General features: G+C 43.6%; 44 protein-coding genes (1 of these 44 cut by a window edge). 26 read left to right on the plus strand and 18 right to left on the minus strand.

Going from position 1 to position 57,671, the window contains the following annotated elements:
- The 5 genes from AC59JO_RS03040 to AC59JO_RS03060 form a co-directional block, all read right to left on the minus strand.
- Nucleotides 1-1,999, minus strand: the 5' portion of a protein-coding gene (locus AC59JO_RS03040) for a TonB-dependent receptor (RefSeq protein WP_413669136.1). 1,322 nt of this gene lie to the left of the window's left edge; only the first 1,999 of its 3,321 coding nucleotides appear in the window; it begins with the start codon at nt 1,997-1,999; its stop codon lies beyond the left edge, outside the window.
- Between the two features lie 269 nt (nt 2,000-2,268).
- Complete coding sequence (locus AC59JO_RS03045) at nt 2,269-3,426, minus strand: FecR family protein (RefSeq protein WP_497303346.1); 1,158 nt, start codon at nt 3,424-3,426, stop codon at nt 2,269-2,271.
- A 151-nt stretch (nt 3,427-3,577) separates the two neighbouring features.
- Nucleotides 3,578-4,162, minus strand: a complete 585-nt coding sequence (locus AC59JO_RS03050) for an RNA polymerase sigma-70 factor (protein WP_413669138.1) — start codon at nt 4,160-4,162, stop codon at nt 3,578-3,580.
- Nucleotides 4,163-4,445: 283 nt separating this feature from the next.
- Complete coding sequence (locus AC59JO_RS03055) at nt 4,446-5,069, minus strand: alpha/beta hydrolase (RefSeq protein WP_413669139.1); 624 nt, start codon at nt 5,067-5,069, stop codon at nt 4,446-4,448.
- 8 nt (nt 5,070-5,077) lie between these two features.
- Nucleotides 5,078-6,013, minus strand: a complete 936-nt coding sequence (locus AC59JO_RS03060) for a ring-cleaving dioxygenase (RefSeq protein ID WP_497303349.1) — start codon at nt 6,011-6,013, stop codon at nt 5,078-5,080.
- Nucleotides 6,014-6,194: 181 nt separating this feature from the next.
- Here AC59JO_RS03060 and AC59JO_RS03065 point away from each other — a divergent pair, with 181 nt between their 5' ends.
- The 7 genes from AC59JO_RS03065 to AC59JO_RS03095 all read left to right on the plus strand — a co-directional run bounded on the left by AC59JO_RS03065 (nt 6,195) and on the right by AC59JO_RS03095 (nt 18,046).
- Complete coding sequence (locus tag AC59JO_RS03065; RefSeq protein ID WP_497303351.1) at nt 6,195-8,492, plus strand: glycoside hydrolase family 20 protein; 2,298 nt, start codon at nt 6,195-6,197, stop codon at nt 8,490-8,492.
- 245 nt (nt 8,493-8,737) lie between these two features.
- The gene (locus tag AC59JO_RS03070) at nt 8,738-10,165 is read left to right on the plus strand and encodes a serine/threonine protein kinase (RefSeq protein WP_413669142.1); all 1,428 of its coding nucleotides are present in this window, start codon (nt 8,738-8,740) and stop codon (nt 10,163-10,165) included.
- An 18-nt stretch (nt 10,166-10,183) separates the two neighbouring features.
- Nucleotides 10,184-11,149: a hypothetical protein gene (locus tag AC59JO_RS03075; RefSeq protein ID WP_413669143.1), complete on the plus strand. Its 966-nt coding sequence runs from the start codon at nt 10,184-10,186 to the stop codon at nt 11,147-11,149.
- Nucleotides 11,150-11,239: 90 nt separating this feature from the next.
- Entirely contained in the window at nt 11,240-12,667 is a 1,428-nt protein-coding gene (locus tag AC59JO_RS03080) for a protein phosphatase 2C domain-containing protein (RefSeq protein ID WP_497303353.1), read from the plus strand.
- Between the two features lie 3 nt (nt 12,668-12,670).
- On the plus strand, nt 12,671-16,747 hold the full coding sequence (locus tag AC59JO_RS03085) for an FtsW/RodA/SpoVE family cell cycle protein (protein ID WP_497303355.1): 4,077 nt from the start codon (nt 12,671-12,673) through the stop codon (nt 16,745-16,747).
- A gap of 25 nt (nt 16,748-16,772) precedes the next feature.
- Nucleotides 16,773-17,567, plus strand: coding sequence for an FHA domain-containing protein (locus AC59JO_RS03090; protein ID WP_497303357.1), 795 nt, complete (start codon nt 16,773-16,775; stop codon nt 17,565-17,567).
- Nucleotides 17,568-17,743: 176 nt separating this feature from the next.
- The gene (locus AC59JO_RS03095; protein ID WP_413669147.1) at nt 17,744-18,046 is read left to right on the plus strand and encodes a GIY-YIG nuclease family protein; all 303 of its coding nucleotides are present in this window, start codon (nt 17,744-17,746) and stop codon (nt 18,044-18,046) included.
- A 304-nt stretch (nt 18,047-18,350) separates the two neighbouring features.
- Here the strand turns inward: AC59JO_RS03095 and AC59JO_RS03100 are convergent, their stop codons facing one another.
- From AC59JO_RS03100 to AC59JO_RS03110, 3 genes are all read right to left on the minus strand, one after another.
- Complete coding sequence (locus AC59JO_RS03100) at nt 18,351-19,160, minus strand: N-acetylmuramoyl-L-alanine amidase family protein (protein WP_413669148.1); 810 nt, start codon at nt 19,158-19,160, stop codon at nt 18,351-18,353.
- Nucleotides 19,157-19,603: a Fur family transcriptional regulator gene (locus AC59JO_RS03105; protein ID WP_091222256.1), complete on the minus strand. Its 447-nt coding sequence runs from the start codon at nt 19,601-19,603 to the stop codon at nt 19,157-19,159. The genes AC59JO_RS03100 and AC59JO_RS03105 overlap by 4 nt, the downstream gene beginning before the upstream one ends.
- Before the next feature lie 204 nt (nt 19,604-19,807).
- Complete coding sequence (locus tag AC59JO_RS03110) at nt 19,808-20,233, minus strand: MerC domain-containing protein (RefSeq protein WP_497303360.1); 426 nt, start codon at nt 20,231-20,233, stop codon at nt 19,808-19,810.
- 147 nt (nt 20,234-20,380) lie between these two features.
- On the opposite strand from AC59JO_RS03110, the gene AC59JO_RS03115 reads away from it, so the two are divergent.
- Nucleotides 20,381-21,019: a phosphatase PAP2-related protein gene (locus AC59JO_RS03115; protein WP_497303362.1), complete on the plus strand. Its 639-nt coding sequence runs from the start codon at nt 20,381-20,383 to the stop codon at nt 21,017-21,019.
- Between the two features lie 2 nt (nt 21,020-21,021).
- Here the strand turns inward: AC59JO_RS03115 and AC59JO_RS03120 are convergent, their stop codons facing one another.
- Entirely contained in the window at nt 21,022-22,515 is a 1,494-nt protein-coding gene (locus tag AC59JO_RS03120; protein WP_497303364.1) for a gluconokinase, read from the minus strand.
- A gap of 233 nt (nt 22,516-22,748) precedes the next feature.
- Between AC59JO_RS03120 and rhaT the strand changes: the two genes are divergently transcribed.
- From rhaT to AC59JO_RS03145, 5 genes are all read left to right on the plus strand, one after another.
- Entirely contained in the window at nt 22,749-23,828 is a 1,080-nt protein-coding gene (rhaT, locus tag AC59JO_RS03125) for an L-rhamnose/proton symporter RhaT (RefSeq protein ID WP_413671111.1), read from the plus strand.
- A gap of 55 nt (nt 23,829-23,883) precedes the next feature.
- The gene (locus tag AC59JO_RS03130) at nt 23,884-26,004 is read left to right on the plus strand and encodes a bifunctional aldolase/short-chain dehydrogenase (protein WP_497303366.1); all 2,121 of its coding nucleotides are present in this window, start codon (nt 23,884-23,886) and stop codon (nt 26,002-26,004) included.
- Nucleotides 26,005-26,262: 258 nt separating this feature from the next.
- Nucleotides 26,263-27,537, plus strand: a complete 1,275-nt coding sequence (locus tag AC59JO_RS03135; protein ID WP_497303368.1) for a sugar isomerase — start codon at nt 26,263-26,265, stop codon at nt 27,535-27,537.
- 4 nt (nt 27,538-27,541) lie between these two features.
- On the plus strand, nt 27,542-28,930 hold the full coding sequence (locus AC59JO_RS03140) for an FGGY-family carbohydrate kinase (protein WP_413669154.1): 1,389 nt from the start codon (nt 27,542-27,544) through the stop codon (nt 28,928-28,930).
- Between the two features lie 241 nt (nt 28,931-29,171).
- On the plus strand, nt 29,172-29,954 hold the full coding sequence (locus AC59JO_RS03145; protein ID WP_413669155.1) for a polysaccharide deacetylase family protein: 783 nt from the start codon (nt 29,172-29,174) through the stop codon (nt 29,952-29,954).
- Here AC59JO_RS03145 and AC59JO_RS03150 read toward each other — a convergent pair whose 3' ends face one another.
- Together AC59JO_RS03150 and AC59JO_RS03155 are read right to left on the minus strand one after the other, a co-directional pair.
- Complete coding sequence (locus AC59JO_RS03150) at nt 29,955-30,806, minus strand: alpha/beta fold hydrolase (RefSeq protein WP_413669156.1); 852 nt, start codon at nt 30,804-30,806, stop codon at nt 29,955-29,957. It abuts the gene before it with no gap.
- A 289-nt stretch (nt 30,807-31,095) separates the two neighbouring features.
- Nucleotides 31,096-32,229 (minus strand): glycosyltransferase family 2 protein, encoded by a 1,134-nt coding sequence (locus AC59JO_RS03155; RefSeq protein WP_497303371.1) that lies wholly within the window; start codon nt 32,227-32,229, stop codon nt 31,096-31,098.
- A gap of 88 nt (nt 32,230-32,317) precedes the next feature.
- On the opposite strand from AC59JO_RS03155, the gene AC59JO_RS03160 reads away from it, so the two are divergent.
- Complete coding sequence (locus AC59JO_RS03160; protein WP_497303373.1) at nt 32,318-33,301, plus strand: sugar phosphate isomerase/epimerase family protein; 984 nt, start codon at nt 32,318-32,320, stop codon at nt 33,299-33,301.
- A gap of 582 nt (nt 33,302-33,883) precedes the next feature.
- Nucleotides 33,884-34,321 (plus strand): DoxX family protein, encoded by a 438-nt coding sequence (locus AC59JO_RS03165; protein ID WP_413669159.1) that lies wholly within the window; start codon nt 33,884-33,886, stop codon nt 34,319-34,321.
- Nucleotides 34,322-34,449: 128 nt separating this feature from the next.
- On the opposite strand, the gene AC59JO_RS03170 is transcribed toward AC59JO_RS03165, so the two are convergent.
- From AC59JO_RS03170 to AC59JO_RS03190, 5 genes are all read right to left on the minus strand, one after another.
- The gene (locus tag AC59JO_RS03170) at nt 34,450-34,716 is read right to left on the minus strand and encodes a UBP-type zinc finger domain-containing protein (protein WP_413669160.1); all 267 of its coding nucleotides are present in this window, start codon (nt 34,714-34,716) and stop codon (nt 34,450-34,452) included.
- A gap of 23 nt (nt 34,717-34,739) precedes the next feature.
- Nucleotides 34,740-36,401, minus strand: a complete 1,662-nt coding sequence (locus AC59JO_RS03175; RefSeq protein ID WP_413669161.1) for an FAD-dependent oxidoreductase — start codon at nt 36,399-36,401, stop codon at nt 34,740-34,742.
- Nucleotides 36,402-36,454: 53 nt separating this feature from the next.
- Nucleotides 36,455-37,873, minus strand: coding sequence for an ATP-binding protein (locus AC59JO_RS03180; protein ID WP_413669162.1), 1,419 nt, complete (start codon nt 37,871-37,873; stop codon nt 36,455-36,457).
- Between the two features lie 315 nt (nt 37,874-38,188).
- Entirely contained in the window at nt 38,189-38,932 is a 744-nt protein-coding gene (locus tag AC59JO_RS03185; protein WP_413669163.1) for a LytR/AlgR family response regulator transcription factor, read from the minus strand.
- On the minus strand, nt 38,929-39,999 hold the full coding sequence (locus AC59JO_RS03190) for a sensor histidine kinase (protein WP_413669164.1): 1,071 nt from the start codon (nt 39,997-39,999) through the stop codon (nt 38,929-38,931). Before AC59JO_RS03190 ends, AC59JO_RS03185 begins: the two co-directional genes overlap by 4 nt.
- Before the next feature lie 283 nt (nt 40,000-40,282).
- On the opposite strand from AC59JO_RS03190, the gene AC59JO_RS03195 reads away from it, so the two are divergent.
- A complete protein-coding gene (locus AC59JO_RS03195; protein WP_497303377.1) occupies nt 40,283-43,132 on the plus strand; it encodes a TonB-dependent receptor in 2,850 nt (949 codons plus the stop codon).
- Between the two features lie 325 nt (nt 43,133-43,457).
- Here the strand turns inward: AC59JO_RS03195 and AC59JO_RS03200 are convergent, their stop codons facing one another.
- A complete protein-coding gene (locus AC59JO_RS03200) occupies nt 43,458-44,726 on the minus strand; it encodes a hypothetical protein (RefSeq protein WP_413669166.1) in 1,269 nt (422 codons plus the stop codon).
- Between the two features lie 132 nt (nt 44,727-44,858).
- Between AC59JO_RS03200 and AC59JO_RS03205 the strand changes: the two genes are divergently transcribed.
- The 10 genes from AC59JO_RS03205 to AC59JO_RS03250 all read left to right on the plus strand — a co-directional run bounded on the left by AC59JO_RS03205 (nt 44,859) and on the right by AC59JO_RS03250 (nt 56,651).
- Complete coding sequence (locus AC59JO_RS03205) at nt 44,859-45,737, plus strand: AraC family transcriptional regulator (protein ID WP_413669167.1); 879 nt, start codon at nt 44,859-44,861, stop codon at nt 45,735-45,737.
- A 127-nt stretch (nt 45,738-45,864) separates the two neighbouring features.
- Nucleotides 45,865-48,288, plus strand: coding sequence for an ABC transporter permease (locus AC59JO_RS03210; RefSeq protein ID WP_497303380.1), 2,424 nt, complete (start codon nt 45,865-45,867; stop codon nt 48,286-48,288).
- A 342-nt stretch (nt 48,289-48,630) separates the two neighbouring features.
- Nucleotides 48,631-48,963 (plus strand): L-rhamnose mutarotase, encoded by a 333-nt coding sequence (locus AC59JO_RS03215; protein WP_091222812.1) that lies wholly within the window; start codon nt 48,631-48,633, stop codon nt 48,961-48,963.
- A gap of 11 nt (nt 48,964-48,974) precedes the next feature.
- On the plus strand, nt 48,975-50,327 hold the full coding sequence (locus tag AC59JO_RS03220; protein ID WP_497303382.1) for an alpha-L-fucosidase: 1,353 nt from the start codon (nt 48,975-48,977) through the stop codon (nt 50,325-50,327).
- 46 nt (nt 50,328-50,373) lie between these two features.
- Complete coding sequence (locus tag AC59JO_RS03225) at nt 50,374-52,035, plus strand: UxaA family hydrolase (protein ID WP_413669170.1); 1,662 nt, start codon at nt 50,374-50,376, stop codon at nt 52,033-52,035.
- A gap of 235 nt (nt 52,036-52,270) precedes the next feature.
- Nucleotides 52,271-53,035 carry an SDR family NAD(P)-dependent oxidoreductase gene (locus AC59JO_RS03230; RefSeq protein ID WP_413669171.1) on the plus strand — a complete coding sequence of 255 codons (765 nt, stop codon included), beginning with the start codon at nt 52,271-52,273 and terminating at the stop codon, nt 53,033-53,035.
- Nucleotides 53,036-53,047: 12 nt separating this feature from the next.
- Nucleotides 53,048-54,337: an alpha-L-fucosidase gene (locus tag AC59JO_RS03235; protein WP_413669172.1), complete on the plus strand. Its 1,290-nt coding sequence runs from the start codon at nt 53,048-53,050 to the stop codon at nt 54,335-54,337.
- Nucleotides 54,338-54,349: 12 nt separating this feature from the next.
- Nucleotides 54,350-55,201 carry a fumarylacetoacetate hydrolase family protein gene (locus tag AC59JO_RS03240; protein ID WP_497303385.1) on the plus strand — a complete coding sequence of 284 codons (852 nt, stop codon included), beginning with the start codon at nt 54,350-54,352 and terminating at the stop codon, nt 55,199-55,201.
- Entirely contained in the window at nt 55,188-56,018 is an 831-nt protein-coding gene (locus AC59JO_RS03245) for an amidohydrolase family protein (RefSeq protein ID WP_497303387.1), read from the plus strand. The genes AC59JO_RS03240 and AC59JO_RS03245 overlap by 14 nt, the downstream gene beginning before the upstream one ends.
- Before the next feature lie 426 nt (nt 56,019-56,444).
- A complete protein-coding gene (locus AC59JO_RS03250) occupies nt 56,445-56,651 on the plus strand; it encodes a hypothetical protein (protein ID WP_090528232.1) in 207 nt (68 codons plus the stop codon).
- A gap of 82 nt (nt 56,652-56,733) precedes the next feature.
- Here AC59JO_RS03250 and AC59JO_RS03255 read toward each other — a convergent pair whose 3' ends face one another.
- Nucleotides 56,734-57,231 carry a DinB family protein gene (locus AC59JO_RS03255; protein ID WP_413669175.1) on the minus strand — a complete coding sequence of 166 codons (498 nt, stop codon included), beginning with the start codon at nt 57,229-57,231 and terminating at the stop codon, nt 56,734-56,736.
- Between the last annotated feature and the right edge of the window lie 440 nt (nt 57,232-57,671).

Genomic DNA, 57,671 nt, shown 5'->3' on the forward strand with positions numbered 1-57,671 from the left:
AAGCGTAATTTACCCTGCCTACCAACGACAGGAGACGCCATTCTTCATTACTTGAACTGGCGGTAATGGTTGTTGCTGAACCTAAAGTATGGATAGCATCATCAGGAAAATCGGTACCATATGTTAAACGGTAACGGTTGGTTTCCTGTTGTACCGAATAATCGCCTAAAACGGTTAATGTATGATTACCCCATGTTTTTTTATAGGTAGCCGAATTTTCACTAAGCCAGTTAAAGGTGTTTGATGAGTTAAATGAACCAACAGCTTTTACCTGTGTACCATCGCGGTTTGGCGCATTAAAGCCCCCCAAAAATGACGGCCGGAAATAGTCGCCGTTGCTATTTTGATAATCAACACCAAAGGTTGATCTTAATGTAAGTCCATCAATAACCTTCCATTCGGCATAGGCATTGGCCAGCGTACGGAATTGCTTATACATATTTGTCGTATTTACCAATGCGCTTACCGGGTTCACATTCTGGAATGTACCCGGCGATCCTATAACATTGGTATATGAGCCATCTGGTTGTTTTACTGGGATAAGCGGGCTTTCAAGATAAGCCTGGCTCAAGGCAGCTGAAAGGAAATGCCCATCTGTTTGCTGCAAATTACGTAAGCTGTATGTGGGCGCAATGCTCAAACCAACGGTAACGTTTTTCGCCACATCAGCATCCATTGTTCCCTTTAATGAATAGCGCTGAAAACCGGTGTTAAGCACGGTTCCGCGTTGGTCAAAATACCCCATTGAAAACAGGGAGCGGGCTTTTTCGGTTCCGTTAGATACCGTTACGTCATAGTTTTGTATTGGCGCTACCCTTGTTACCGCATCAAACCAATCTGTACCTTTTCCTAAAGCAGCGGGATTTTTATAGGCATCAGGGATGGGGTTATTGGTTCCGTTTACCTGGTTGGCATCCTGGATAGCCTCTGTGCGCCACTGTGCAAATTGTGAGGCAGTCATCATTTTTAGCTTGCTTTGCGATAGGATGCTCTGCACGCCGGTGGATGTATTTACCGTTACTGATGATTCGCCTTTTTTTGCCCGCTTGGTAGTGATCAAAATAACGCCGTTTGAACCGCGCGAGCCGTAGATAGCAGTAGAAGCCGCATCTTTTAACACACTGATATTTTCAATATCATCAGGATTAATAGTGCTTAAAGGATTGGAATACTGATCGAAACCCTGAGATATCGGAAAACCGTCTATTACATACAGCGGATCATCGCCTGCCCCAATTGAACCCGCACCACGGATGTTAACAGATACACCACCACCCGGGGTTCCTGTTACCTGATTTACGGTAACACCGGCCAACTGACCGGCCAGCTTCAAATCAAGGCTTGCTGTCTTGATCTCTTTGATATTGGCCATTTTTACTGAGCCTACCGCACCCGTTACATCTTTACGTTCCTGGTTACCGTAACCAACAACAACAACTTCTTTTAACTCCTTGTTATCCTCACTCAAAACAACATTGATAGTTGTCCGCTTGTTAACCGGTTCTTCTTTAGTTTGAAAACCGATGAAAGTAAACACCAATACCCCGTTATCTTCGGCGCTAAGCGTATACTTACCATCCACACCTGTTATAGCACCTGCATTAGTGCCTTTTACTTTAACATTAACACCCGGAAGCGGCTGGTTTTTATCATCAACAACAGTACCTGTAATGGTAATTGGTGCCTGCGTAGTGTTTGCAGTGGCATCTTTTTTATTTACGATGATATTTTTATCATCAATAACATACGTTAGTGGCTCATCCTTAAAACACTGCAGCAATGCTTCCTGCAATGTGGCGTTAGTTAGCGAAAGATTAACCGGTTTGGTTTTTGAAATGTCCTTATATCTGTAGAAAAAATAGTAGCCGCTTTGCTTCTCAATTGCCTTAAAAGCTTTATCAAGCGCTATCCCTCTCTCATTCAAGGTTATAGATTGTGAAAAACTTTTAGCACTTAGCTGCAGGCAGCCGATAGTTAGTAATAAGACGGTCAATCTCATCGTCAAAAACAGTTTTGAATGTGTACCAAAGGCACTAAATACTTTACCAGTAAAGTTTAAATGCATAACTTCGTGATGTTTGGGTTAAAAAAATCTGTTATTGAAAACTCAGGAAAGCTTGATCCAATTCATTATGCCGGAAGCGTTGCAGCGCTTCCGGCTTTTCTTTCATTTGGATAAGGAAACTTAGGTTGGAATATTTTGAGGAGTTATAGTCAGTTTTTCTTCATAGATTTTGTTTAGCAGTTAAAAATCAGTTGCCGGTTATTTTAAGGGGTAACAATTATCTTTTTGTTCTCGATCCTAAAACGCACATGGCTTAATTCAAGGATATGCAACACCTGCGATAGTTTTACATCCCTTCTGATCTTACCTACAAACTCATCATCAGGTATTTTGCCTTCGTACATTACTTCGGTACCATACCACCTCGAAAGCTGTTTCATAATATCTTGTATGTTTACCCGTTCAAAGTCAAAGAAGCCATTTTTCCAGGCTACTGCTTCGTCGGTATCCACATCAATAATTTTAATGCCTTTATCATTTATAACACCCTGCTGACCGGGTTTTAGCATATTACTTACGTTACCATGGGTTAACCTTACCAGGCCTTCAAGCAGGGTGGTTTTAACTGCAGCCTCATCATTATAGGCCATGATATTAAAATGCGTACCCAGTACTGTCACATTAATATCTTTGACCTTTACATTGAACGGTTTCGCTTTATTTTTAACCACTTCAAAATAGCCTTCGCCGGTGAGATCAACGTCGCGTTCATTACCGGTGAACGCTGTAGGGAATTTTAAAGATGATGCAGAATTAAGCCAAACTTTTGAACCATCCGGAAGCACAACCTGATATTGTCCTCCACGGGGAGTACTGATAGTATTATAGGCAACAGGGCCATTTTGCTGATCTTTATCGGCAGAGTAAACTACTTCTCCATCTTTGGTTTTTTTGATGCTGATATTGCCTGTTTGATTTAGCAAACCAATCTTGGCCGAATCCAAAATCACCTTTGAGCCATTAGCAAGCGTTAAAACCGCCCGGTTATCACCGGGATCAACGTCATGTTTTACAATGGCTTTGTTTTGGGCGGCTAATTGTTGCTGTTCGTGTTTGTGATACCAATGATACACAGCCGTACCCGATACAGCCAGCAGAATAGCTGCCGCGGCAACATTCCTGAAAAAATGTAGACTTACAACTTTAGGGCTTTTGTTAAGCACCGGTTGGGCTATCGCCTGCCTGATGTTGTTTAACATCCGGTCTTCCAACTCCTGCCTCACACCAATTATCTTTTCGTCCCACTCGTCGGTATCGCCCTGAAAGCTTTCAAAAAAATTCAACAGCTGTTCCTTCTCCGCGGCAGTTGTTTGCCCGGCCAGGTATTTATCTATCAACTGTAAAAATTCTTGTTTTTGCACAACAGTGTTTTGTGAGGGAGAGTAAAAAAACAGGGGTATCCCCTACTCCGAAATGAAAAAAAGTTAAAAAATAATTTCAGGCAAGCGCCATTCAGTATTTTTTACACTGAATATCAATACATTACATGTTTACACACCAAGTTAGATGTCCTTATTTATCCAAGAAAAACATCAATGCTTCTACGATAAAAGCTGCTCCCAGCGAGCCGCGCAACTCGCGAAGTGCTTTGGTTAAATGATTTTCGACGGTTTTGGTGGAGATATTGAGTTGCAGCGCTATTTCCTTGTGGCTAAGGCACTCTTCACGGCTCAACTTGTAAACTTCCCGGCATTTTTGGGGCAGGGTATCAATTACCTGGTTTATCTGTAATAAAAGTTCTTTATGCTCAATACTGTTGTGAGTAGCCGGCGTATGCAGGCGTTCTATCAGATCATCAAAAATTTCGCTTCTTACAGGCACCCCTACCCGGATTTGCCTGTAAACGCCGTAGCGTACCGATGCATATAAGTAAGCTTTAAGTGATACACTGATCTCCACTTCGGCACGGCAATCCCAAAGCTTAATAAAAAGTTCCTGGATAATGTCTTCGCAGGCTTGCCTGTCTTTCAAAATATTATAAGCAGCCTTAAAAAGCGAAGCCCAGTATCGTCTGTAGATCATGGTAAGCGCCGTTTCATCATCAGCCTTCAAGCGGCTAATGAGCACGGTATCGCTCAGCACAATTTTATCAGACATAGTCTACCAATTAAGTTATCAGAAAAATAAAGGCTAAAATTACTTAAATATTAAGTTATTATATTTAAAAAGTAAAAATAAGCTTAGATGCTCTTTATTAAGCACTTAAGCTAAAATTTCGGGCATCAAATAATCATATAAAATAAGCTGGCAATTAATAAAGAATACCGATAGAATGGCTGCGTTCAAGAAAGGCATTACCCATTTTGCGTAATTTAAACATAAAAAAGAGCCACCCCTCCGGGCAGCCCTTCACTCTTAAAACACTCAACTTTGAAAACAATCAACTCTTCAATATTTCATTTGCCAATACTATTTCTTCATGCGAGATAGTATGCTGGCGGCCTTTATATATTTTGAGGGCAACATCGGCATTCAATGCTTTTAATACATCAACGCTTTCGTTAACCCTGCTCACGGGTACGTGTGGGTCAGGATCGCCGGTGGTGATCAGTATCGGGGTATTATTAAAATCGCCTTTATAGTTTTCCTTAACCAGTTGCTCTCCTATCAACCCGCCGGTAAAAGCTATAATGCCCCCGTATTTGCCGGCATTACGACCGGTATATTCAAGTGTTAAACATGCCCCCTGCGAGAACCCGAGGAAATAAATATTTTCCTGTGTTATTCCTTTTTGTTTGATATCCTCAACCAGTTCGCCAATTACTTCAAGAGCCGAATCCAGTGCCGGTTGATTGTTCTGCACCGGTGCCATAAAACTGTATGGATACCAGCTATGCTCATTAGCCTGCGGCGCGAAGATGGCATATCCATCCAACTCAAGATGATCTTTAAGCGATATGATACTGCTTGCCGATGCTCCGCGGCCATGCAGCATAATGATAGCTTTTTTGGCCTGTTCGGCGGGAACTCCCGCCGAAACAACCTGTTTTGTGTGCCTGTACATCTATCTGATTAAACTAATGATGGTAATGTTTTTTCCAATTCGCTGCGCAGGTTTTCATACTGTGCAGGCAATTTTAAACCTGTGCCCAATAACTCGGCTGGTTCATCAACCGCGAAGCCTGGGTTATCGGTTGCTATTTCAAATAAAACACCACCTGGTTCGCGGAAGTATAATGAGTAGAAATAGTTCCTGTCTATTTTATCCGTGATGTGCAAACCGAGTTTAGCTATCTTTTCACGGTATTCCATCAACACTTTTTCGTTAGGTACACGGAATGCAACGTGGTGAACAGAACCACCGGCTACATGACCGGCAACTTCTCCCGGAACTTCAACCAAATCGACTATAGCGGCATTTTCAACCGCATCGGTAATAAACCTGTAACGGTTAACATGCTGTTCCAGTAAGCGATAGCCCAATACATCGGTTAATATTTTGGCAGTAGCCTCAATTTTGTTTGATGTAATAGTAATGCTGTGGAAACCTTTGGTAGCGTTGGCAGAGGTTACTTCGGCAGTTTCCCATGGGGTACGGTTATCGGCAGTTTTTGGTACGATAAGTTCAAATTTCAAACCATCAGGATCCAGGAAAGTAAGATACTGTTCGCCAAATTTTTCGGCCGGTTTGTTGTAAATCACGTTGTTATCTTCAAACCTTTTCAACCAAAAATCAAGACTTCCTTCTGGTACTGAATAACCAATTTCAGTTACCTGGCGTGCGCCGCGCCTGCCGGTTGCTATACCTTCCCAGGGGAAGAAAGTAAGGATGGAGCCGGGAGTACCGTTACCATCGCCATAATATAAGTGATAGGTACCTGGATCATCAAAATTTACGGTTTTTTTAACCAGCCTTAAGCCCAATACACGGGTATAAAAATCATAGTTCTTTTTAGCATTGCCAGCAATTGCAGTAATGTGGTGAATGCCGTTTATAGTGTTTTCCATTGTTTTCCTTGTTTTAAATCTTTTAATACTTGCTGTGTTATTATGATTCAAAATTACGGTCAAAATCACCGGCGGCACTTGATGTAGGATAAGAAAAACGGGGGTGGTGTTTTTTATTGTTAAACGATTTCATTATTCGCCTTTACGCAAAAAAAGTATATTCGGCTTTACATTTACATTGATGATCAAGCCGTTTACATCCCGCAAATTTTTCAGTTGTATTTCGCTATGCCTTCTTTTTGCAGTAGTAACCAACGCGCAGGTAAAGGAAGAAGGTATTATTCCGAGGCCGGTTATAATGGTAAAGACAAACGAAAACAAGGTTTTTACTTTTAATCAATCAACAACAATTGGTACCGCGCCCAACATCGGCAAGGATAACCTTACATTTTTCAATGCCTATATCAAATCTGTTTCAGGTTTCAGCCTCCGGGCAGATCATAAGTTGAATGCTCCTGTTCAATTGAATATAGATGATAAATATGTTACCCAACCAGAGGGATATAAGCTATCGGTTACTGCTAAACTGATAAAAATTACGGGGCATGATGAAGCCGGTGTATTTTATGGCTTGCAATCCCTTACCCAGTTACTAAAAGTATCCGGCAAAAAAGTAACTGTACAAAGCTGCGTCATTATGGATTATCCCCGTTTTGCCTACCGAGGGATGCACCTTGATGTAAGTCGTCATTTTTTCAAACCGAAAGCCATCAAAAAATGGATAGACCTGCTGGCGCTATATAAGATCAATACCTTCCACTGGCATCTTACCGATGACCAGGGCTGGCGTATCGAAATAAAAAAATATCCTTTACTGCAAAGCATTTCGGCTTACCGCGATGAAACTATCATCGGTCATAAAAAGGATAGTCCGCATAGGTTTGATAGTAAACGGTATGGCGGTTATTATACCCAGGATGAGGTAAAGGAGATTGTAAAATACGCCACACAAAGGCATATCACCATAATCCCTGAAATTGAAATGCCCGGCCATGCATTGGCTGCGCTGGCTGCATACCCCCAATTGGGCTGCACCGGCGGGCCATATAAAACCGCTACCTATTGGGGCATTTTTGATGATGTGTATTGCGCGGGTAACGACGAAACTTTTACCTTTTTGCAAAATGTGATGGACGAAGTGCTGCCGCTGTTCCCGTCAAAATACATTCATATCGGCGGCGACGAATGCCCTAAAACCAAATGGAAAGCATGCCCTAAATGCCAGAAGCGGATTAAGGACGAGCATCTAAAAGACGAAAAGGAACTTCAAAGCTATTTCATCGGTAGGATGGAAAAATACCTGAACAGCAAAGGCCGTCAGATCATAGGCTGGGACGAGATATTGGAAGGCGGCCTTACCCCCGGGGCCACCGTAATGAGCTGGACAGGCGAAGAAGGCGGCATTGCCGCTGCCAAACAACATCATGATGCCATCATGACGCCCGAAAAATATGTGTACCTGGATTACTATCAGTCGCTTTATCCTGCCGAGCCATTGGCAGGTGGAGGTTATACGCCACTAAGCAAGGTTTATAATTATGAACCCATAACCAGTGAGCTCAGCGGTGATGAAGCCAAATATATAAAAGGTGTACAAGCCAATGCCTGGAGCGAATACATGGCCAACCCGGCACAGGCCGAGCGGCAGTTATTTCCCCGAATGCTGGCTTTGGCTGAAGTTGCCTGGAGCCCTAAGGAAAATAAAAACTATCCTGACTTTTTAAAACGCCTGCGATACCAGCAGCCATTGCTCAAAAAGCTAAATATAAACGCAGCTGATGTATTTGATGAGATCACAGATTCGGTAACAGAAACGGCAGATCATCGGATAGCATTAAGCTTGCAAACCACTTTGCCTCATGCTAAAATATTTTACACGACAGATGGTACTGAACCTGGGTTAAATAATAAAATTTACACAGGTGCAATCACCGTAACGTCATCAGGCATTATTAAAGCTGCTGTTTTTAACAATGGTAAACAGCAGGGCCGTATTTATGAAAAATCATTTACCCTTCACAAGGCCATAGGCAAAACGGTAACACTTAAAAACCAACCTCAGGGCGGTTTTAATCCCGGTAATACCTTTGGTTTGGTGAATGGGATCTTCGGCAGCAAACTTTATAATGATGGGCAATGGTACGGCTTTGCCGGAGATGACCTGGAAGCGGTGGTTGACCTTGGGTCGATGCAAAGCGTATCCAAATTGGGAATCAATATCCTAAAGTACCACTGGCAAAAAATGTGGGAACCAACATTGTTAACTTTTGAAATATCAACAGATGGAAGTAATTATACCGAAGTTTACCGCCAAACTGATTTCCCGGATAATGGCATCAACGCTGTAAGGGCAAACATCAAAACGCAGCAGGCAAGGTATATCAGGGTAAAAGCAACCAACAAAGGCATTATCCCACCGGGCGAGTACATTCCGGGCGCAAAAGCGTGGCTGATGGTGGATGAGATAGTGATACTTTAGATGTGCAAATTTCAGATGTGCAGATGTGCAAATTTCAGATGTGCAGATGATTTTTGCTTAATTTAATAAGGATGATCAAATGTTTTAATAATATCCACATTTGAAATCTGCACATCTGCATATTTGCACATCCTCATATCTGCACATTTTTTTTATATTTTTATACCAAACACTAATGCCTGCGTTATGTTGAGTAAAAAGTTTTTAATATTTGTCACGAATACTCATTCCCCAAGTATAACTCAATGAGCAAAGTATTTACTATTACCGAAGGTTTGGAAAACATGGGGGCTTTACGAACGGGCGGTCAGGGCTCCGTTTATAAAGGCCGGCGTTATGGGCCTATTATTACCGCGGTAAAACTCCTGCCCACACCTATTCATACCGAAAGCACCGACGATAAAAATTTCCGCAACTTCCAGAATGAGGTCGAAAAATTAAAAAAGGTAAACGAAGAACCTAACCCCAATGTGGTTAAGATCCTCAATTCGGGCATTACCGAAAGCGGTTCGTTCCCCTTTATCGAGATGGAATATATTGACGGTCCTGATCTGGAAGACCTGCTGAAGCCACCTCACGAGGCCATCTTCAGCATTAAAGAGATCATTAAACTGGCCGATCAGCTGGCTAATGCTTTATCACACTGCCACAAAGTTTCGGTAAAACATGGCGACATCAAAAGCAATAACGTAAAGTTTAACGTGCATACCGGTAACTACGTATTGCTTGATTTCGGTCTTTCGGCTATGTCTGATGATCAGCGCCGCACCAGTATCCGCCATGCCGGGGCTATCGAATTTATGGCGCCCGAGCAAAATGAAGGGTTGATGTACTTTCAAACCGATGTGTACAGTTATGGCATCATCCTGTATGAATTAATTGGCGGACAAGTTCCATTCCCACTAAAAGATAATGGCGAGACTGCCCGTACAGCGGTAATGCTGGCGCATATGGAATCGGAAATTCCGGATGTTATGGAGCTGCGCCGCAAAAACCTGCCCGAAAGCTGGTCGGACGAGCAAAAGGAAATGCAGATGCAGGTGCCTGCATGGTTGCTAAAGGTGGTAGCTAAATGTTTACAAAAAGACATTAATAACAGATACGCTAACGGCATCGAACTACAGGAAGCTTTGATGCAGGGCAGTATCGGAGCCATTAGTAAAACTAATCCTGATGAATCATGGAATACCGAAGTTTTGCTAAAAGAAAATGAACGCTTGCAGGGCCTTGTTTTATACTACCAGGAAAACGAAAATAAGCAACCGGTACCGGTAACCAGCAGTACACCTGTTGATAGTAAAGCTGTACGTATGTCAAAGCCAATTTTTATCATGTTCATGATATTGCTTTGCGGCTTTACCGTGTTTTCGGCTGTGGTGATGGATAAGTTTGGCGGGCGCATTTATCATGGCGTGGTGAACCGGTTATTTAAACCATCGAAGAAGCCAACCGACTCCGCTGCAAATAATAAAGTTATCCTGCCTCAAAAAAAAGATACTGTACAGCAGACTAAGCCCAATGATTTCAGAGACGAGAGCAATATCCCACCGGAGGTTGACTCTACGGCCGATTCAATATTACGCAACATACAACGTGCAAAACAACAAAAGCAGGATACCCAGTTTTACCGCGACAGTGTGAAAAAAGCGGATACATCTAACTTAAACTTTTAATGATTTAGTAAATATAGTATGGAACCTAAATCAACATTTTGGAAACGTATTGGCCTTCAGGACTGGTTTTTACCCAACGGTAAACCGGTGAACGAAGAGGCCGTAAAAATAAAAGCACTAACGCCCGATGATGTTTATTTATACATCATCGAAAAATTCAAGGAATCTATCAAACAGCTATCCTTTGCCGACAGGGTAGTTTTTTACCATGAGTTTATCATCAGCTTTAATGAGGAAGATTACCAGGATTTTGTAAACAACCGTTCGGGCTTGTTCGGCATTATCGTTAATGAATCGGTAAAGAAGTTTTACGAATTACTGCGCGAATACCAGGAAGTGGGCAAAAAGGTAGAACCTTCAAGCTCAAAATGGGTATTCAGACTGGTATCACACCCTGATTACAAACGTGGCGACAAGGGCTTTATAGGCAAACTGCTGCCCGGTACAAGTAATAAAAAGGAAGAGAACCTGCGGGTTACCTTTATTCCGCGCCAAACGGGCGTTGCCCAAACGCTGGATATCAGTAACGAAGTTTTAAAAGGCTTTACATATTACAGCGAGGGTTATTATGAACTGCCCTACGCTAACGACCTTCATTATAACGAAAAGGACGTGGCCAAACCCGGCACTAAAGTACTTGCCCGCCTGGAAACTATCATGCCCGATAAGCAATTTGTAGGCCGCAAGGTAGAGTACCTGGTAAAAGATGATGATATCGTAGTATCAGGCAATGATGAAGAAAGGGATGAGCAAGCGGTGTTTAAAGTGCCATCGGAGTGGGTGAATACCCCTCACCTGCGCATCAGGCTAAACAAGGCCGACGGCAAGTTTTACCTGGCATCGTTTGGCGAGCGTACCCTGATCAACGAACTGGAAGTAGCCGGAAGCGACGTAAACTCGCCGCAATGGGTTGAGCTGCCGTTCAACTCCAGGATCTTGCTTAATGGCATAGTAGGCATCAACATATTTAAACCCGAACCATAATGTCACAAATATTATCAATAGGGCTGCTGGCTGTATGTGTGCTGTTATTGGTAGCTCATTTTATCGACATAAAAAAATCCAGTTAAAACCATGGCAAATAATTTTTTCGGGATAACAGATACCGGTAAACAAAGGCAAAACAACGAAGATGCCTTTATTGCCGAAAAATCGGGCGATGGTAATTTTATCATAGCCTGTGTGGTTGATGGGGTTGGCGGCTACGCCGGCGGTGAAATAGCTGCCGAAATTGCCCGCGCTACCATCCTGGAGCAATTGCAATTTATTGCAGGCGATATTGTACCACTGCTGGTAAATACGTTCACTATTGCCAATCAACGTATTTACGAGGAAAAAGTACAGAACAAAGACCTTGAAAACATGGCCTGTGTACTTACGCTGGCCGTTGTCGATGTACTCAACAATAAGTTTTACTATGCCCACGTAGGCGATACCCGCCTGTACTTGCTTCGCGATTATTCGCTGATCAAGATCTCGAAAGATCACTCTTTTGTGGGCTTCCTGGAAGACTCCGGCAGGTTGACTGAAGAGGCTGCAATGGATCACCCGAAGCGGAACGAGATCAATAAAGCGCTTGGTTTTGCAGGACAGATCAGCAAAGATCCTGATTTTGTGGAAACAGGTAGTTCGCCCTTTTTGCCGGGCGATATCCTGCTCATTTGCAGCGATGGCTTAACCGATTTGGTTGATAAAAACAAGATCAACGACATTCTTACCGGCAATGATAATCTCCCCGAAAAGGGAAAAAAGTTGATTGACGCAGCCAATAGCCGTGGAGGTAAGGATAATGTGACCGTAGTATTGGTTCATAACGATAAAGAACGCAAACAGCATAGCGCCACCAAACCGGTAGCTGCCGTAAAAACTGCCGAACAGCCGGAAGTTACCCCTGCCCCGGTAAAAAGGCAGGAAGAGCCAGAACCTGCAGTAAAAACAAAAGGAAACGGCGGTACAGTAGCCATACTCACCCTGCTGTGCTTTATTTTTTTAGGCGGATTTATCTGGCAGTTTAAAAAGAATGCAGATCAGGCCGCTGTTCCTAAAAAGACGGATACACTGGTTGCCCGACATATAAAAAATGCAGCAGAGCTTAAGCTTCAGGATACCATCAACAAACTAAAAGGCCATACACTATTGCTTTCGGCGGCTGATTTTCAGCAGCCTATTATATTGAGCGATACGCTGCATATCAATAAGGACAGCCTCTACATTAAAACAAAAGGCGCTATCGTTTTTAAAAAAGATTCCACCTATTCGGGGCCTGCTATTGCGCTGGCTGCTAACTGTAAATATGTGGTGCTGGATAGTGTTGCTTTTGATGGTTTCCCTACGGCTATCGTTACGCACAACGATGCTTTGGTTTTAAAAAATGTGCAGTTCAATAACTGTTTAACGCCGGTACAGGCATCATACCTGTTCCCTAATAAAAAATACATTTCGGGCAGGTTGTTTGGCAGTATGTTCAAAACCGATTCTGTTCCCGTTAAAGCTACCCACTAATAAATGGCCCAGGAAAATCCAAAAATACCCGGCAGGCGAATGGAACGGCTGTTCCTGTTGCTTACAGGCATATTGCTGGCCGTTTTATTTGTAAGGCTGTACAGTGTACTACAGCTTAAGTTTACTGATGTTGATAAACGCCTGAAAGATGGTACCATCGTAAATCTTAACTCGCCCAATACCGCTCAAAACGTAAAGGCCTTACTTAAAAAGGGCTACTATTTTGATGACCCAAGGGATGTGGATTACATTGAATCTGTAATTGCATCACGTAAAGCGGCCGGCGACCTGGTTGATAACACCGGTGAGCTCAACAAACGCAAATACTACGTAAATGCCGATGAGGCTTTTGAAAAAGGCGGCGAAACTTTTAAGAAACGGGTACTTACCTCCCGCACGCTATTGGGCTATACCGGCGATGATTCAACCCGCTTTGAGCAGGAATTGAAAAACCCGCCCGCTTTAGGCGCTCAAACAGATCTTAACCTCGGCGAATACAGCATTAAAGGTACTATACAGCATAAAGGCGAGCCCATACCCGGTGTATTGGTAAAGCTGACCATGATATTGCCACGAGATAGTATTTCTAGCGATGAGGAAACCGGGGCAAAAACATCTTATTCAGAAAATGGATCGGCCTACAAAAAACTTTATGTACTTAACGATCAGAAAAAGAAAGTACTGCAATCATTAACCGCCTTTGCCCGTACTGATGCCGAAGGGCGCTTTGTATTTGCCAAGCTGCCAACCGGTAAAGCATTTTCAGTATTGCCGATGCAGCCGGGCTTTGAGTTTGGCCGCTCGCAGGGTATTGATGAGCTGGATAAAGACGTAACATTTAAATTTAACCAGGCTCCGCATAGTATCAAACTGCTCTCCACCCGCGATTTTAATATCCTGAAAAAGGAAGGTGCCTTTATTGTACGCTACCAGGACGAGTTTAACATGTGGTATTGGATCATAGCCGTTTGCTTTTTTGCCGGCTTTATCATTGTACACCTGTTGCTCAACGCCCGGTACCCCAACGCCGATCAAATCATTTTACCGCTCATCATGATGCTCACCGGCATCTCGCTCCTCACCCTTTTAAGCTTGCAGGATCCGCTGCGTGACAGGTTTCTGGCCAAGGATACACTCATTTATTTGGGCATCGGTATAGCCGGGATTTGTATCATTCAGCTCTTTAACCTGCGTAAGCTTAACCCCGATTCAGGCTTTTACCGCTTACTTATTTTTAAGTGGAACAGGACTGCTGCCAACGGCTGGCCCTGGGCTATCGCAGCCATGGCCATATTATTCTCAACCATTTTGTTTGGTACCGGCCCGGAGGGTAGTGGTGTGAAAGTTAACCTGCTGGGTTTTCAGCCAAGCGAAATTGTAAAATACCTCATCGTTATTTTCCTGGCCGGATTTTTTGCTACGAACGAAAAGTTCATCAGTCAGTATGCCAGTTGGAGCAAGCGCTGGTCGTTTTTTTCATTCGCGCTTATTGCTACTATAATTACCTTATTATTATTCTTGGTTCTGGGCGATTTAGGCCCGGCCATGGTGATCTGTTTCACGTTCATCATCCTGTTCTCGTTTTCGCGGGGCGATTTCCTGTACATGGCGGGCTTTGTGGTGTTGTTTGTACTCACTACCTGGTTCTTTGATAATATCTGGCTTAGCGCGGGTATTACCTTCTTTTCGCTTGGGGGCGTGGTGTTTTTCAGGCGCAGGAGGCTCAGCGAATCGGCCATTATGGCCTTGGTGGTGATCACCGCGTTTTTAACTATCGATAAAATTCCCGGTCTTGATAAAATTATCCCCGGCCCTGTTGAGCGTTTGGTGGAGCGTAAAGCCATCTGGCAGGACGCCTGGAATAACGAAGTATACGGCGGCGACCAGGTAGCTAACGGCCTTTGGGCTATGGCCAGCGGAGGCTTAAGCGGACAAGGCGTAGGGCAAGGCTTTGCCAAAACCATCCCCGAAGCCCATACCGATATGATCCTGCCATCCATCGGCGAAGAATTTGGCTGGGCTGGTATGGCCGCGGTGTTCATCCTGTTTTTGCTGTACCTGCACCGATCCATCATTATAGGCAGGCAAACGGGGATGCCGCTACTGTTTTATCTCAGTGCCGGTATAGGCGTATGTACCTTTGTGCAGTTTTTACTGATAGCTGGCGGCTCTATCGGAGCATTGCCGTTATCTGGCGTTTCCCTGCCTTTTGAAAGTTACGGCGGTTCATCATTGGTGATTAACCTGTTGGCAGCGGGTTTCCTTTTGTCGGTATCATCTGTAAGGGGCACGGCCGTACAAATGGATTACATCACCAAGCAGCAGGATAAAAACCTGGTACCTGCTTTGGCAGCTGCGTTGGCTGGGGTGGTATTGCTGGTGGTCAATGTATCCCGCTACACTACAGATAATAAACAATGGGTTGTAAAACCGGCTTTGGTTGCCGATAAAAGCGGCTTGCGCATGTTTAGCTACAATCCGCGTATAGCCATATTGATGAACAAGTTGCAGGCCGGTACTATCTATGATCGTAACGGACTTATCCTCGCGACCAGCAAACCTGAACTCATCGAAAAACAAAAGAATAAATTAAGCGCCTCCGGCATGTTGCATTATGACCTGGATTCGGCTATGCACAAGCGTTTGGATAGGTTTTACCCATTTGAAGAACAAATGTTTTTCTGGACGGGCGATCAGAACACAGGCGTTTTTAACGGCAGTACCAACGGCTATTTTGCCGAGTATGAACATGCCGCCGAACTCCGCGGGTTTCATATGCCTATCACCAATTACAATGTAAAAGCATCCCGCTACCAGGAAGACAGATTTTTGCCCCGCGGCATGAAAGAAATGACCGTAGCCAAAAAGGATTACAGCGCATTAGCCAACCTGCTAATCAGCGACATTAACGGCCCGGAAGTAAATGCCTTCAAAAATAAAAACCGTGATGTAAAGCTCACCATGGATGCCGATCTGCAAACAAGCATCCAGCAATCTATCGCATCTGATACTTCACTGTATGACAACAGAGTTTCGGTGGTAATAGTTGAATCCAATACCGGCGACGTACTTACCTCTGCACAATATCCGTTGCCACCTGTTCATAACTGGGACCAGCTTACCATGCCGCTTGCCGATCAGAATAAACTGGCAACCTGGCTAACCACTACCGATCTGGGCTTTACCTATGCCAGTCAGCCGGGCTCAACAGCTAAGGTTCTAACAGCGATGTCGGCATTCAATAAATTAGGAATAGCCGCCGCCGAAGTACAATATCATGTAAGTACTGAGGAGCGGATCCGTACCAAAGGCATCGAGCCGGACGAAACCGGGATGATCACCATGGAGCGGGCTATTGCCAAATCAAACAACGTATATTTTATTAAGCTGGCTAACCAGGAACATCTTGAAGAATATATGGCTACGCTGTATCTAAAAACCGGCATGTTTTTACACGGCGTAGGAGGTTACTATTATAACAAACCGGTATTGAATGTTACCCAGGAAGATAAGTGGCGTGCCCTATGGCGTAAAACCGAGTTTAATACCAAACCAAGGTATGATCCTAATAATATCCATAAAACAAGGGCAAAAGGTATTTCGGGCATGGCCTGGGGACAGGGCGAATTGATCGCCACCCCAGCGGCTGTTGCAAGGCTGGTATCCGGCGTAGCCAATAGTGGTGTATTGATGCCTAACAGGTATGCACTAAAAATTGCCGACTCGACAGTGGCGGTCAAAAGCGGTATCAAACTGGCAGATGATCCTCGCTACGCGGCCTTATTAAAACAATACATGATTGAGCAAAGTGCGCCTAAAACACCTATATTAGGGATAAAGGTAGCCGGTAAAACAGGTACGCCTGAACGTATTGTCAGGAACCAGAGCGTTAACGACGGCTGGTATGTTTTCTTTGCACCAAAAGAAAAGGGCAGTGGTTATATAGTGACATGTATCCGGGTTGAGTCTACCCGCGGATCGTCAGATGCGGTGCACCTGGCAGGTAACCACGTCATCCCGTTCCTGTTAAAGAAGGGCTATATTAAAAGCATGGAAACGGAAACCACTACCGAAGAATAGTGTTTAAGCAGAAAGGAAAGAGCAAATGGCATTTAGTTTATTTAAGAGAAGCGGCGAAAAACAACCCTGGGATGTAAAAAGCTTGCGTGAAGCAATACTACGTTTCATTAAAGAGTCGTTGCAAAAGATAGAGGGTGGCGAAGGCGGCCACATCAAAGAGTTGAAGCTTTTTATAGCCTCCGACGCTGATGATAAGTCTATTTACGAAGGCGCAGTTTATGTGCACGATAAACAGCTATTCAAAAACGAGGTGCAAAAAATAGCCGACGATTTTGCCATTAACTTACCTTCGGATTGGACACTTGATGTTGAATTTACGGAGCAGTTCCCGGCGGATGCCAGAAGAATGCACGACCTGGATGTAGCTTTTGTTATGAACACCCGTAAGCAGGTTGCCCATAACGCAGCCTCTTTTACGGCCTATTTACGGATTCTGAGCGGTGAGGCTGAAAAGGAAGAATACCTGATTAAAGCAACCGATCCCAAGCTCAACATTGGCCGGGACAAGAAGGCCGTTACTGAAAATGGCTCATTCAGGCTTAATCAATTGGTTTTTCCGGGAGACAGCAGCGATGAAAGCAATAAATACATCAGCAGGCAGCATGCCCATATTGAATGGGATGCAGAAAGTGAACGTTTTATGATCTTCGCTGATGAAGGAGGAGTGCCCCCACGCAACAAAACCAAGATCCACATAGCTGCAGATGGCAAAATGATCAAACTTAATTCCACCCAGATAGGTCACCCTTTAAATGAAGGCGACCAGGTGATATTGGGGGAATCGGCGGTGTTTTTGTATAGTACGGTGGCAGAGCGTTAACCGTATTGTCATTTCGATAGAGCAGGGTGAGGAGAGAGCGGCGGAGCGAAAGAGAAATCTTATACGCCCTCCAAATTCAATCTGCATAGCCCGCTTACTTGTTGTATAAGATTTCTCCCCGTTCCTCGTTCGAATTGACGATTTTCTTTTGATTAAAAATATCTACATTTAAAAACATGTGGAATCATAATTACTACGTTTATATCACTACCAATCCCGGTAAAACTGTACTATACATAAGAGTAACAAACGACATAAGCGTGTGTGTTATGCAGCATCTCGAAAATAAGGGTACTATCAAATCATTTACAGGTAAATACTATTGTTATCATTTAGTTTATTACGAACACTTTACTAACATTGAACGTGCCATAGCCAGAGAGAAAGAAATAAAAAAATGGCGTAGAGAAAAGAAAAACGCACTAACAGAGACAACTAATCCTGGCTGGAAATTTTTAAATGATAGTGTTATTGGATAATAAACACACGATGTCATTTCGACCGTAGGGAGAAATCTATACAGCATGCATTGAACTATGCAAGTCGAATTTGCAGGGAGTATAAGATTTCTCTTTCGCCCCAACGCACTTTCCTTCCCTTTGCTCAATCGAAATGACATCTTTTTTATTTTGTCATTTCGATCGCAGGGAGAAATCTTATACAGCATGCCAATGAACTATACAGATCGAATTTGCAAGGCGTATAAGATTTCTCTTTCGCCCACACGCTCTTGGCTATACCCTGCTCCTTCGAAATGACAATAAGGAGGGTACAATAGCTTTTTTACGACCCTATCGCCTTCCTGTAATTCCTTAGTGCCCTGATGATCGACATTACAATTTCATGCTGCCCTTCGTCTGAGTTCAGGTACTCCTCCTCTTCCGGGTTATTGATAAAACCGGTTTCGATCAATACGGCAGGCATAGCGCTGTGGGCCAGCACCAGTACCCCCTGCTCTTTAACGCCGTTACTCTCACGGCCATCTACCCCGGTGAACTCATCATCGAGCAGATCGCCGAAACGGATACTTTGCTTGCGATATTTTTGGATATAAGCATTCAGTACGATCAGGTTTGAAGGATCACTTTCATCATAACTTTCATAGTTCTGCTTATAATCCTTCTCCTGAAAAATTGAAGCATTTTCACGCACGGCCTCTTCCTGTTCCTTAAGGCGGTGGAAACCATATACCAGCAGCAACACCCCTTTTTGTTTATGTGCACGGGCGGCAGTGCCCTCAGGCGATGAGTTGCAGTGAATAGATATAAACAGGTTACCATGATTTTGATTGGCAATAGCCGAGCGCTGGTTTAGCGGAATAAAAGTATCATCGGTACGGGTAAGGATGGATTTAACATCGGTAATAGCCGTATCAAGCGCGGCCTTAAGCTTCAGGGCTATAGACAATGTTACATTTTTCTCAAACGAATGTGAGCCGCGCGCACCTGCATCTTTACCTCCGTGTCCGGCATCAATGATAACTGTTTTAAACTTAAAGGTAGTAACAGCCGGGATAGTATCTTTTTGCTGCGCGAATGAATTTTGAAACCAGAATACCAGGATAATCATCCCTAAGAAAGCGATGTATCTCATTTCTTCACCGCCTTTTTACTGCACTTAGGGCATAAGCCATGAGCATACAAAGTAAAGCCATGTGGTTCAAAACCTGCAGGCAGGTTTATAGCAGGCAGGTTCATATCATTAAGGCAATATACATTTTTGCACTGCGTGCAATTGAAATGCAAATGCTCGTCATGATGGTCGTGCTCGTTACAGTTTGATGAGCACAGCGCATAATTTGCCGTACCGTTCAGATCAAAAACCTTATGGATAATGCCTTTTTCTTCAAAAGCGTTGAGAATACGATAAAGGGTAACCCTGTCGATATCATGCATCAGGCTCTCCAGATCGGGCTGTGATGTAGCCGTATGTCTGGATGACATCATTGATAAAACCCGTAATCTTGGCGCAGTTTTTTTTAGGTGATGCTTATCAAGCAGGTGCTCAAAATGATGTATATCCCGGGTTTGTGTCATGTATTAATCAGGTAATAATTATAAGGCCGCTAATTTAATAATGGTACGTATAATATGAGCTGTTAGTTGCCGTCTTTTATAACGGTATTTTTTATTGGCTTAGTATGATGGTCCGGCACCCCACTGTTATGCTTTTCATGATTACAGGCAGGACTTAAAAAGCAATTAAACAGCAAAAATTTGTAAAAGAATTTCCTGTGGCGCTTATCCATTATTCAACTTTTTAAGTTTATATGTTTTATGATCATGATTGCAGGCACCGGTATACTTGTAGTTTACATAATGCGCGGCAGCTATCAGCAACCCACCAAAAGGGACTATCATAGCCTCGGTTTTTCCTGTTGTCGCGAACGCATGCCCGCCCATAATGATAGCAAAACCCAATACCAGCATCATTAACGGTACCAACCGATGATGGGTACGTTTATAGGATAAGCCAATAGAATAAATACCTATAGCCAGTGCAAAAATGATCATCCCCCACTCTACCCAGGCATTGGCTAAAAAACCAAGACCAACCAGCGGCAAACTGGTAAACAACAAAGGCACTACTGCACAGTGAACGGCACAAAGCGTTGAAGCGGTAATACCTATATTATCCAGCCTGGGCGAAAGCTTTTGAAAATCCATGATGCAAATATAAATAAGTTAATGCAACTATATTGCATTTGTTTTTATTATGCATATTTGCGCGTATTAAATTAACAAACACCTGACAATTACTTAATATTAATCAGCAAACCGTATTTTTGCGGGCTTACATAAAAAAAATACAGATTGAATTTATCGTCTATCTATCATATAAAACAACTCTGGCAAAACGCCTACAATACAAGAGCCAGCCGACTTAAGCTACTGAGTGCTACTATTGTTATAGTACTCATCATTAACCTGCTACCATCATTTTTCAAGCACATAGAAAACAGAACAGACGGCGTTGTACTTAACGATTGGATATTGGCTCATTTGCCATCTTACGATCTTTCGGTTCCGATCTTTATACTTATCTGGAGTATGGGCCTGCTCATGATGTGGCGTGGATTGTATAATCCAAAGGTATGTATCAGCTATATCTGGACACTGAATTTAGTATGTATAGCCCGCTTTGTTACCATAAGCCTGGTTAAACTTAATCCACCGGTTGGCCTTGTGCCGCTTATTGACCCAAGTACCAGCGTTTTTTACGGGCATACATTTATTACTAAAGACCTGTTTTTTTCGGGGCATACGGCAACCATGGTGTTGGTTTATCTGCATTTGCAAAAACGTACAGACAAAATAATAGCTTTAATTGCCGCACTGTTGCTGGTGATAATGCTGCTGATACAGCACATCCACTATACCATTGATGTATTGGCTGCCCCCGTTATTGTGTATGGGTGTTGGAGATTGGTGAAATGGCTGCGATTGGAATAGTCTTATTCCCACCCATCTACCAAATGCATGCTATCCTTTAAATCGTTATATAGCTTTTTAAATACCGGGAACATCTTGCTATAAACTTCATGATTTTTAGTATCAGGTTCGATAAAGTCCTGTTGTTCAACCCTGGTGAGCATGTCATAACTTTCGGGATGCAATACCCGCGCAGCGAGATAAATAGCACCCAGCGCTGATGAATCTTCAGACTGGAGCACGGCAAGCCTTTTCCCGGTAATATCGGCCAGCACTTGAGTCCATACAGCCGAACTGGTAAAACCTCCACTGATGTTCACCTGCACAATCTCTCCCGAAGCATCTTCCAATGTTTTAAGCACATCGTTCAGCGCAAAGCAAATTCCTTCAAGCCCCGCACGTAAAAAGTGTGAACGTGTATGTACCGGTTTTATATTAAAAAATGTGCCGCAGGTTTTGGTGTCCCAAAGTGGTGCACGTTCGCCGTACAAGTATGGTAAAAATATCAGCCCGTTGCTTCCGGCAGGTACGGATGCTATTTCATCAAATAAAGCATCATAATCTGAGGTTGTAAGGTTGTCCTTTTGCAAAAAGTTTTTGAGCAACCAGTTTACCGCTATACCACCATTGTTTACTGCTCCGCCGCAAACATAAGTTTGCTCATCGAGCAGGTAATTAAAAACCATCGCATCGAAATTGTAAACCGGCTTCGGACTGGTAATGCGTACTGCGCCGCTGGTGCCGATGGTAAGTGCTGCCACATCAGGGCCGGTAGTGTGACTGCCTAAATTAGCGCAAGCGCCGTCACTCGCTCCCATTACAAACGGTGTCTTGGCATTAATACCGGTTAACGAAACAACTTCCGGCTTGATGTCATTACGATAATAAGTTGTATTAACCGGGGTAGATAACTTTGAGGTTGTAATGCCGGTTACGGTCATAGCCTCTTCATTCCATTCTTTTTTAACAATATCAAACAGTCCGGTTGCAGAGGCAATAGAATAATCCACCTCAAAAACACCAAAAAGTTTGAACCAGATAAACTCTTTTATCGAAATAAATTTGTGCGCCGCGTCAAAAACTTCAGCCCGGTTAGCGCGCAGCCAAAGCAATTTATTTAAAGGCGACATGGCGTGAATAGCGGTACCGCAATTATGATATAACGATGCGCCCTGCCCTGTTTTTCTTAAAGCCTGCGCAATGTTCTCGCTCCGGGCATCAGCCCAGGTTATCATAGGCAGCAATGCTTCTCCATTTTCATCAACCGGAATAATGCTGTGCATAGCGCTACTCAGGCTTACGGCCTGCGGAACTGCCCCCAATTTTCCGATAATACCTGCAAGGCATTTTACAAAAGCATCCCAGATCAACAAAGGATCCTGTTCGCTGTAGCCAGGTTCGGGACTGTTAATCGGGTAATGATTGGATACTGTGCCCAGGGGTTCGCCCGTTAAACTTATAGCTACGGCCTTAGTACTGCCGGTACCAATATCAATCCCTAAAATATATGCCTGCATGGTGATGTATTTGACGCCAAAATAATAAACAGAACCGGGATTTGGGTGGATTTGCCGGATTATGGGATTTCTTTAACAGTTTGATATCAAACCACGCGATGAAATCCTGTCCATCCCATTAATCCTTCAAATCCTGGTTCAGACAGTTAATGGTCACATCCATGACAGCAAAGGACAGTTCCGGCATTTATATTATCTACATTAGCCTTACCAATATAAACCAATTAGAGAATATGCAAATAATTTTAGGAGTCATCTTTCATTTTATCGGTGGCTTTGCTTCGGGGAGCTTTTACATCCCCTACAAAAAAATAAAAGGCTGGGCCTGGGAAAGCTACTGGATAGTAGGTGGTTTTTTTTCATGGCTCATAGTACCGCCACTCGCAGCGTGGCTAACCATACCGGGCTTTGCCGATATTATAAGCCATACAGATACAGCAACCCTTGGCTGGACATACCTTATGGGTTTGTTATGGGGAATTGGTGGTTTAACCTATGGCTTAGGGGTACGCTATTTAGGTGTATCATTAGGAAGCACTATTATACTTGGACTATGTTCGGTTTTTGGGTCGATAATACCATCGGTGTATTATGATTTTTTTCCAAAGGAAGGGAAAGACACTTTTACGCTGATGCTGCATACCCAATGGGGACAGGCAGTTTTATTAGGCATTTTGCTCTGCGTTGTAGGTATTATCATATGCGGTAAAGCCGGCACAATGAAAGAAAAAGAGCTATCGGCAGATAAAACTATAGCCCAGGAAAACAAAGATTACCGCTTTGGTTTGGGTATAGTGGTGGCTATAGTATCCGGCATATTGAGCGCATGCTTCAACTTCGGTATCGAGGCCGGTAAAACCATGGCCGATACGGCCAATCATGCATGGCAGGCAGGCCATCCGGGACAGGGTAATTTTCTGTACGCCAACAATGTAACCTATATCATTATACTTTGGGGAGGCCTAACAACCAACTTTATATGGTGTATGATATTGAACGCCCGTAACAAAACGTTTGATAATTATACCGATAAAAAAACGCCATTACTTAAAAACTACCTGTTTGCAGCGTTGGCGGGTACAACGTGGTTTTTACAGTTCTTTTTTTATGGTATGGGCGAAAGCAAAATGGGTAACGGCGCAAGCTCGTGGATCCTGCACATGGCTTTCATTATCCTGATAGCCAATACATGGGGCCTGGTGCTTAAAGAGTGGAAAGGTGTAAGTAAAAAAGCATTCGCAACGGTAATAGCCGGTATAGCAGTCATTATACTATCGGTGCTTGTTGTGGGATATGGAAACTCAATTAAATAATAAAAAAAATAAAATTCACTAAGTCAATAACTCGCTAATTCACTAATTGAAAAATATGTCATCGAAAACAACTGAATTTAAACATGTAAGCTATTTGTGGGATGAAGCAAAAGCCGCCGAACTGGAAGGCGATGAAGTAGCCCTGCTTATATACCGCTCCAACCTTCTGGGTGCCGATTTGCGCCTTACCAACTATGGAGGTGGTAACACATCGTGCAAGCTTAACAGTAAGGATCCTTTAACCGGCAATGACGTTGAAGTAATGTGGATCAAAGGATCGGGCGGTGATATTGGGACCCTGAAAAAAAGCGGGTTAGCTGCCTTGTACGTTGATCGTTTGCGCAGCCTTAAAAACATCTATCGCGGTGTTGAATTTGAGGATGAAATGGTTGAGTTGTTTAATCATTGCATCTACGATCTTAACTCAAAAGCACCATCTATTGATACCCCGCTTCACGGTTTTCTGCCATTCAAACACATCGATCACCTGCACCCTGATGCTGCTATCGCCATCGCGGCAGCAAAAGACGGTAAAAAAATAACCCAGGAACTTTTTAATGGTACCATTGGTTGGGTTGAATGGAAAAAACCAGGCTTTGAGCTCGGTCTTCAGCTGAAACAATGTTTAGATGAAAATCCTGGTATCCGCGGCATCATGCTGGGCTCACATGGTTTATTTACCTGGGGCGATACTGCTTATGAAAGCTATATGAACACGCTTGAAGTTATTGAGCGTTGTGCCGAATACCTGGAAGAAAACTATGGCAAAAAAGGACCTGTTTTTGGCGGACAAAAAGTTGAAAGCTTGGACGAGGCCGACCGTAAAAAACAAGCTGCTGCACTTGCACCGGTATTACGGGGCTTTTGCTCAAGCTACAGGCACATGGTAGGCCACTTTACCGATGACGCCCGCGTATTAGAATTCATCAACTCCAATGATCTTGACCGTTTGGCACCATTGGGTACCAGCTGCCCTGACCACTTCCTGCGTACTAAGATCAGTCCGCTGGTGCTTGACCTTGCACCGGGTGAAGACTTGAGCGATGTTACTGCATTGAAAGCGCGTTTGGCCCCTGCATTTGAGGCCTACCGCCAAATGTATACCGATTATTACAACACCTGTAAACACGATAACAGTCCGGCTATCAGGGATACCAACCCGGTAATTATACTGTATCCGGGCGTGGGCTTATTCTCTTTCTCAAAAGATAAACAAACCGCCCGTGTTGCTGCAGAGTTTTATACAAACGCTATCAATGTAATGAAGGGTGCCGAGGCTATCTCTGAATATACTTCGTTGCCACGCCAGGAAGCTTTTGATATTGAGTATTGGTTGCTGGAAGAAGCTAAATTACAGCGTATGCCTAAGCCAAAAGCACTGTCAGGTAAAATCGCCCTGATCACAGGCAGCGCAGGCGGTATAGGTAAAGCTATCGCCAAAAAATTTGTTGACGAGGGCGCTGTGGTTATCTTAAATGATATGAATGCAGAACGTTTGGAAGGTGCCGGCGAAGAGTTCAAAAAACAATATGGCAGGGATTCGTACACAACGGCCGTACTTGACGTAACCAATGCCAGACAGATAAACGAAGCGCTTGAAGTTGCGGCCTTAGCTTTTGGCGGTGTGGATATCGTGGTGAACAATGCCGGTTTATCTATCTCTAAATCAATTGCCGACCATACCGAGAAAGATTGGGATTTATTGTATGATGTATTGGTTAAAGGCCAGTTCTTCATTACCCAGGCAGCTGTAGCTGTGATGAAAAAACAAGACATCGGCGGCGATATCATTAACATTGTAAGCAAAAACGCCTTGGTTAGCGGACCAAACAATGCGGGCTATGGCTCAGCAAAATCGGCCCAGTTACATCTGAGCAGGTTAAACGCTGCCGAACTTGGTACCGATAAAATCCGCGTGAACGTAGTTAACCCGGATGCAGTGATCAGCGACAGCAACATTTGGGCCGGCGGATGGGCCGAAGGTCGCGCTAAAGCTTATGGCGTTACTGTTGAAGAACTGCCGGCTTACTATGCCAAACGTACTTTATTGAACGAGGTAATTTTACCTGCCGATATTGCTAACGCATGTTTCGCTTTTACAGGCGGTCTGCTCAACAAATCAACCGGTAACGTGTTAAATGTTGATGGCGGTGTGGCGATGGCGTTTGTGAGGTAGTTTGTAGTTGATGGATCATGGTTCATGGTCTTAGATATTAAAAGAAAGTAAAAAGCATGGGGTAGTGCGATTCCCTCCCTTGGGAGGGTATAGGGAGGGGTTTCTTCGATAAGCTTAATCGTTAAGCAAGACGTATAAACCCCTCCCTGCCACCGCGCAATCCATCTGCACCCCTCCCAAGGGAGGGAATAAAATTCACATAGCCAGTTCAAGCGTGGGCATCTGAACTTGCTCATATAATCATAACCAATACCAATTATGCAGTTAGAAAAATATAAAATTGATGAAGCCAATCATCAGCAGCAGAAAGATCATCAGCGCAGGTTTGATTTTGTTGCCGGTGATGTAAAAAACCTGGATGCTATCCTGCAAAAACTGATTGATTTTAATATTGCCATACCAAGCTGGGCTTTGGGCACCGGCGGTACGCGTTTCGGCAGGTTTTCGGGTGGCGGTGAGCCACGCAGCCTGGAAGAAAAAATTGAAGATGTGGGCCTGATCCATGCGCTTAACCGCAGCAGCAATTCCATATCACTGCACATCCCATGGGATATCCCATCCAACGCTTCGGCTATAAAAGCGCATGCAGCACAATTGGGTTTGCATTTTGACGCTGTAAACTCTAATACTTTTCAGGATCAGCCCAATCAGGAATACAGCTACAAATTTGGCTCATTACACCATGTAGATAAAGCAGTACGCAAACAGGCTGTAGTCCACAATATTGAGGTTATTAAATACGGCGTTGAGCTTGATTCAAAGGCTTTGTCTGTTTGGCTGTCGGACGGATCAAACTTCCCGGGGCAATTGAATATGCGCGGCGCTTTTGAGCGTACTTTGGAAAGCTTACAGGAAATTTATGAAGCCTTACCCGACGACTGGAAAGTTTGGGTGGAGTATAAACCTTACGAGCCAAACTTTTATTCAACCACCATTGGAGATTGGGGCCAATCATACCTGCTGTCATCTAAATTAGGGCAAAAAGCTCAAACACTGGTTGACCTTGGTCACCATTTACAGGGTGCCAATATTGAACAGATAGTTTCATTACTGCTGATGGAAGGCAAGCTGGCCGGTTTCCACTTTAACGATTCAAAATACGGCGACGACGACCTTACCGTTGGCAGCATCAATCCATATCAACTGTTCCTGATATTTAACGAACTGGTTGAAGGTATGGATGCCCGCGGCATGACACATGCAACCTCTATCGGTTGGATGATCGATGCATCGCATAATATAAAAGACCCTATTGAGGATTTAATTCAATCTGTAGAGGCCATTAAGATAGCCTACGCACAAGCACTTTTAGTTGATACCCCAGCATTGGTACAGGCACAACAAGATAATGATGTGGTGCTTGCACAAGAAATTTTGCAGCAAGCTTACCGTACCGACGTTCGCCCGTTATTGGCCGAAGCACGTTTAAGGGCAGGCGGAGCATTGAACCCATTAGCTGTTTACAGGCAACAAAGCATCAGGGAACAGCTAATTGGCGAACGAGGAGCAAAAGCAGTATCAACCGGATTGTAAGCCTATGGAGCCGATACCCGTTATAGCCGTTTTTGATGTGGGTAAAACCAATAAGAAACTGTTCCTGTTTGATGAAAACTACAAGATAGTTTTTGAACGGACAGCCCGTTTTTTGGAAACCCACGATGAGGATGGCGACGCATGTGAAAACCTCGACAGCCTCAGGCTATCGGTGTTTGACAGTCTGCGCGAAATTTTCAAGCATAAGGAGTTCGACCTTAAGGCGGTCAATTTTTCAACATACGGCGCCAGCTTTGTTTATGTTGACGAATACGGCCAACCGCTTACCCCGCTGTATAATTATCTGAAACCATATCCGCCTGAACTGGGCAGGCAGTTTTATGAAAACTATGGCGATGAAGCCAGGTTTGCGCTGGAAACTGCTTCGCCCGTTCTGGGCAATCTTAATTCGGGATTACAACTTTACAGGCTAAAATACGAGCAGCCCGAAGTATTTAAACGGGTAAAGTACGCCCTGCATTTACCGCAATACATGAGCTACCTCATCAGCGGACAAATGGTGAGCGATTTAACCAGCATTGGTTGCCACACTGCTCTTTGGGACTTTGGTAAAAACACCTACCACAACTGGCTCAGCGACGAAGGGATCCTGCCTAAAATGGCGCCTCTTCACCCAGCAGACAGTGTGCTTACTGCCGAGTTTCCGGGCAGCACTTACAAGGTTGGTATCGGGCTGCATGATAGTTCGGCGGCACTTATCCCTTATCTTGTAAGCTTTAATATGCCCTTTGTGCTCATCTCCACAGGTACATGGTCTATCAGCCTAAATCCATTCAACCAAACGCCGCTTACTGCCGATGAGCTCAAGCAAGATTGTCTTAATTATCTGCAATATAAAGGCAGCCCGGTAAAGGCATCGCGCTTGTTTACCGGCTATGAATATGAGCAGCAGGTAAAAAGGATAGCCGCTCATTTTAAGCAAGACGAGATCAGGTACCGTACCATAAACTATGATCCTGCTATAGCAGCACGATTAAATAATCAACCTGCGTTGCAGGCAACTGAAAATAGCGGACAGTTACAGAAATCGGCATTTGAACAACGCGATTTAAACAGTTTTGCCGATGATGTTGAAGCTTATCATCAACTCATGATTGATATTGTTGCCCAGCAAACCATATCCACCAATTATGTTTTAAATGGCTGCAAGGTAAAACGCATTTTCGTTGACGGCGGTTTTAGTAAAAACAGTGTTTTCATGCATTTACTTGCGCTTGCGTTTCCGCATTTGGAAGTGTACGCTGCATCAATGGCGCAAGCCACTGCTGTTGGTACCGCCCTTGCCATTCATCATGCATGGAATACCAAAACATTGCCGCATGATCTGATTGAGCTTAAGTATTATTCGGGAGTGCAGAGCGAGGTTGTATAGCCGTATTTCGGTAAAAACCAATGTCATTTCGACGAACGGCGAGGGGCTAAAGGTTAGGGTGAGGAGAAATCTTCTACACTATACGTAGACGCTTAGCCTGGTGTAGAAGATTTCTCTTTCGCTCCCTCTCTCAGCCCGCCGTTGCTCATCGAAATGACATTTCTTTATAAGCCACTCATTTAAAAATCCGGTTATCAGCCGGATTTTTTTATTTTAGGGCAACCAATTAACCACCCGCTTCATGAAAAGATTATCCATCTTTCTTTTATTGCTCAATTTTGTAGTCGTTGCCGATGCACAACAAACCAAGCGCAAAAAAGCCATCATTGTGCTTACTTATGATGATGGTATCAATTCGCAATTGAACATCGCTATTCCGCAGCTTGATTCGGCACACTTAACAGCAACTTTCTTTTTGATGGGCAACATGACCGAAGCTACTTTGCCCCGCTGGCGCGAAGTTGGTAAAAAGGGCTATGAACTGGCCAACCATACTTTGTATCATCCTTGCCTGCTCACCAATGTAAAAGCCAACCCGGCCAATAATTCGGCTATTTATACACCCTATATGATGCTGCGCGAGATCAATGAAATGAACACCCTGCTTTTTGCTGTAGATGGAAAAACGGGCAGCCGCACCTATGCCTACCCATGTACCGAGGTTGAGGTTGGAGGCGTGAATTATGTTGACACCCTGCGTAAAGCCGGCCTTGCAAAATACGCCCGTATAGGCGGCGGTCCAGATGCTGTGATCACCAATTTTAAAAACCTCGACCCTTTAAAAGTGCCTTCATGGGGCGTGTCAGGCAACCCGGTAACTGGTGAAGCCCTGATAGATTTTGTTAAGAAAGTGCAGCAAAGCGGAGGCCTCGGCATTTTTATGTTTCACGGCGTAGGCGGCGATTACCTGATCACTCCTGCCGATGCACACCGGCAATTACTTAAATACTTAAGTCAACATCGAAACGAGATTGAAGTAACAACCTTTATGAAGGCGATGGACGAAGTTATGGCAGCTAAATAATTACGCTATCAGGTTAACGATGCCTGCAATAACAGCTTCATCTTTAATGATCCGTTCATGACCGCGACCTTCATACACTTTAGTTTCAATCTCGGGATGAGCTGTAAGGACAGCGTTAAGGAAGGGGAAGGGCGCAACTTTATCCTCCGGATCATAGGCTAACCAGTGCCGGGAAATTGAACCTGCGGGATATAAGTTATTGAGGGTAAAACCAGAAGCGTTCATCTCAAATTTCTCCTCAAAGTCTGCAAAAAACTTATCCTGCGCAACCTGGGCTACATCGGCCGCGTTCAGGCTGGCTATAAAATTTTCCTTTAGATTGGTTAGCGGGGCAATACTGATAAACAAAGCAGGTTTAATTCCGGTTTCTTTAATTGCCATAGCGTTAGCCATACCACCCAACGAATGCCCAATAATTACATCCGGCGCACCATAGGTTTTGATCACCGCTTCAGCTGCTTTGGCAAACAGCAGCAGGTTTGACAGCTCACCTTCCGAGCTTCCGTTGCCAGGCGTATCAAAGGCTATTACCTGCACACCATCAATGTTTTTTAAAGCGGCGATAAGTTCTGCAAAATCAGCAGCTTTTGAGCCCCAGCCATGGGTGATCATGATCTTGCGGCTGCCTTCGCCCCAGATAAATCCGTTAAATTTTAAAGCCGATTTGGCAAAGTGAGGATCATCAACTTCAAGCGTAAATTGGTGAGCTTCATCAAGCAATTGCTGTTGCTGCAAACGCACCGGCATTTTAGGCGAATAACAAATGAGCTGCCAGAGTAAGCTGTTCATATCAGGCGCCTCGGCACCTTCAAGGGATTTTACCTGGTTAAATACCGTTTTAAATTTTTTCATAAAGGAGGGCAGAGTGCTTCGCAAGTTAAGTAATAATCTATAAAAATATACCGAAAGGTATTTTATTTACATTGCCGGGACGAAAAAAACTCTTTTATTGTCACCCGGCCTATTCCAGAGGTGATGAGCAGATCAAAATCGACAACAAATAAAAACCATGTCATTGCGTAGTGTGGCAATCTCGTAACCAATGCATCTCCGATCTGAATAGCTACGAGATTGCTTCGTCGTCCCTCCTCGCAATGACATAGTTTTTTACGCTAACATTCCCAGTGATCCCTTATCTTGCCTACTCCTCCCCTTTCAGCACCTTCAGCGAATAAAAACTATCCCGCCAGTAAATGCCACCCCGTGCAACAGTAATAACGGATGCTTTTAAAAAATGCCATGCCAAAAAGAACGCTGAAAATGGGATCATAAATGCATACCACCACTTATTGGGCGGTACTATCACCATATAAATCATATGGAATACCAGCATAATCCCGGCCATGATCCGGATTGTTGTATCGCCAAAAATGAACATCAGCGGCATTGGTAAAGCCACAGTTAAAAGCATATGAATTACATTGAAAATGGCTTGCGCCAGGTTATAATTAGCTATAGAGAATGAGTTTTTCTGAACGCCACGCCCAAGTTCGCCAAGGTTTTTATACCATTCCAGACAAACAGCTCCTTTACCGGCTAAAACATCCTGCCTGAAACCTTCCCGCTTCATGATCCGGCCGAGTTGCAGGTCATCATCCGGACGGAGTTTGATACGCCGGTGAGTGCCAAATTTTTCGTACGCGGTACGTCTAACCAAATTGAAAGCCCCTATACCCGATGATGCTTTTGATTTGGGATTTTTGGCTTCCCATGGCTTCATATCCACCATAAGCATAATGCTGAGGGTTGCAAACACGCTGTTTAAAATGGCAGACCGGGATATGAGTTCTGGTAATATGGTTAAATGATCTAACTGCTGTTTAACTGCGTAGCCGACTGCCTTGTTGATAGCATCGGGATGAAAAACGATATCGGCATCGGCAAAAAGAACCCATTCTTCGGTAGTGCTCAGATACCCCTGGTACAAGGCATTGTTTTTACCCAGCCAGCCGTTGGGTAAAGTATTTATGGTAGTCACCTGAAGTTTTGGATAGCGTAAGCTAAAATCTTTCAGGATATCAGCAGTACGGTCGGTTGAGCGATCATTCACAACAATAACCCGATGGTTGCTATAATCGATATGACAAACGCTTTGCAGGGCTTTTTCAAGATCTTCTTCCTCGTTGCGGACTGGTATAATAATAGCCAGGGGCGGCGGATCATTCATCAGCGGTTGCCGGCTTACCTGCTTAATTTGCTTAAAACCCCAAAGCAGGTAAAGGTTGAGTGCCAGGGTTGTTACAAACAGTATCACACTGTACCAGAATAGTATCATGATAAATAGGTTTGGATAAAGGTGAGTAAAAATCAGGAAATAATAACAGCAAAAAATGGCATATTGCATTACCAATTTCTAACACCTTATGGAAAATATCAGCCGCAAAAAGTTTATTGCTTCGGCCGCACTGGCTGCCGCCGGTTTGCCTTTTGGATTAAGTGCTTTGGCTAATCAGCCGGCATCATACCCCGATAATACTTCCAGCAACCTATCCGCAAATGAAAAAATAAAAGTGAGCATATTTTCCAAACATATGCACTGGCTTAACTATGCTGATATGGCTGTATTAACAGCCCAGTTGGGTTTTGATGGCATTGACCTTACCGTACGGCCAGACGGACACGTATTGCCTGAACGTGTTGCCGATGACTTGCCCAAGGCCGTTGAAGCCATTGAAAAGGCCGGCCTTAAGGTTTACACCATAGTAACAAACATCAAAACTGCTAATGAAAAAGATACGGAACCTATCCTGAAAACCGCATCGGCATTGGGCATAAAATATTACCGCACTGCCTGGTTTAATTACGATAAGGCCCTCAGCGTACCGATGAACATTAAAGCCATCAATAAACAACTGGCCGATCTTGCTAAACTCAACAAAAAACATGGTATGCATGGTGGTTATCAAAACCATTCGGGCGATTTGTTTGGTGCATCGCAATGGGATTTATGGATGAGCCTTGAGGGACTTGACCCGAATTATATTGGTTGCCAGTACGATGTAAGGCATGCCACCACCGAAGGTGCCGACACCTGGCCTGTTACACTCGATCTGCTGAAAGCCTATTCCAAAACTATTAACATAAAAGATTTTTACTGGGAAAAGAAAGGCGACAAGTGGCAGGTAAAAAGTATACCCTTAGGTGAAGGAATGGTTGATTTTAAAAAGTACTTCGGCCTGTTAAAACAATACCATATCAATAGCCCCATGAGCCTGCACTGCGAATATCCCTTAGGCGGTGCAGAAGATGGTACACGCAAGCTTACTATCAGTAAGGAGGAGTTTTCGGCTGCTTTGAAAACAGATTTGACGAAGTTGAGAGGCTGGCTGGCGGAGTATGATCTGTAGATCCTAATTTTTCACTCTTCAGCCCTTTTATTCTTGCTCTCGTTTGCAACCTACCGTGTACCCACATCTTTTAATTATTATATGATTATGAATTAAAAGAAGATGTCATTTCGACGAACCTGTTGGGGGAACGTGTGGATGTGGTGAGGAGAAATCTTATACATCCAGCTCTAAACTATGCAAAACGACTTTACAGGGCGTATAAGATTTCTCTTTCGCCCCGGCGCCCAGCCCCCATCTGCTCTTTCGAAATGACATTTTTATTTAAAACTTATGGGTACACGGTAGGTTACAAAACGAGCGATGAACTTGGGCTTGCGTTTATAACACAACTGGTGATACAATCGCCAAACCATATTAAGCGCTCGTTACAAACGAGCGCAAGTTTGCGATTACCGCGCTACGTTCGCAATGACATTTTTTTTATTGCGACAGGCAGGTTAACCGCCAATTTTTCCTTCCCCTAAAACTTGTTTTATAACAAATTTGTTACTATATTTAGTAATAGCATCCCGGCCGTTCAGTCTCTCAACTTTACCTTCGGGCTGCTGATAACCAATTATTAAACTAAAGGAGGGCTTTATGAATCTGGTTCATAAAATTGAACACTGGGGCGATACTCATCATCCTAAAGTATTGGATATTGTGCGCATTGTTCTTGGTATATTTTTGTTGGTAAAGGGCATCACTTTTATGGAAAACACCTCATACCTGCGTGGCATCATTAACGATCAAAATGTCATTGATGTATCGCCTGATATGCTGATGATCCTGGTGTATTATGTGTCATTTGCCCACATGGTTGGTGGCATACTGATAGCCATGGGCATCTTAACTCGTTTGGGCTGTATTATCCAAATCCCGATACTGGTTGGGGCAGTATTCCTGATAGGTATTTTTCAGGAACCGATCAATGCTATGTTATGGCCAACTATCACAGCGCTCGCGTTGCTTATACTCTTTACCATTATAGGTTCCGGCCCATGGTCGTTAGATAAAGTACTATCTTTTAAGGGGTAGCTGAATAGAGATTGGAGATTAGAGGTTGGAGATTAGGTTGTAACTCATTAAAAAAAAATAAAAAAGTCAGGAGCTTCTGGTTATGAGACAGACTCCTGACTTAAAACTTAAGACTGCCGACTTAAAAATCAATATCCTTTAACCGCTTCATCTACATAGCACCATAGCCAACGCTCGCCGGGTTCGGCAGATATAACTACGGGGTGGCCGGTAGCATGGAAATGTTTGGTCATATGCGTATTAGGCGAGCTATCGCAGCAAAGTGTAACGCCACAGGTCTGGCAGGTACGCAGGTGTAGCCATGTTCCGTGATGTTTTACGCATTCTTCGCAAACGTAATCTTTAGGTTCGGTTATGCTATCAACAGCTTCGATGTGGGCACATGTTTCTTCCATAGGTGTATGTAGTGATTAGTGATTTAAACTTCGGCCAGGTATTTGTGTACAAAACTTATCGCCATTGAGCCTTCACCTACGGCAGATGCCACGCGGTTCATAGCCCCGGCACGCACATCGCCCGCTGCAAATATGCCCGGGCAGCTGGTTTCTAACAGGAAGGGGTCGCGTTTAAGCTTCCAAACCTTGCTGAAATTTTCATAGCTGCGTAACTCACGACCGGTTTCAATGAAGTCTTTATTGTTTTTAATGATATCAAGTTTTATCCAGTCGGTATAAGGCTTAGCACCAATAAATATATACAATGCGTTGGCTGTTTTAACTTCAGTTTCTTTGGTTTTGCAATTTTGTATGGTGAGCTTTTCAAGGCAGTTTGTACCTTCGGCCTCAATCACCTCGGTATTTGGCAAAACCTGTATGTTAGGCGTATCAGCAATCTGATTAATCAGGTAAGCCGACATCGTAGCTGTCAAATCATCCCTGCGGATAATGATATGCACATTCTTCGCAAATTTAGATAGGTACATAGCTGCCTGCCCTGCCGAGTTGCCCCCGCCAATCACAAACACCTCTTTACCTGTACACGCTGAAGCTTCGGTAGTGGCGGCACCATAGTAAATACCGGCGCCGGTATAATTATCAACGCCCTTAACTTCCAGTTTGCGGTAATCAACACCAGTAGTAATTACAACAGTGCGGCTGATAATCTCCGGCCCGTCATCCAAAATAATGGTTTTGTAACCGTCTTTTTGCTTGATATCGCTAACAGATTGCGGCGACAAAAACTCGGCGCCCAAACGCATAGCCTGGCTTATCGCACGACGGGTAAGGTCGGCACCGCTTAAGCCTGCCGGGAAACCCAAATAATTTTCAATACGCGAACTGGTACCGGCCTGTCCGCCCGGTGCTTTACGCTCGATCAATAAAGTTTTTAATCCTTCAGATGAACCATATACAGCAGCAGCCAATCCTGCAGGACCGGCGCCAATAATCACCACGTCATAAACGTCGGTAAGCTCGGTAGTGTTCTTGCCCATTTTATCGGCAATATCCCTGATGGTTGGTTTTGTTAAACAGCTGCCATCCTCAAAAATCACCATCGGCAAATCGTCGGTTGTGCGGTTGTTGAGGGTTAGCAAATTAGCCGAATCGATATTTTTTTCGATATCAAACCAGCGGTAAGGGATCAGGTTACCCGCTAAAAAATCTTTTATAACGTGAGATTGCGGCGAAAACTGGTAGCCAACGAGCTTCATGCCCACAAATTCGGGAATGTAGTGGCTGTGCCAGTCATCAAGCAAATCATTTATCACCGGGTAAAGCTTTTCTTCAGGTGGGTTCCAGGGCTTCATCAGGTAATAATCAAGCTGCACATCGTTAATGGCTTTGATGGCGGCATCGGTATCAGAGTACGCTGTAAGCAGTACCCGTTTAGCTTCGGGAAATACTTTTTTTGCCTTCTCCAAAAATTTAACACCTTCCATTTCCGGCATACGCTGGTCGCACAAAAACAAGGCAACCACTTCCGAACTGTTTTTCAGTTCAATAAGGGTTTCATATGCCTCCTTTGCCGATGTTGTGCTTAAGATCTTATATTCCTTACTATACTGCGATTTTAAATCGCGGCTTATTGACCGCAATACCTGCGGATCATCATCTATAGAAAATATTATCGGACGGCTCATAGGGTAAATATGCAGGCAAATTAACTAATATTTTTGGTAAAATCAGTTTTTTGCTAACCATTTATCGGGAAGCAAACTATAAACTCGGTATGCCCGGGTCTTGATTTTACTTTGATGGAGCCACGGTGCTGCTTCACGATACGCTGCACTACTTCAAGCCCCATACCGGTACCTTTGCCCATTTCTTTAGTTGTAAAGAACGGATCGTAGATCTGGCTGATGTTATCTTCGGGTATGCCGGGGCCATCATCAATGATCCTTACCTCAACAAAGTCATTATCTTTTTTTGTGCGGATAGTAAGCGTGCCTCTCTCGTTTATTTCCATGGCATCAAGGGCATTATCAACAAGGTTAGTCCATACCTGGTTAAGTTCGCCAATAAGCGCCTTTACTTCAGGCAGGCTATCATCAAACTCTTCAATAACAGTGATATTTTCTTTCCTGATCTTGTAGCCCAACATGGTAATGGTATTACGGATCCCCACGTGGATATCGGCATATTGCTTGTCCTGCGCACGGTCCATATGGGTAAATGTTTTTACTGAACTTACCAGCTCAGCAATGCGGCGTGCCGATTCCTGGATATCTTCGATCATCTTTTCCCCCATAAGCTTGGCGCTGAGCCAGCCCATGATGATAGATACAGCGTGCTCTGGTATATGTGATTTCAGAGCCTCCAGATTTTCGGTAGTGAAGCTAAAGTCAACAAAACTTTCGGCTATATCATAGGCATCCTCAACACCATTATCTTCCAGCCATTCGGATATTTCGTCTTCAAGCTGCGTGCGTTGCTTAAGCGTAAGGCGGGTATAGCATTCCTTTTTATTCAGGATCCTGAACAATTCGTCCGTTAGTCCGTCAACTTGTTCGTCACTCGCCCTTATGGCAAACATATTTTTCAGATGAGCAGGTACCATGCGCAGATGTTTTCTTAACGACAGCGAATCGCGCACAATAGCCGATGCAGGGTTATTAAGCTCATGCGCTAAACCGGCAGACAGCTTACCCAAAGCCATCATTTTATCATTTTGCTGCTGCATGGCAGTAAAATCACGTACGCGGGTAGTCATGATATGAACCAGCGCCTGTGTAAGTTCAAAATGGTTCTGGATCATTTCCATGATCTCGGCCGTAGGATAACTCAGCAACGTTAATTCGCCAACAGCCTGGGCATAACCTTTGGCTATAAGGCCGCGCGAATACGGCATATAGCCCGTGATGCTGCCTTTTTCAACCAGGGTATAATCACGGCGGGATCCCTGCTGCATCATAAAGAAACGCATGTTGCCTTCCAATATAAAATGAGGACCTGAAAGATCCTGTCCGGGCTCCATCAAATATTCACCATCTTCAAATGTTAAAATTTCGCTTTTATCAATCAGCCACTGCAGCTGATCATCGGGTATATTGGCCAAAGCTTCAAAAGCTTTCAAGTCTGATACGCTTACCTGTAGTTCACTTACCTTTTGCATAATTTAAAAATAGGTAATATTATTCAATGACGTAAAAATGAGGCAAAAAATTGCAATAGGGTGAACCTGACCGCTGATTTTTTTGATTGTGCTGGTTTCGTTGATTCTGCTTGTATTGGGATTAAAAGGATTTGAGGTTTTAATGGATTTTTCTGATTGTGGGATTATCATTTATCATTATTCCCTCCGATTCGTGCCCTCACCAGTCGCCTTGTAATTTGAAGGGAGGATTATGCTAAAGGTGATCGTGAGGACACGATCACGGGGATGGAGCCGGCATTAAATGAAAATCAGAAAAATCCCATAAATCCTGGTTCAATTCCATTTGCTAAGAAACACCCCAAAAGCTTCCTTATACTGATCGCCAACTGTAATGTTCACTTTGCCTATTTGTAAAGCATTGCGGGTAATGGAGTTGATTTTATTAAGCGATACAATGAATGAACGATGTACGCGCATAAAACGTTTGGATGGCAGTTTTTCTTCCAGAGCTTTTAAACTGGTAAGGGAAAGCAATGGTTTCTCTTTATCCTGAAGATAGATCTTCACATAATCTTTCAGGCCTTCAATATACAGGATTTCGTTGAGGGCTATCCGCACCAGTTGGTATTCAATCTTTAAAAACAGGTATTCCTCTTCGGCCGGTTCGGCAGCTACTGCAGTTGCAGGGGTATTGGAGCGGCTTACCAATTCAAAATAACTCAGGGCTTTGTTTGATGCATGCAGAAACTCCTCGTAATTAAAAGGCTTGAGCAGGTAATCGAGTGCATCAACCCGGTAACCTTCTACGGCAAACTGGTTGTAAGCGGTGGTAAAAATAATGCGGGGTTTATTAGCCCCACGACTATCAAGTACCCGGGCCAGTTCCATGCCATTAAGGTTAGGCATCTGGATATCCAGGAAAATAAGATCAACCTTTTGATCCTGTAAACCAACCAACGCTTCAACAGCACTGCTGTAACGCCCAACCAATTTTAAAAAAGGCGTTTGCTCAATAAAAGCACAAACCAGTCCCAGCGCAAGCGGCTCATCATCAACAGCTATACAGTTAATTATCATGACAGGTTAAGGGTTAAATGAACAGTATAAGTATTGGCAGCCGCATCCTCATTGATATCCAGCTTATATTTTCCGGCATAAAGCAAATCGAGCCGGCGAATAGTATTGGTTAAGCCGATACCTTTGTTTTCGCCAATATTTGGATTATGATCTTTATAGATACCATTTTCAACCTTTAATTCCAGCAAATCTTCGTGCTGATCGATTATGATCCGGATTGAGCTCGGCTCCGTAGCGCTGATACCATGCTTAAAAGCATTTTCAACAAATGGTAAAAAAAGCATTGGGGCAACAGTTACATCATTGGTATGTGCAGGCGGGGAAAACGTAACTTTTACTTTTTCGGTAAGGCGAAGTTCCATAAGGCTGATGTAATCCCTGATAAAAGCTATCTCCTGGCTCAATAATGCAGTGCCGTGCTGTGTATCATATAACACATACCTCATCATGCGTGATAGTTGATGTAGTGCTTTGCGCGATGTTTCGGCATTAACATGAGTAAGCGCGTAAATGTTATTGAGCGTATTGAAAAAGAAATGCGGGTTGATCTGTGCTTTCAGGAACGACAGTTCGGAGCTGATCTTGTCCTGCTCCAGGGCCTGGCGCAGGCGGATATCCATCTGCCATTTTTGTATAGCTGTAATACTGGTACTGATACCTAAAACCAGGGCTACTATAATGGTACCAAAAAAATCCCATCCTCCGCGTTCTCTTGGTTTTGGCGGGCGGTGCTGGCGGTGAAAAACAGCATCCATATGTTCATGCATATGCAGGGCTTTATCGGCCCAGCTATTGAGCAGCAAAAAAACAATCACTACCCCTACAACAGCTATAAAGTACATTCCGATACGGTCGTGCAATAAAAATTGCGGAACAAGTAGTTTGCTGTTAAAGTAGTATGCAGCAACAAGAATAAAAAGAGTAATAGCCTGCTTGATCCAAAACTGGTACGGAATTTCCACATTCCAGCTAAGGGGCTGATAGAAAAACAACAGCAAACCAAAAACAATCCATATTAAAATATGGATGAGCACGGTGATGGTGTTACTTTTTGATTTAAGACTCATTGAACGGGTTAACTATAGTGCGCGAAAGATAAATCTACATATATAATTCAGCAATATTACAAATCAGTAAGGCTTTGAGACAACCATAATCGCCCGGGAGGCAAAAATTACCGATGAGCGCTTTGATCTGATCTTTAAAGACTTTCATTAGTGGTTCATAGGTTAACTATCCGCCTTTATAGGTAAAAAGCGGTACCCCATCTATATATAAACAGCGCCTGTCTATTATGTTTTTTACACTAAAATTAATGCTATTGTTTTGTCGCTGTTAATCAGCAAAAAAATGAAAATCCTATACTCCTTAGCAGTAATTATTGCCTTAGCGTTTACAATACCGCTTAACGCAAAAGCCGACCCCGGCCGTACGATTACAGGTATCGTAAAAGACTCTACCGGCTACCTGGTTGCCGGTACCAGCGTAAAAATGCTTACCGGTACCGATAGTACCACCGTTATTACAGGTGCCGATGGTACCTTTACGTTTAACAACGTAAAGGTAAGCCAGTTTAGTTTGATTTTTAGTTCGATAGGTTATCAGCCGCTCAGGCGCAGGTTTGTGCTGGCTAATGATAACAAGCCGGCCAGTTTGCCTCCGGTTATCCTGAAGATAGAAACCACTATGCTGAAAACCGTAGTTATTGCAGATGTGAACCCGGTAAAGCTTAAAGAGGATACCATTGAATTTAATGCCGATGCCTATAAAGTACGTGATAATGCTCCTGTTGAAGATGTAATTAAAAAATTGCCGGGCATGGACGTTGATAAGGACGGTAACATCACCGCCCAGGGTAAAAGCGTTACCAAAGTGCGTGTTAACGGCAAGGATTTTTTTGGCGGCGATGTTAAAACAGCCACTAAAAACCTGCCTGCCGATATCGTGCAGAATATCCAGATCATTGATGACTATGGCGATCAGGCCAATATTACAGGCATAAAAACAGGAGAGCCCGACAAGGTATTGAACATCACCATTAAGCAAAATAAAAATTACGGATACTTTGGCCAGGCCAGTGTTGGCGGCGGACGCGACGCTATTCCCGGTGTATCAAGTGATAAAGAGAGCAACAGGTATGTGGCATCGGCAAACGTATTTAGCTTTAACGGCGACAGGCAACTGGCATTTTTAGGTAACCTGAATAATACCAATACCAACCTGTTCACCTTTGGCGGCGGTGGCCCGAGAGGCGGCGGTCCGGGTGGGCCTCCGGGAGGGAACAGCAATTCATCAAACGGGATCACTACAGCACGCTCATTCGGTTTCAATTATCGCGATAGCTGGGGCAAAAAGATAACCGCTTATGGTAGTTACAGTTTTGCCGATAATTCGGTAAACACCATCAGCAGCACTATTCAAAATAACCTGTCGTCAACCAACCCGAGCACCAATACGCAAACCAATAACCAGCAGGACGAAAAGCTGAACCACCGGGTTAACTTTAATATTGAGTATAAACCCGATACGATGAATTATGTAAAGATAACCCCAACATATGCTTATGCCAGCACCAACACCACATCCGATGCTACAAGCTTACTGCTCCGAAATTCGGAAACGGTATCAAACTACAGCCTCGCAAACCTTAGTAAATCAACCGAACCTAACTATGGTGTTAACGTTTTGTTTAACCACAAACTTAATAGTCATGGACGCAACTTCAGCGTAAATGTTGGTGCAGGCAGTTACACCATTAATAAATATCAAAACCCGGTTTATACTTATATTGATGGTGCACGTAACGCACCTTTAAACCAGTTCATCAATACCAATAGCCGTACCGATAGCGTGGGGACTACCATATCATACATGGAACCTATCAGCAAAAAAGGCTACCTGGAGCTTAATTATGCTTACCACTACGCCTACACCACTGCCGACAGGGCAACGGATACCCTGGCTGACGACGGAAACATAAACCGATACGATTTGCTGAGCAATAACTATAATTCAACCTTTGTTACCAATCGTTTCGGGCTTAATTATCGCTTTATCGACAAAAAATATAACTATACTTTAGGTGTAGTAGCACAGCCTACGCTGTTAAAAGGATCGTCGATAGTTGATGGTACACCATTTACTACTAATAACAATACGTTTAACTGGGCACCTACTGCCAGGTTCATCTATAACTTTTCGCGCAGTCAATCGCTTAGTTTAAATTATAACGGCAGCAGCAACCAGCCTACTTATACAGAGCTGCAACCTGTTACCGATTTTAGTAACGCATCATACCCGGTACAGGGTAATCCCGATCTGAAGCCGGAGTTCAACAATACCCTGTCATTAAAGTACAATAAGTTCAATTTTGAAAGCGGTAATGTATTTTTCAGCAACCTGTCGTTCATTAAAACGGACAATAAAATAGTAGCCAATACCATTACTTATCCTAAAACTTATGCACCTAACAGCAAGCTGGCGGGAAGTATCTTAACCCAGTATTTAAATGCCGATGGTTATTATTCGGCACAGGGATTTTATGTATTTGCCAAGCCATGGCAAAAAAGAAAATATAATTTGTTCATGATCGGTAACATTTCGTACAATAACAACGTCTCATATATAAGTAATGTCGACTCTGCTACCTATAACATGACAACCGAGAAGAATATAGCCAAAAATCTGGTGTTATCTCAAGGCGCACGCTTTAGGGTGAGCATTACCGACGTTATTGATGCCGAGGCGAGCACTACTTATAGCGTTAACACTTCAAGCAATTCAATCAAGCAGGCAAACGTTAACAGCAACTTCCAAACCCTTAATCTGGGCCTTAACGGCAAAAGCTACTTCAAAGACTGGACTTTGAGCTATGATTATTCAAAAATGATCTATTACGGCTATACCGGTGCTACCAATCCTAATATTTTGAACACCTACGTTGAGCGCCGCTTTTTGAAAGGCAACGCGGGTACGTTACGTTTTTCGGTAATGGATGTATTTAATGAAAATACCGGGTATACCACTACTCAAAACGGCAGCTACATCACTCAAACCAATAGTAACCGTTTGGGTCGTTACTATCTGTTGACCTTTACACTTAAGCTACAGAAATTTGCCGGTAAAAGGCCAACTATGGAACGTGGCGGACCAGGTGGTCCACCTCCTGGCGGCGGCCCCGGCGGACCGCCACCGTTTTAATGAGTGGCAAGGTTCATAAAATATTAAAAACCTTCCCATCCCTGAGAAAGATGGAGAGTTCAGATCGAAAACATGATGATCTGAGATTTAGTTGATGTTATCTTAAGATAACTGCGGGCGTTCCGGGGTGAGATACGGGACGCCCCTTTTTTATTAATTATACGTTAAGTAGGTTATTCTGGTTGTAGTATTTTAGATTTTTTATATTAATAATGAAGAAGCCTTAAATAAATAATGCGATTATTTTATTTAAATAAATCACAATTTTTAAAATACTAACATGCTTTAATTATTGATTAATGTTATTCTGACGGTGCTTCACCTGTTAAAAATGATAGTTTAAACCACCTTTAATACTACTGATTTTGAACGAATAATTGCTTGTTGAGGTTGATGCTATACCTGTTATGGATGAAGGAAAAGTATAAGACAATGCAATTTCCAGCTTTTTATTCAAAATTAAGCCAGCCTTAACCGGATACGACAACCATCTTTTATCCAATACAAGTACATTTACCAATACCTGCGATGGATCAGCATTATTGGTGGTAGTGTTACCACTGTAGCTGGTTAAATTAACCATAAAACCGGCCCCGACATAAACTTTAACCGCCTTAGTATTGTATATAGAATATAAAACCTGTGGACTAAAACCTATTTCATGTTGTTTAAGCCTGTACGTGGCTTTAGGCTTATCTGGTTGGGCGTAGTATAGATTAACCTCGGTTTTGTAAGAACTTGATGTATACAGAACCTCGGCCCTTAATGCAAATCTGCCTACGGATGCATTCGGGTAAAAGTTGAAGCCGGCGGTTACAAAAGGTCCAACAGATGTTTGATTAGGTATTTTATCATAAAAAGGGCCGTTACCCGAAAAACTATAGGTGGTAGCGTCAGCCCCCGTTCCTGCAAAAAAATCTATTGACGACGATGTTCCATAATTGTTATTATCAACTTCAAGATTATTGATGTTTTGCGAGATCTTTTTTAAATCAGATAGATTGTAACGTGCGTTTTCTATCAGCTGTCTCAATTCGGCCGAACCAGGATTGTATTTTGCGGCCAGGTCATACAATTGAGGTACATACTCGTTTTCGTTATGCGTAGCTGTTCCCATTTCTGGGATAAAGTATTGTCTGAATATTAGCTCAAAAGTTTTGCCAGCTTTATTATCTGCTATAAAATATCGCATTTTAATAGCGTCGTTGTAAGAATAAAGAGAGACATTTGGACCTTTTTGCTGAAGCTTCAGAAACACAATATCCATTTTTTTGCTCGAGTCGCGCCCGGTGGGCAGCTTTGCGATATTGGTTTCATCAGTGCTGATAAAACCACTGTAACGTTGGTAAGCTACTGAGTTGGTTATCTCGAAATAATTAATATCATTAGCTGTATAGTTTTGTGCTTCATGTGCACTTAATGAGGTTTTAAAATTAATATCTGCCGGGTTGGCATCCCATTCTTTTTCATTAATAAAACCCTTAATAATTTGCCCATTAATAGCAATAACATAGCCGGGCCTGAAATTGGTTTGGGCTTTTGAAAAAAATGGAAATAAGATCAATAGTGAAATTAAAAGACACTTAGGTTTCATTGCAAATTGGTTCGGGTTTAATTGGTAGTTGAAAATAATGTTAAAAAAGAACAAATTATACACTTTTCTGAAAAATAAGCTTTTTTTACAGTTTTTAACTACATTTAGCCCATTGTTTGTAAATAAAACTGAATGAAGCCGCTTTTACTTAAAGTTTCTGCCGATCCTGCGCATTCCTTTAGCGTAAGGCATGATATATCACCGGATATCAATAACCGCTGGCATTGCCACCCCGAATTAGAACTGATTTATTTTATCAAAGGTGGCGGAACGCAGTTTATAGGAGATAGCATTAAACAGTTTGAAGACGGCGATATGGTGCTGGTTGGATCAAACCTGCCTCATTACTGGCGCTTTGACGATATGTACTTTAATAATGGCAGCGACCAGGTTCCGGTTGACACGGTTGTGGTGCATTTTTGCGAAAACTTTTGGGGCGATCAGTTTCTTCAGCTCCCCGAAAACAAACTAATAAAGGTACTGCTTGAACGTTCCAAACGTGGCTTGCAAATAACCGGTGAAACAAAAAAGCAGGTAGCCTCTATTTTAGCCGCAATGCTCAATACCGATGGTGCCGAAAGGATCATCATGCTGCTTAAAGCATTGAATACCATAGCAGGCAGCTCACCACTTAATTATCTAACTTCAATTGGCTTCAAATACGATCATAACGAATCGGAAAGCGACAGGCTCAATAATATTTATGAGTACTCGGTACGTAACTTCCGCAAAAAGATCTACCTGGAAGAAATTGCCGATATTGCCGGTGTAAGCGCGAATTCCTTTTGCAGGTACTTTAAATCAAAAACGCGCAAAACCTATTCGCAGTTTGTAATTGAAATAAAAGTGGGCTACGCCTGTAAGCTTCTCATCGAAAATAAGCTCAATATTAAGCAGCTTTGCTACGACAGCGGTTTTAATAACTTTTCCACCTTCCATAAGCATTTTAAACAGGTAACGGGTAAAAGTCCGCTGATGTACCAGAAGGAGTTTACAAAGAAGGGTGTCTGAATCAGAATTTGCAGAATTTTGAAATTGACAGAATTGACTGTTTTAAATTGTTGTGTAACGATATTCTGAAAATTCTTTAATTCTGAAAATTCTGATCCCTATATTGTAAACCTCAACCTTTTACAATATGATACGCAACATCCTGCTTGTTACCTGGCGAAACCTTGTTAAAAATAAAACCTATGCATTTATCAATATTACGGGACTTGCCTTGGGCATGGCGGCATTCATACTGATATTCGCGTACGTAAATTTTGAAAAAAGCTTTGACCGGATGCACCCGGATGCAGCAAACATTTACCGGGTGGAGAGCCAGTTTTACCGTGGCGATAACCTCAGCGACAGCTGGCCTACCAGCACCAATGGTTACGCCACTGCAATGAAAGCCAATTTCCCCGAAATTGAATCATATGCCCGTATCGATTGGCATAATGCCGAGCGGGTTGTTAAATACAATAACATCAAATTCAGGGAAGAACATGTTTGCTTTGCCGACAGCAATTTCTTTAACTTTTTTGCATACCCAATGCTTAAGGGTGATAAACTTACTGCGCTTAATGAAGTTAACTCGATAGTAATTTCCCAATCGGCTGCTAAAAAATATTTTGGCAATGCCGACCCAATGGGCAAGTCCCTGGATATTACTACGCTGAGTGATAGTTACCACTGCATGGTTACAGGTGTGTTTAAGGATCTGCCGGCTAACTCAACCATGCAGTTCAATTTCCTGGTATCATGGGCTACCATACCTAAGTTTGAAAAGGATTTTTGGTACCTGCATGAAAGCTACACATTCGTAAAGCTAAAACCACATGCCAGCCCCGCAACGGTTGAAGCCAAATTTCCGGCACTGGCCGAGCGTTATAAAACCGGTCTTTCTTTAAAGGATCTTAAATGGACAATTAAACTTGTGCCGTTTACACAAATCCATTTAAACCCGGCCAAACCCAATGAAATCGAAGTAAAAGGCAACCGTTTCGCTGTAGATTTTCTGAGCATTATAGCTTATATCATTTTGCTTATAGCCTGCATTAATTACATCAACCTGGCTACCGCCAAATCTGTTGATAGGGCGCGGGAGGTAGGAATCCGCAAGGTGAGTGGAGCGCATGCCCCTCAACTCATTATGCAGTTCCTTACCGAGTCCGTAATTATCAACATGGCGGCTTTGGCAGTTGCATTGATATTGGTATTGGCAGGTCGTTATGGCGTCATGAACTATTTATACGGGGAAGGTTCGTACGGTTTATTGTTTGATGGCGCTTTGTATTTGAAGCTGGCGGCTGTATTTGTTGGTAGTATCCTGCTTTCGGGCATTTACCCGGCAACTGTGCTTGCCCGTATGAAACCGATAGCCGTGCTAAAGGGGCGGTTTTCGTTTTCAAAAAACGGTGTATTATTACGCCGCGGAATGGTAGCCTTCCAGTTTATGGCTTCGGTATTGCTCATTGCAGGCACTTTTGCAGTGTACAGGCAAATAGTTTACATGAACAGCCAAAACACCGGGGTTAATATCAACCAAACCATTGTGGTAAAAATGCCTGTAAATACGCCAAATTACAATCAAAAAACGGCCAGCTTTAAAACTACCTTACAGGCAATTGCCGGAGTTAACGCTGTTACGCTTTCTGGTGCTGTACCGGGTAAGGAAGTGGGCAAATTTTTGGCCGACAGGCGTTTTGGCGCACCTAAATCAGAAGAACGTACTTACGAAATGTTGCGTGCCGATCATGATTTTATTAAAACATATGGCTTACAAGTAATAGCAGGCAGGGCCTTTGATAAAAACCGCCCGACTGATTCTGTTGGTTTAGTGATGAACGAAGCTGCCGTAAAACAACTCGGTTTTGAATCGCCGCAGGATGCCATAGGCAAAAAGGTATGGATTGAAACGTTGGATAAAGAGCCCAACGAGGTTATCGGCGTAGTAAAGGATTACCATCAGCAATCGCTTCAAAAAAACTATACCCCGGTTATCCTGTTCATGGACCCCAAATTGCCATGGATCCCGGCTGATTACATTTCGATAAAAGTAAATGGAGACAATATGCGCCAGATGGTTGATAACATCAAAGTAACCTGGAATAATACCTTTCCCGAATCATCCTTCGATTTCTTTTTTCTTGACGATTTTTACAACCGCCAGTACGCCCAGGATACCCAGTTTGGCCACGTATTTACGTTGTTTGCTTCGCTGGCTATATTTATTGCCTGCATTGGTCTGTTCGGTTTAACAGCTTATTCGGCTGCCCGCCGCACCAAAGAGATTGGCGTACGCAAAGTGCTTGGCGCATCGGTACAAAATATCATCTCCCTGCTTACCTGGGATGTGGTAAAGCTCATTTTTATATCAAGTCTTGTTGCTATTCCGCTGGCGTATATGTTCATTAACCAATGGCTTAACCGCTATGCCTTTAGGGTGCAGCTAACCTGGTGGCAGTTTGTTGTGCCGGTTTTCGCGCTGGTGGCAATTGCAGTAGCGACTACGTTTTATTTAACCTTCAGGGCTGCGCTGGCTAACCCGACGAGTTCGTTGAGGAATGATGGATAATGAACCATGATTTTTAGGATTAGAGGATTGTTGGGATGATGTCTGAACCGGGATTTGGGGGGATTAGGTGGATGGAAGGGATTTTGTCTTGTGCCCTCGGTCGAGCGACGGCGGAGTGAGAAAATATTGAATTTTGCCTTCTTGCCGGGCGGCCGTGAGGACACGACCGCGGGTAGGAAGAAACAAAGCAGTATACAATATCACGGTAATCAGTTAATCCTAAAAATCAAGGTTCAGATCTATGCCAAAATAGTTGAACGTTTTGTTTAATTCCCGATAATTATTTAGCCTCAAACCTTATTTCTTTGTATTACCTATATAAACTTTTTTGAGAGCTATTCTATGAGCCAACGATACTGTTTAACCCTCGATCTGAAAGACGACGCGGCACTCATTGCCGAGTATGAAAAACATCACGAAGCCATCTGGCCCGAAATTCATGACAGCATTATTGCCAAGGGAATCACCAATATGGCGATCTACCGTTTTGATACCCGCATGTTTATGATCATGGAGGTTGATGATACTTTCAGCTTTGAAAAATCGGCAGCAATGGACGCGGCAAATCCCAAGGTGCAGGAGTGGGAAGATTTGATGTGGGGCTACCAATCGCCGGTAAAAAATGCGCCAGTAGGTGCTAAATGGGTTTTAATGGATAAAGTTTTCTCATTATAAACAGAATAGCTATGCTCAAAAAACTACAATTACTGGCAATGTTCGTATTGCTGATGGCACCATCTCTATTTGCGCAAAAAATGATAGGCACCGAAACCGATGCCCAAAAAGAGAAACGCATGGAATGGTGGAAGGATGACCGTTTTGGGATGTTCATTCACTGGGGGTTGTACTCACAGGCTGCAAGGCATGAATGGGTAAAACACAATGAAAAAATTGATAATGCCGGTTATCAGAAATATTTTGATCAGTTTAACCCCGATCTTTTCGATCCGCAAAAATGGGCTAAGCAAGCCAAAGCAGCCGGTATGAAATATGCCGTGCTAACCACCAAGCACCACGAAGGTTTTTGCCTGTTCGATTCAAAATTTACCGACTATAAAGCACCAAACACCAAAGCCAAACGCGACCTGGTACGCGAGTACGTGAACGCTTTCCGCGCTCAGGGTTTAAAAGTAGGGTTTTATTATTCGCTGTTAGACTGGCACCACCCGCAATATACTATTGATGAGATCCATCCGCAATCTCCTGCTGATAAAAGTGATGCATCATACGCTAAGCTGAACAAAGGACGTGATATGGCCAAATACCGCCAGTACATGCGTGACCAGATCACTGAGTTGTTAACTAAGTATGGCAAAATTGATATCCTTTGGCTTGATTTCTCATTCCCTCGCAAAGATGGGCATGGCAAAGGCAAAGACGAGTGGGGTTCAGTTGAGTTGCTTAAATTGATCAGGAAGTTACAGCCGGGTATTATTGTAGATAACCGCCTGAACCTGGAAGAATATAAAGACGGTGCCGATTTTGAAACCCCTGAACAGGTAAGCACTGCCGAACTGGCCAAATACCGCGGCAAAACCTGGGAAACCTGCCAAACTTTTTCAGGTTCTTGGGGATACTACCGCGACGAAAACACCTGGAAAACCCATCGTCAACTGCTCGACCTGTTAATTACTTCAGTGAGTAATGGCGGCAACCTGATCCTGAACGTTGGCCCTACTGCACGTGGTGAGTTTGATTATCGTGCTACCCGCGCTTTGGATAGCCTTGCTTACTGGATGCATGCCAACAGCAAATCGGTATACAACTGTACTTTTGCTCCCGACAGCTATAAAATACCCGAAGGAACCAAACTTACTTATAACAAAGCTGCGGGTAAACTGTATATACATTTGTTCAGCTATCCGCAAGGCAAACTGATACTGCCGGGTTATAAAGGGAAGATCAAATACGCTCAATTTTTGAACGATAGTTCAGAGCTTTTATATAAAGATGGAAGCGGTGACGACCTGGAATTAACACTGCCTGCGCAAAAACCGCCATATGAAATACCGGTAATTGAACTTACGCTTCAGCAATAAGCAAAAAAATATTGTCCTTGTAAAAAAGGACCGATCATATACAATAATGTCAACACAAAAAGAAACATACTTAAGGATCCATCCGCATGATAACGTACTGGTAGCCCTTCAGGACCTGCCGCAGGGTACCGTTATCACGTTTGATGGACAAACTTTTACACTGGTAGATAAAGTAGCGGCTAAGCACAAATTTGCTATCAATGAACTACCGGTAGATAAAGAGATTTACATGTACGGTGTACTGGTAGGTAAAGCATCTGCAACTATACCGCAGGGGGGGTTATTAACTACCGAAAACGTACACCACGCTGCCGAAGGTTTCCACCTTGGCGAGCGTAAACTAAACTGGCATCAGCCCGATACTGCCAACTTTGAAGGCAAAACCTTTATGGGCTATCACCGTGCTGATGGTTCGGTTGGAACAGGCAACTACTGGATAGTGGTACCGCTTGTTTTCTGCGAAAACCGGAACATTAACGTATTGAAAGAAGCGTTGGTTGATAAACTGGGCTATAAAAAAGCCAAGAGCTATGAGGGCGATGTTGAGCAGCTGATGGAGCTTTACCAGGCCGGTAAATCGGTGGAGGAAATTCTGAATGCGGATATTCAGGCCACTGAAGATAAGCCAAACGCCAAGCGCTTATTTAAAAATATCGATGGGATCAAATTTCTGAGCCATAGCCTGGGCTGCGGCGGTACACGTGAAGACTCTGACGCGCTTTGCGGATTAATAGCCGGTTACGTTACCCATCCCAACGTGGCTGGTGCAACTATATTAAGTTTAGGCTGTCAGCATGCACAGGTAAGCATTTTACAAAATGAAATTGCCAAACGTGATACTAATTTCAGCAAGCCACTGGTTGTATTGGAGCAACAAAAAGTAGGTACCGAAAGCGAACTGTTGAAACAGGCTTTGAAGCAAACTTTTGCCGGTTTGGTGAAGGCCAATGAAACTACCCGTCAGCCAGCACCTTTATCAAAACTGTGTGTTGGTTTGGAGTGTGGAGGTTCGGATGGTTTTTCGGGCATTTCGGCAAACCCGGCATTGGGGTATTTATCCGATCTGCTGGTTACCATGGGCGGCTCCGTGATCCTTTCAGAATTTCCGGAGCTTTGCGGTGTGGAGCAGGAACTGAGCGACCGCTGTATTGACGTAGAAACAGCTAACCGCTTCATGCACCTCATGACCACCTACAATGCCCGTGCAGAGGCCGATGGTTCTGGCTTTTATGCCAACCCATCGCCGGGAAATATCCGTGATGGCTTGATCACCGATGCCATTAAATCGGCAGGAGCAGCAAAAAAAGGCGGCACATCACCGGTAACTGCAGTTTTGGATTATCCTGAAAAAGTAACCAAACCTGGTTTAAACCTACTATGTACTCCTGGCAGCGATGTAGAAAGCACTACTGCCGAAGTAGGTGCAGGTGCCAATATCGTATTGTTCACCACAGGTTTGGGTACGCCAACAGGTAACCCTGTTACCCCGGTTATTAAGCTATCAACTAATACGGCCATGTATCAGCGTATGCCCGATATTATCGATATTAATTGCGGTACCATCATTGAAGGTACTGAAACTATCCAACAGGCCGGCGAGCGGATCCTGGACTATGTAATAAAAGTAGCCAGCGGCGAGGCAGAACCTAAATCGGTAAAACTTGGCCAGGATGATTTTATTCCGTGGAAGAGAGGGGTGTCGTTATAACCCCACCCAAACCCTCCCCTAAAGGGAGAGGGCTTTTGATTAGCGTGAAGTATAAAGTTGTTGGTAACAACACCAACAACGGCAAGAAATTGAAGATCTTAAATATGTCATTGCGAGGAGCAAGAAAGGCTGAGCGAGGGAGCGACGCGGCAATCGCATGCTATACAGAGCGGCTATGCTTTCGTACGATTGCTTCGTGCCTCGCAATGACGAACACAAAAACTAAAAGATACTTATGTTCAAACTAACCAATAAATCAGTAATTGTAACCGGCGGCGGCAGCGGTATAGGCAAGGCTATGGCTGTATTATTTGCACAGCAAGGCGCCGAAGTTCATATCATCGAATTAAACGACCAGGCAGCAGCCGATACCGTAACCGAAATAACTGCAGCCGGCGGAAAAGCAACCGGGTATGCGTGTGATGTGAGCAATCAACAGCAGGTGGTTGATACTTTTACCAAAATAGGTAAGATAGATATCCTGATCAATAACGCAGGCATTGCGCACATCGGCAGGGCAGATAATACCAGTACCGAGGATTTTGAGCGCGTATTTAACGTCAATGTTAAAGGCGCTTACAACTGCCTTTATGCGGCTCTCCCGGTATTGAAAAATAATGGTGGTGGTGTGATCCTGAACACTGCTTCTATTGCTGCAAGCGTAGGTATTACCGACAGGTTTGCCTATTCTATGAGCAAGGGCGCTATCCACGCCATGACCTTATCTGTAGCGCGCGATTTCTTACATGATAACATCCGTTGTAACTGTATCTCGCCGGCAAGGGTTCATACACCTTTTGTGGATGGGTTTATTGCTAAAAACTATGCGGGCCGTGAGGATGAGATCTTTGAAAAACTATCAAAAAGTCAGCCGATAGGCAGGATGGGTAAACCGGAAGAGGTTGCGGCCCTGGCGCTTTACCTGTGTTCGGACGAAGCTGGTTTTATTACCGGTACCGATTACCCTATTGATGGCGGCTTTATCACCCTGAACAATTAAAACCTGATTTATATGATCAAAAAGCTATTATTAATGGGTATGCTGCTTGGCGCTGTACGCGCGGGCGCTCAAACCTACACGCCAACGGCCGATAACCTTGCCGCAAGGCAAAACTTCCAGGACATGAAGTTTGGGCTGTTTATTCACTGGGGCATTTACAGTGAGCTTGGTGCCGGCGAGTGGGTGATGAACGAAAAGCATATCCCCTATGATAGCTATAAACGCTTGGCCGACTTCTTTAACCCGCAGGCTTTCAATGCCCATGAATGGGTAATGTTCGCCAAAAAAGCGGGCATGAAGTACATTACCATTACTTCGCGCCATCATGATGGGTTCAGTATGTTCGGTACCAAGGCATCGTCATATAATATTGTTGATGCTACGCCTTACCATAAAGACCCGTTGATGGAACTGGCACAGGAATGTGTTAAAGAAGGCATCGAACTACATTTTTATTATTCATTGCTTGATTGGGGACGTAAAGATTATGCTTTTGGCAGCCCGATAGTAGACGGTAAACCTGTAAACGGCGACTGGGACAGCTACATCAATTTCATGAAAGCCCAACTTACCGAATTGATCACCAAATATCCCGGTGTAAAAGGCATCTGGTTTGATGGCCATTGGGAGCGCGATGTTAACTGGCATTATGACGAGATCTATGGTTTGATCCATAAATTGAACCCTGCCATACTGGTAGGCAACAACCACCACCTCGAGCCGAAAGAGGGCGAAGATTTCCAGATGTTTGAGAAAGACCTGCCTGGCGCCAACACCACTGGTTTCAGCGGTAAATCAAAGATCGGCACATTACCTTTAGAGACTTGCGAAACCATTAACAACAGCTGGGGCTTTAACATTACCGACAGGAGTTTTAAATCATCCAAACGCATTATCCATTACCTGGTGAACGCAGCTGGCTTAAATGCTAACTTTTTATTAAATATCGGCCCTATGCCAAACGGTAAAATTCAGCCTGAATTTACCGATACGCTGGCTATTGTTGGTGCATGGGTACAAAAAAACGGCGAGGCTATTTATGGTACCCGTGGCAGCGGTATCCCGGCACAACCGTGGGGCGTTATCACCCAAAAAGATAAAAACCTTTATGTGCATGTAATGACACTGCCGCAACAGCCGTATGTCTTCATTCCGCAATTAAAAGGTAAAGTAACTAAAGCCGCTTTACTGGCCGATGGCAGCACAGTAAAATTTAAACAACAAACTGAGGGAGTGTTTGTATATCTTAACGGCATTGCAACAGACCCTAATGATACTATTATTAAACTGACAACTAATTAATACAACGATAATATGAAACTTATACGATTTGGCGAGCCAGGTAAAGAGAAGCCGGGAGTTATACTGAACGATAAAAGATACGATGTATCAGCCTTTGGCGAAGATTACACCGAACAGTTTTTCGAAACCGACGGACTTAGCCGTCTTGCTGATTTTATAAAAGATAACCTGCTGCCAGAAGTTGCCGAAGGTGTACGCTTAGGAAGCCCTATCGCACGCCCTTCAAAACTGGTTTGCATCGGTTTAAACTATGCCGACCATGCTAAAGAAACCAATGCCCCCCTCCCGCCCGAGCCGGTGATTTTCATGAAATCAACTACCGCTATTGTTGGTCCGTTTGATGATATCATGATCCCTAAAAACTCGGTTAAAACCGACTGGGAAGTGGAATTGGCTGTGGTTATCGGCAAAAAAGCATCTTATGTGGAAGAAGCTGAAGCAATGGATTACGTTGCCGGTTACGTATTGCACAATGACGTAAGCGAACGTGAGTTTCAACTGGAGCGTAATGGTACCTGGGATAAGGGTAAAGGCTGTGATACTTTTGCACCGCTTGGCCCCTTTTTAGCTACACCTGATGAAATTGCCGATCCCCATAACCTGCGCCTTTGGTTAAAAGTTAACGGCGAAACTATGCAGGATGGTACCACCTCAAATTTTATATTTAACCTGCCTCACCTGATCTCCTACACCAGCCAGTTCATGACTTTGCTGCCGGGTGATGTTATCTCAACAGGTACCCCCGCAGGCGTTGGCTTGGGCATGAAGCCGCCAATTTATTTAAAAGCAGGAGACGTGGTTGAATTAGGTATTGAAGGTTTGGGCGAATCGAAACAAAACCTGGTAGCATATGCTAAAAATTGATGCACACCAGCATTTCTGGCAGTATAACCCGGTAAGGGACAGCTGGATCACTGAAGATATGCAGGTGATAGGCCGGGATTTTTATCCCGAAGACCTGTTACCTGTATTACAAAAACACCACGTTGATGGTTGCGTTGCAGTTCAGGCCGATCAGTCGGAAAAAGAAACTGAGTTTTTGTTAGATCTGGCTTCTGTTAACCCATTCATTAAAGGCGTGGTAGGCTGGATTGACCTGAAAGCTGGTGACCTGGAAGACAGGTTGCATCATTTTGAAAAGTATGAAAAGCTTAAAGGTTTCAGGCATATCTTACAGTCGGAGCCGGATGAGCAGTATATGCTTGATCCGCAATTTAAAAAAGGGATAGCTGCATTGGGTGCACATGGATATACCTATGATATCCTGATCTTCCCTAACCACCTGCCGTATGCCGCGCAACTGGTGGCCGAATTTCCGGATCAAAAGTTTGTGCTTGATCATATGGCTAAGCCATACATCAAAGCAGGGAAAATTGACGGCTGGAAGCAGGATATCGAAAAGCTGGCGAGCTATCCGAATGTATATTGCAAAGTATCGGCGCTGCTTACTGAAGCCAACTGGGATAACACTCCGGCTGCTGATTTCATTCCATATATCGATATTGTGTTCAACACTTTCGGTATCAACCGGGTAATGTTCGGTTCTGATTGGCCCGTATGTTTGCTGGCCGGTGGCTATGAAAAAACTATGGAGGTGATGAACCTTTACGCCGAAAGACTGTCTGCAACGGAGCAGGAATTATTTTTTGGCGGGAATACGACGGCGTTTTATGGTTTATAAATTGATGATGCGATCCGTGGGGACACGGATCGGGGGATAAAAATGAACTACCCGCGGCCATGTCCTCACGGCCGCTTTTTTTTAAATTACTACTTAGCGTTTATACAATCCCATCAAATCCCGCACTTTTACGACATCTCGCAACTGTACTAAAATCACTAAACGGTACTGTATATTATTTATTTCAAAACGATAGGCTCTATTATCAATATGATAGCATAGCGTTTGGTTCATTTCATTATAAATCAATTAAATATCAACATAAATGTAATAATAAGGCAACATCCAACGTCTGATACAAGTGTGGCACACATTTAGCTATATGTACACATGGCTGGTATAAAATATAGTTAAAAAGGTGAACCATTTCACTTCGGATAACGTTATATAGGTACCAATCAGACTTAAATTTTTATGTTAGACGTTATGTACACAACCCTGTTACAAGTTGTAGTCCTGCTTGCGGTTTTCATTTTGCCGATGTTCATTTTTGGCAAAAGGATCAGGAACAAAAAAGTAAAGACCGTTAATTACAAAATAGATACCGATACCTCTGAGGCCCGATATGCTATTAACGAAAATGGCTTCCTTGAAGAAATTAATACAGGCAAGCTGTCAAAGCACCGCAGTTGAGTGCAAAAGAAATTACAAAAGCAAAGCGTGCCTTTGCCCGCTTTGCTTTTGTATTGTAAACTGATCTTATTACTCCCCAATTTTAGAAGCCCTGCTCATCCGCGCTTGGACCGTAACTTCCGGGAATAGGAATATCCAGCAAACGTAAATAAACTCCTAACTGTGCCCTGTGGTGCACAATCTGGCAATAAGTCATCCTGATTACTTCTGCTTTCGTACGTTGATTAAGGATCTGTTCACCGTTGCGTAATGTCCATATTTTATCAAACGTACTAACGTCGGCTTTTTGCAGGTTCGAATATCCATCGGCTAATGAATCTTCAAACAGTTTCATTAAATCGGCTGTGCCGCTTACTTTTTTGGGTTCATAGGGTACGGTGGCAAAGTCAAGTCCATCGGTATGTAGGGTCAGGCTTACCCAGGTAGGTAATTCAGCAATGTGGGTTGATAGCTGTTCAATGGTCATGCTTTTAGGATGCGGTTTCCATTGGTATTTATCGTCGGGGATGCGGCTCAGCATTTTTTCGGTGGTTTGAGCCTCCTGCTCCATCTCTTCCAATAATGATTTCAAAGTGTCCATAAGTGTTGTTGTTTGTTTTATGATGTAAAGTAACGGCGGGGTAATGACAGCCCTATGTCAACAGGGACCGTTGATTGGAAAAAAATGATTTCGCTGATTTTTTTGGGGATTACACCGATTGATTTTGATTACACCGATTTCACCGATTTTTTTCTGAACCGTGATTTTTGGGATTTTAGGATTAATCGGATTCCCTTTTTTAGACGAATGATGTTATAAAACAGGGGCTTTGCCGTCAGCAGAAAAGTTTCGGGTGAAAATGGGTAAAACGATGGTGGGTGGTGCGGCTGAGGGAGCATAGCAAATATTTGCAGAAGGGAGGGGCATGAGTGAACGAAGTAGGGCAACTGTTTGCAGCCCGCGGTTTTATCCGATTTGCAGGGCAAAGGCCAGCGGTAGGCAGCGGGGCGGACATGTGCGGCAAAGAAACCTCTCTGCTG

The sequence above is a fragment of the Mucilaginibacter sp. A5337 genome, from assembly GCF_059690695.1.

Excerpts from the sequence above, each read along its gene's own strand:
- AC59JO_RS03095 (WP_413669147.1), top strand. The coding sequence starts at position 17,744 with ATGTGGAATCATAATTACTACGTTTATATCACTACCAATCCCGGTAAA.
- AC59JO_RS03055 (WP_413669139.1), bottom strand. The coding sequence starts at position 5,069 with ATGTACAGGCACACAAAACAGGTTGTTTCGGCGGGAGTTCCCGCCGAA.
- AC59JO_RS03225 (WP_413669170.1), top strand. The coding sequence starts at position 50,374 with ATGTCAACACAAAAAGAAACATACTTAAGGATCCATCCGCATGATAAC.
- AC59JO_RS03215 (WP_091222812.1), top strand. The coding sequence starts at position 48,631 with ATGAGCCAACGATACTGTTTAACCCTCGATCTGAAAGACGACGCGGCA.
- AC59JO_RS03085 (WP_497303355.1), top strand. The coding sequence starts at position 12,671 with ATGGCCCAGGAAAATCCAAAAATACCCGGCAGGCGAATGGAACGGCTG.
- AC59JO_RS03135 (WP_497303368.1), top strand. The coding sequence starts at position 26,263 with ATGCAGTTAGAAAAATATAAAATTGATGAAGCCAATCATCAGCAGCAG.
- AC59JO_RS03100 (WP_413669148.1), bottom strand. The coding sequence starts at position 19,160 with ATGAGATACATCGCTTTCTTAGGGATGATTATCCTGGTATTCTGGTTT.
- AC59JO_RS03105 (WP_091222256.1), bottom strand. The coding sequence starts at position 19,603 with ATGACACAAACCCGGGATATACATCATTTTGAGCACCTGCTTGATAAG.
- AC59JO_RS03185 (WP_413669163.1), bottom strand. The coding sequence starts at position 38,932 with ATGATAATTAACTGTATAGCTGTTGATGATGAGCCGCTTGCGCTGGGA.
- AC59JO_RS03200 (WP_413669166.1), bottom strand. The coding sequence starts at position 44,726 with ATGAAACCTAAGTGTCTTTTAATTTCACTATTGATCTTATTTCCATTT.
- AC59JO_RS03165 (WP_413669159.1), top strand. The coding sequence starts at position 33,884 with ATGAATCTGGTTCATAAAATTGAACACTGGGGCGATACTCATCATCCT.
- AC59JO_RS03090 (WP_497303357.1), top strand. The coding sequence starts at position 16,773 with ATGGCATTTAGTTTATTTAAGAGAAGCGGCGAAAAACAACCCTGGGAT.
- AC59JO_RS03240 (WP_497303385.1), top strand. The coding sequence starts at position 54,350 with ATGAAACTTATACGATTTGGCGAGCCAGGTAAAGAGAAGCCGGGAGTT.
- AC59JO_RS03145 (WP_413669155.1), top strand. The coding sequence starts at position 29,172 with ATGAAAAGATTATCCATCTTTCTTTTATTGCTCAATTTTGTAGTCGTT.
- AC59JO_RS03245 (WP_497303387.1), top strand. The coding sequence starts at position 55,188 with ATGCTAAAAATTGATGCACACCAGCATTTCTGGCAGTATAACCCGGTA.
- AC59JO_RS03065 (WP_497303351.1), top strand. The coding sequence starts at position 6,195 with ATGATCAAGCCGTTTACATCCCGCAAATTTTTCAGTTGTATTTCGCTA.
- AC59JO_RS03195 (WP_497303377.1), top strand. The coding sequence starts at position 40,283 with ATGAAAATCCTATACTCCTTAGCAGTAATTATTGCCTTAGCGTTTACA.
- AC59JO_RS03160 (WP_497303373.1), top strand. The coding sequence starts at position 32,318 with ATGGAAAATATCAGCCGCAAAAAGTTTATTGCTTCGGCCGCACTGGCT.
- AC59JO_RS03110 (WP_497303360.1), bottom strand. The coding sequence starts at position 20,233 with ATGGATTTTCAAAAGCTTTCGCCCAGGCTGGATAATATAGGTATTACC.
- AC59JO_RS03250 (WP_090528232.1), top strand. The coding sequence starts at position 56,445 with ATGTACACAACCCTGTTACAAGTTGTAGTCCTGCTTGCGGTTTTCATT.
- AC59JO_RS03140 (WP_413669154.1), top strand. The coding sequence starts at position 27,542 with ATGGAGCCGATACCCGTTATAGCCGTTTTTGATGTGGGTAAAACCAAT.
- AC59JO_RS03205 (WP_413669167.1), top strand. The coding sequence starts at position 44,859 with ATGAAGCCGCTTTTACTTAAAGTTTCTGCCGATCCTGCGCATTCCTTT.
- AC59JO_RS03070 (WP_413669142.1), top strand. The coding sequence starts at position 8,738 with ATGAGCAAAGTATTTACTATTACCGAAGGTTTGGAAAACATGGGGGCT.
- AC59JO_RS03180 (WP_413669162.1), bottom strand. The coding sequence starts at position 37,873 with ATGCAAAAGGTAAGTGAACTACAGGTAAGCGTATCAGACTTGAAAGCT.
- AC59JO_RS03080 (WP_497303353.1), top strand. The coding sequence starts at position 11,240 with ATGGCAAATAATTTTTTCGGGATAACAGATACCGGTAAACAAAGGCAA.
- AC59JO_RS03170 (WP_413669160.1), bottom strand. The coding sequence starts at position 34,716 with ATGGAAGAAACATGTGCCCACATCGAAGCTGTTGATAGCATAACCGAA.
- AC59JO_RS03120 (WP_497303364.1), bottom strand. The coding sequence starts at position 22,515 with ATGCAGGCATATATTTTAGGGATTGATATTGGTACCGGCAGTACTAAG.
- AC59JO_RS03155 (WP_497303371.1), bottom strand. The coding sequence starts at position 32,229 with ATGATACTATTCTGGTACAGTGTGATACTGTTTGTAACAACCCTGGCA.
- AC59JO_RS03235 (WP_413669172.1), top strand. The coding sequence starts at position 53,048 with ATGATCAAAAAGCTATTATTAATGGGTATGCTGCTTGGCGCTGTACGC.
- AC59JO_RS03255 (WP_413669175.1), bottom strand. The coding sequence starts at position 57,231 with ATGGACACTTTGAAATCATTATTGGAAGAGATGGAGCAGGAGGCTCAA.
- AC59JO_RS03075 (WP_413669143.1), top strand. The coding sequence starts at position 10,184 with ATGGAACCTAAATCAACATTTTGGAAACGTATTGGCCTTCAGGACTGG.
- AC59JO_RS03190 (WP_413669164.1), bottom strand. The coding sequence starts at position 39,999 with ATGAGTCTTAAATCAAAAAGTAACACCATCACCGTGCTCATCCATATT.
- rhaT (WP_413671111.1), top strand. The coding sequence starts at position 22,749 with ATGCAAATAATTTTAGGAGTCATCTTTCATTTTATCGGTGGCTTTGCT.
- AC59JO_RS03175 (WP_413669161.1), bottom strand. The coding sequence starts at position 36,401 with ATGAGCCGTCCGATAATATTTTCTATAGATGATGATCCGCAGGTATTG.
- AC59JO_RS03060 (WP_497303349.1), bottom strand. The coding sequence starts at position 6,013 with ATGGAAAACACTATAAACGGCATTCACCACATTACTGCAATTGCTGGC.
- AC59JO_RS03210 (WP_497303380.1), top strand. The coding sequence starts at position 45,865 with ATGATACGCAACATCCTGCTTGTTACCTGGCGAAACCTTGTTAAAAAT.
- AC59JO_RS03050 (WP_413669138.1), bottom strand. The coding sequence starts at position 4,162 with ATGTCTGATAAAATTGTGCTGAGCGATACCGTGCTCATTAGCCGCTTG.
- AC59JO_RS03230 (WP_413669171.1), top strand. The coding sequence starts at position 52,271 with ATGTTCAAACTAACCAATAAATCAGTAATTGTAACCGGCGGCGGCAGC.
- AC59JO_RS03220 (WP_497303382.1), top strand. The coding sequence starts at position 48,975 with ATGCTCAAAAAACTACAATTACTGGCAATGTTCGTATTGCTGATGGCA.
- AC59JO_RS03130 (WP_497303366.1), top strand. The coding sequence starts at position 23,884 with ATGTCATCGAAAACAACTGAATTTAAACATGTAAGCTATTTGTGGGAT.
- AC59JO_RS03150 (WP_413669156.1), bottom strand. The coding sequence starts at position 30,806 with ATGAAAAAATTTAAAACGGTATTTAACCAGGTAAAATCCCTTGAAGGT.